This window comes from Sphingomonas kyungheensis, assembly GCF_037120395.1.
In the GTDB taxonomy this organism is placed as follows: domain Bacteria; phylum Pseudomonadota; class Alphaproteobacteria; order Sphingomonadales; family Sphingomonadaceae; genus Sphingomonas; species Sphingomonas kyungheensis.
In genome coordinates this window covers 789,313-834,311 of the sequence record NZ_JBBBDM010000001.1, presented here as the reverse complement: position 1 = coordinate 834,311, position 44,999 = coordinate 789,313, and the positions used below count along the sequence as shown (strand labels likewise).

The 44,999-nt window shown below is 68.5% G+C and carries 39 protein-coding genes and 1 tRNA gene (1 of these 40 running past the window's edge); 17 read left to right on the top strand and 23 right to left on the bottom strand.

All coding sequences use genetic code 11. The annotated features are described in order from the left end of the window. The 3 genes from V8201_RS03945 (at nt 1) to V8201_RS03935 (ending at nt 6,331) form a co-directional block, all read left to right on the top strand. On the top strand, nt 1-2,385 hold the full coding sequence (locus V8201_RS03945; RefSeq protein ID WP_336544519.1) for a glycosyl hydrolase 115 family protein: 2,385 nt from the start codon (nt 1-3) through the stop codon (nt 2,383-2,385). 218 nt (nt 2,386-2,603) lie between these two features. Next, nucleotides 2,604-4,304: a methyl-accepting chemotaxis protein gene (locus tag V8201_RS03940; protein ID WP_336544518.1), complete on the top strand. Its 1,701-nt coding sequence runs from the start codon at nt 2,604-2,606 to the stop codon at nt 4,302-4,304. Nucleotides 4,305-4,690: 386 nt separating this feature from the next. Further along, the gene (locus tag V8201_RS03935) at nt 4,691-6,331 is read left to right on the top strand and encodes a Na+/H+ antiporter (protein WP_336544517.1); all 1,641 of its coding nucleotides are present in this window, start codon (nt 4,691-4,693) and stop codon (nt 6,329-6,331) included. A 48-nt stretch (nt 6,332-6,379) separates the two neighbouring features. On the opposite strand, the gene V8201_RS03930 is transcribed toward V8201_RS03935, so the two are convergent. Continuing rightward, nucleotides 6,380-7,480 carry a diguanylate cyclase domain-containing protein gene (locus tag V8201_RS03930; RefSeq protein ID WP_336544516.1) on the bottom strand — a complete coding sequence of 367 codons (1,101 nt, stop codon included), beginning with the start codon at nt 7,478-7,480 and terminating at the stop codon, nt 6,380-6,382. 190 nt (nt 7,481-7,670) lie between these two features. On the opposite strand from V8201_RS03930, the gene V8201_RS03925 reads away from it, so the two are divergent. Next, the gene (locus V8201_RS03925; RefSeq protein ID WP_051583322.1) at nt 7,671-9,650 is read left to right on the top strand and encodes a putative bifunctional diguanylate cyclase/phosphodiesterase; all 1,980 of its coding nucleotides are present in this window, start codon (nt 7,671-7,673) and stop codon (nt 9,648-9,650) included. A 13-nt stretch (nt 9,651-9,663) separates the two neighbouring features. Here the strand turns inward: V8201_RS03925 and V8201_RS03920 are convergent, their stop codons facing one another. From V8201_RS03920 to V8201_RS03900, 5 genes are all read right to left on the bottom strand, one after another. Beyond that, entirely contained in the window at nt 9,664-10,596 is a 933-nt protein-coding gene (locus tag V8201_RS03920) for a crotonase/enoyl-CoA hydratase family protein (RefSeq protein ID WP_271299181.1), read from the bottom strand. 113 nt (nt 10,597-10,709) lie between these two features. Beyond that, nucleotides 10,710-13,097: a TonB-dependent receptor gene (locus tag V8201_RS03915; RefSeq protein WP_336544515.1), complete on the bottom strand. Its 2,388-nt coding sequence runs from the start codon at nt 13,095-13,097 to the stop codon at nt 10,710-10,712. A gap of 84 nt (nt 13,098-13,181) precedes the next feature. Then, complete coding sequence (locus tag V8201_RS03910; RefSeq protein ID WP_271299183.1) at nt 13,182-13,556, bottom strand: winged helix-turn-helix domain-containing protein; 375 nt, start codon at nt 13,554-13,556, stop codon at nt 13,182-13,184. Between the two features lies 1 nt (nt 13,557). Continuing rightward, on the bottom strand, nt 13,558-13,764 hold the full coding sequence (locus V8201_RS03905; protein WP_037532979.1) for a TOBE domain-containing protein: 207 nt from the start codon (nt 13,762-13,764) through the stop codon (nt 13,558-13,560). 248 nt (nt 13,765-14,012) lie between these two features. Next, nucleotides 14,013-14,088: transfer RNA gene (locus tag V8201_RS03900), tRNA-Thr, on the bottom strand. 172 nt (nt 14,089-14,260) lie between these two features. Between V8201_RS03900 and V8201_RS19020 the strand changes: the two genes are divergently transcribed. After that, nucleotides 14,261-15,145 carry a PAS domain-containing protein gene (locus V8201_RS19020; protein WP_373276449.1) on the top strand — a complete coding sequence of 295 codons (885 nt, stop codon included), beginning with the start codon at nt 14,261-14,263 and terminating at the stop codon, nt 15,143-15,145. 91 nt (nt 15,146-15,236) lie between these two features. Continuing rightward, complete coding sequence (locus V8201_RS03890) at nt 15,237-19,841, top strand: NAD-glutamate dehydrogenase (RefSeq protein WP_336544514.1); 4,605 nt, start codon at nt 15,237-15,239, stop codon at nt 19,839-19,841. A 54-nt stretch (nt 19,842-19,895) separates the two neighbouring features. Here V8201_RS03890 and V8201_RS03885 read toward each other — a convergent pair whose 3' ends face one another. The 6 genes from V8201_RS03885 to V8201_RS03860 all read right to left on the bottom strand — a co-directional run bounded on the left by V8201_RS03885 (nt 19,896) and on the right by V8201_RS03860 (nt 26,271). Beyond that, on the bottom strand, nt 19,896-20,984 hold the full coding sequence (locus tag V8201_RS03885) for a PepSY-associated TM helix domain-containing protein (protein ID WP_336544513.1): 1,089 nt from the start codon (nt 20,982-20,984) through the stop codon (nt 19,896-19,898). 61 nt (nt 20,985-21,045) lie between these two features. Next, complete coding sequence (locus V8201_RS03880; protein ID WP_336544535.1) at nt 21,046-21,729, bottom strand: Fe2+-dependent dioxygenase; 684 nt, start codon at nt 21,727-21,729, stop codon at nt 21,046-21,048. Beyond that, nucleotides 21,723-22,412 carry a tetratricopeptide repeat protein gene (locus tag V8201_RS03875; protein WP_271299205.1) on the bottom strand — a complete coding sequence of 230 codons (690 nt, stop codon included), beginning with the start codon at nt 22,410-22,412 and terminating at the stop codon, nt 21,723-21,725. Before V8201_RS03875 ends, V8201_RS03880 begins: the two co-directional genes overlap by 7 nt. A gap of 19 nt (nt 22,413-22,431) precedes the next feature. Continuing rightward, nucleotides 22,432-24,882 (bottom strand): TonB-dependent receptor, encoded by a 2,451-nt coding sequence (locus tag V8201_RS03870; protein WP_336544512.1) that lies wholly within the window; start codon nt 24,880-24,882, stop codon nt 22,432-22,434. Nucleotides 24,883-24,935: 53 nt separating this feature from the next. Then, a complete protein-coding gene (locus tag V8201_RS03865; RefSeq protein WP_037532965.1) occupies nt 24,936-25,211 on the bottom strand; it encodes a ribbon-helix-helix domain-containing protein in 276 nt (91 codons plus the stop codon). Nucleotides 25,212-25,254: 43 nt separating this feature from the next. Then, complete coding sequence (locus V8201_RS03860) at nt 25,255-26,271, bottom strand: glycosyltransferase family 2 protein (RefSeq protein WP_336544511.1); 1,017 nt, start codon at nt 26,269-26,271, stop codon at nt 25,255-25,257. A gap of 338 nt (nt 26,272-26,609) precedes the next feature. Between V8201_RS03860 and sppA the strand changes: the two genes are divergently transcribed. Beyond that, nucleotides 26,610-28,493, top strand: coding sequence for a signal peptide peptidase SppA (gene sppA, locus V8201_RS03855; protein ID WP_271299208.1), 1,884 nt, complete (start codon nt 26,610-26,612; stop codon nt 28,491-28,493). Beyond that, complete coding sequence (locus V8201_RS03850; protein WP_037532959.1) at nt 28,494-29,054, top strand: GNAT family N-acetyltransferase; 561 nt, start codon at nt 28,494-28,496, stop codon at nt 29,052-29,054. It abuts the gene before it with no gap. Between the two features lie 10 nt (nt 29,055-29,064). On the opposite strand, the gene V8201_RS03845 is transcribed toward V8201_RS03850, so the two are convergent. Then, nucleotides 29,065-29,712: a trimeric intracellular cation channel family protein gene (locus tag V8201_RS03845; RefSeq protein ID WP_336544510.1), complete on the bottom strand. Its 648-nt coding sequence runs from the start codon at nt 29,710-29,712 to the stop codon at nt 29,065-29,067. A gap of 44 nt (nt 29,713-29,756) precedes the next feature. After that, on the bottom strand, nt 29,757-30,320 hold the full coding sequence (locus V8201_RS03840; protein WP_336544509.1) for a hypothetical protein: 564 nt from the start codon (nt 30,318-30,320) through the stop codon (nt 29,757-29,759). A gap of 197 nt (nt 30,321-30,517) precedes the next feature. Between V8201_RS03840 and ychF the strand changes: the two genes are divergently transcribed. The 3 genes from ychF (at nt 30,518) to V8201_RS03825 (ending at nt 33,479) form a co-directional block, all read left to right on the top strand. After that, nucleotides 30,518-31,618, top strand: a complete 1,101-nt coding sequence (gene ychF / locus V8201_RS03835) for a redox-regulated ATPase YchF (protein WP_336544508.1) — start codon at nt 30,518-30,520, stop codon at nt 31,616-31,618. An 87-nt stretch (nt 31,619-31,705) separates the two neighbouring features. Further along, on the top strand, nt 31,706-33,028 hold the full coding sequence (locus tag V8201_RS03830) for an alkaline phosphatase family protein (protein ID WP_336544507.1): 1,323 nt from the start codon (nt 31,706-31,708) through the stop codon (nt 33,026-33,028). Nucleotides 33,029-33,032: 4 nt separating this feature from the next. Beyond that, nucleotides 33,033-33,479 carry a MaoC family dehydratase gene (locus V8201_RS03825; protein ID WP_037533277.1) on the top strand — a complete coding sequence of 149 codons (447 nt, stop codon included), beginning with the start codon at nt 33,033-33,035 and terminating at the stop codon, nt 33,477-33,479. 49 nt (nt 33,480-33,528) lie between these two features. Here V8201_RS03825 and V8201_RS03820 read toward each other — a convergent pair whose 3' ends face one another. The 5 genes from V8201_RS03820 to petA form a co-directional block, all read right to left on the bottom strand. Beyond that, nucleotides 33,529-34,182, bottom strand: coding sequence for a hypothetical protein (locus V8201_RS03820; protein ID WP_336544506.1), 654 nt, complete (start codon nt 34,180-34,182; stop codon nt 33,529-33,531). Nucleotides 34,183-34,276: 94 nt separating this feature from the next. After that, nucleotides 34,277-34,807 carry an adenine phosphoribosyltransferase gene (locus V8201_RS03815; protein WP_271299213.1) on the bottom strand — a complete coding sequence of 177 codons (531 nt, stop codon included), beginning with the start codon at nt 34,805-34,807 and terminating at the stop codon, nt 34,277-34,279. A gap of 85 nt (nt 34,808-34,892) precedes the next feature. Continuing rightward, on the bottom strand, nt 34,893-35,735 hold the full coding sequence (locus tag V8201_RS03810) for a cytochrome c1 (RefSeq protein ID WP_271299214.1): 843 nt from the start codon (nt 35,733-35,735) through the stop codon (nt 34,893-34,895). 26 nt (nt 35,736-35,761) lie between these two features. Continuing rightward, nucleotides 35,762-37,060 carry a cytochrome b gene (locus V8201_RS03805; RefSeq protein WP_037532949.1) on the bottom strand — a complete coding sequence of 433 codons (1,299 nt, stop codon included), beginning with the start codon at nt 37,058-37,060 and terminating at the stop codon, nt 35,762-35,764. Nucleotides 37,061-37,074: 14 nt separating this feature from the next. Next, a complete protein-coding gene (gene petA, locus V8201_RS03800) occupies nt 37,075-37,641 on the bottom strand; it encodes a ubiquinol-cytochrome c reductase iron-sulfur subunit (protein WP_081792972.1) in 567 nt (188 codons plus the stop codon). Nucleotides 37,642-37,818: 177 nt separating this feature from the next. On the opposite strand from petA, the gene V8201_RS03795 reads away from it, so the two are divergent. Continuing rightward, entirely contained in the window at nt 37,819-38,286 is a 468-nt protein-coding gene (locus V8201_RS03795) for a tRNA (cytidine(34)-2'-O)-methyltransferase (RefSeq protein ID WP_336544505.1), read from the top strand. A gap of 141 nt (nt 38,287-38,427) precedes the next feature. On the opposite strand, the gene V8201_RS03790 is transcribed toward V8201_RS03795, so the two are convergent. Beyond that, entirely contained in the window at nt 38,428-39,153 is a 726-nt protein-coding gene (locus tag V8201_RS03790) for an AcvB/VirJ family lysyl-phosphatidylglycerol hydrolase (RefSeq protein ID WP_336544504.1), read from the bottom strand. Nucleotides 39,154-39,227: 74 nt separating this feature from the next. Between V8201_RS03790 and hemF the strand changes: the two genes are divergently transcribed. Together hemF and V8201_RS03780 are read left to right on the top strand one after the other, a co-directional pair. Then, entirely contained in the window at nt 39,228-40,070 is an 843-nt protein-coding gene (hemF, locus tag V8201_RS03785; protein ID WP_336544503.1) for an oxygen-dependent coproporphyrinogen oxidase, read from the top strand. Further along, a complete protein-coding gene (locus tag V8201_RS03780) occupies nt 40,061-40,645 on the top strand; it encodes a GNAT family N-acetyltransferase (RefSeq protein WP_336544502.1) in 585 nt (194 codons plus the stop codon). Before hemF ends, V8201_RS03780 begins: the two co-directional genes overlap by 10 nt. 9 nt (nt 40,646-40,654) lie before the next feature. Here the strand turns inward: V8201_RS03780 and V8201_RS03775 are convergent, their stop codons facing one another. Together V8201_RS03775 and V8201_RS03770 are read right to left on the bottom strand one after the other, a co-directional pair. Continuing rightward, a complete protein-coding gene (locus V8201_RS03775) occupies nt 40,655-41,410 on the bottom strand; it encodes a hypothetical protein (protein ID WP_037532942.1) in 756 nt (251 codons plus the stop codon). Next, nucleotides 41,407-42,252, bottom strand: a complete 846-nt coding sequence (locus tag V8201_RS03770; protein ID WP_336544501.1) for a DUF7847 domain-containing protein — start codon at nt 42,250-42,252, stop codon at nt 41,407-41,409. Before V8201_RS03770 ends, V8201_RS03775 begins: the two co-directional genes overlap by 4 nt. 112 nt (nt 42,253-42,364) lie before the next feature. Between V8201_RS03770 and lipB the strand changes: the two genes are divergently transcribed. The 3 genes from lipB (at nt 42,365) to V8201_RS03755 (ending at nt 44,315) form a co-directional block, all read left to right on the top strand. Further along, nucleotides 42,365-43,042: a lipoyl(octanoyl) transferase LipB gene (gene lipB / locus V8201_RS03765; RefSeq protein WP_336544500.1), complete on the top strand. Its 678-nt coding sequence runs from the start codon at nt 42,365-42,367 to the stop codon at nt 43,040-43,042. Between the two features lie 88 nt (nt 43,043-43,130). Beyond that, a complete protein-coding gene (locus tag V8201_RS03760) occupies nt 43,131-43,394 on the top strand; it encodes a hypothetical protein (RefSeq protein WP_037532936.1) in 264 nt (87 codons plus the stop codon). 186 nt (nt 43,395-43,580) lie between these two features. Continuing rightward, complete coding sequence (locus tag V8201_RS03755; RefSeq protein WP_336544499.1) at nt 43,581-44,315, top strand: hypothetical protein; 735 nt, start codon at nt 43,581-43,583, stop codon at nt 44,313-44,315. Between the two features lie 348 nt (nt 44,316-44,663). Here V8201_RS03755 and queE read toward each other — a convergent pair whose 3' ends face one another. After that, nucleotides 44,664-44,999, bottom strand: the 3' portion of a protein-coding gene (queE, locus tag V8201_RS03750) for a 7-carboxy-7-deazaguanine synthase (RefSeq protein WP_336544498.1). The gene runs 297 nt beyond the window's last position; the window shows 336 of its 633 coding nt (coding positions 298-633); the start codon falls outside the window, past its right edge — the gene reads right to left on this strand; the stop codon is at nt 44,664-44,666.

Below are 44,999 nucleotides of genomic sequence, written 5' to 3'. Positions count from 1 at the left end.
TTGCTTCACCTGCGCTCATGCGCGACAACACCCGTCGGTCTCTGGTCGCAGCTGGATGAAAGACAGGGGTCACGTCACGAGGCGCCGTGCCTGTCGGGCTGGACGACGGAAAAGTTCGGCGGGATGAACGCCGACTTCTACGGCCGGTTGTTCGAACTGCTGCTGCGGCTACGCGCCAATTACCTGTGGCCGGCGATGTGGAACAACGCCTTTGCCGTCGACGATCCGCGCAACGCGCCGCTCGCCGACGACTATGGCATCGTCATGGGCACCTCGCATCACGAACCGATGATGCGCGCGCACAAGGAATGGACCGACCACCGCGCCGACTATGGCAACGGTGAGTGGAATTACGCGACCAACCGCGACGGCGTCCGCCGCTTCTTCGACGAAGGCATCGTCCGCAACGGCGCCAGGGAATCGATCGTCACGATCGGCATGCGCGGCGACGGCGACGTCGCGCTGGAGAGCACCGGCAACCTCCAGTCCGACATCCATCTGCTCGAAACGGTGATCGCCGACCAGCGCGCCATCATCGCGCAGCGCACCGGCAAGCCCGCCGATCAGACACCGCAGGTGTGGGTGCTGTTCACCGAGGTCTACAAATATTACGACGCCGGGCTCAAGCTGCCCGACGACGTCACGCTGATGTTCGCCGACGACAATGTCGGCAATCTGCGCCGCCTGCCCCTTCCCGCCGAGCGCGGCCGGCGTGGCGGCTTCGGCATCTATTTCCACATGGACATGCACGGCGGTCCGTTCGCCTATCAATGGATCAACTCCAATCCGCTGCCCAAGATCTGGGAGCAGATGAACCTCGCCAACCGCTATGGCGCGAACGAGATCTGGATCGCCAATGTCGGCGACCTGAAGCCGCTCGAACTGCCGATCGACTTCTTCCTGGCGATGGCGTGGAAGCCGGCGACGGTCGACAAGGACAGGATCGCGCAATGGACGCGCGACTGGGCGGAACGGCAGTTCGGCCCCGATCATGCCGCCGAGATCGCCGACCTTGTCACCCGCTACGCCAAATATAACGCGCTGCGGAAACCCGAGCAGCTCCGCCCCGACACCTTCAGCCTCGACCAGTATCGCGAGGCCGAGCGCGTCGCCGACGCCTGGACCACGCTGCTCCGCCGCGCCGACCGGCTCGAGCCGTTGCTCCGCCCCGATCAGCGCGACGCTTATTACCAGCTGGTGCTCTATCCGGTGCGCGCCTGCGCCAATCTCACGCTGATGTACATCGCCGCGGCGCGCAACGCCCGCAACGCGCGGCAGGCGCGCGCCAGCACGCGCGCCGAGGCGGAGGAGGTGCGGCGGCGCTTCCTCTACGATCACCAGCTGCGCGACACCTACAATCACGTCCTGGCCGGCGGCAAATGGAACCACCTGATGGACCAGACGCACATCGGCTATTTCGACTGGTATCCGCCCGAGAACGACATCATGCCGCCGGTCGCCGATCTCGACCTCACCGGGGTCGCGGGGTTCGGCGTCGCGGTCGACGGTGACGATCGGTCGTGGCCCGGCTTCTACCTGCCGCCGGTGCTGCCGACGCTCGACAGCCTGACGCGGCGGCCGACCTATCTCGAAGTCTATCCGCGCGGGGCAGCGCCGATCGCGCCGGTCGTGCGCGCGGACCAGCCGTGGGTGACGCTGCGCGAGGGACCGGCGTTCGGCGTCTCGCCGCGCGAACGGCGCTATTGGATCGACATAGACTGGGCACACGCGCCGGTCGGCCGGTCTGAGGCGGCGGTGACGGTCAGCGACGCGGGCGTCACGATCACCGCCAAGCTGACCGCGATCCGCGCCACCGCGCAGCAGGAGCGCGACGCGCGCGGCGCTTACGGCGGGCTTGCCGGCGCCTTCGCGGTGCCGGTGACCGCCTTCGCGAGGCGGACGGTCGTCGACGGCGTGCGCTGGGAGGCGATCCCCGATTATGGCCGCGTGGCGGCGGCGATGTCGGTCTTCCCGGTCGATGCGGCTTCGGTCAGCGACCCGGCCCGCGCGCCGCGCCTGGAATATGACGTCTACCTCGCCGCGGCCGGGGCGTATCACGTCGATCTCGTCACCGGCGCGACGCTGGAGACGATCCCCGGTCGCACGCTCGGCGTAGCGGTGACGCTCGACGACGGGCCGTTCGCCGTCAAATCGGTGTTCGGCGGGCCGGAGGGCGTGGCGCAGGATTTCCTCGGAGACCAGCACCCGGTGACGACCGCGAACAACGCGCGGACGATGCGCTTCACCGTCACCGCGCACCGCGCGGGACGCCACCGGCTGGTCGTCGCGATGATCGACCCGACGATGGTGATCCAGACGATCGCGGTGTCGCAAGGGCCGACCAAGCCCAGCTATTTCGGACCACCCTCGCCCGATCATATCTAGCCGCCAGCGGCGGGAGCGATGCGACGCCTGGTCGGTGGCGTGCCGTAATCGACGGCAACGTGGTTGACGCTTTCTAATCCTCTATAATGAATCCGTGATCGACGAGGTGCGCCGCATCTCGCCGACCGTCGAACCGCAAATGGCGCCACCCACCGGTGCCATGACGATGCCTGCTCCGGCAGCGGAGGGGGCATTCCTGCATTGCACAAGGCTGACTTATGCGCGTCACCATCCGGGCGAAGCTCGTCTGCGTCTTTTCCGTCCTCATCCTGCTGTTGCTGGCGATCGTCGGCATCGGCATCTCGCGGTTCGAGATCATGGATCGGGCGATCAGCGACGTCATCGCCGGGCCGACGACACGCGCCATTCGCGCCTTGAGCTTTGACGAAGCCCTGCATGACGTGATGCTGGATGCGCGCGACATGACGCGATCCACCGACGATCTCGGCAGCCAGCACCGGTATGAGACGATGAAGCAACAGCGCGCCGTGGCGCAGCGCCTGCTCGATACCGCGCTCGCGCAGGCAACGCCGCTCAACCGGTCGCGATGGACCGGGATCGCCGATCGCTGGGCGCGTTATGTCGTCGTCAATGACGCGGTCGCCCATCTGGTGCTGGCGCATCGCAATGCCGAGGCGGCGGCACTGGCGGCCGACAAGGGCAGCCGACTCGGCGGCGAGATGATCGCGATCTCCAAGGAGCTGGTCCGGATCAACCAGAAGCGGCTCACCAATGCGAGCGGCAGGATGCATCGGCTGCGCAGCAGCTCGCGCCTGACGTTGCTCGTCGCGGCGGTGCTCGCGCTGCTCGCCGCGATCGGCGGCGCCTTGTGGGTGTCCTCCTATATCATCACCGGGTTGCGCCGGGTGCGCGGGCTGATCGACGCCGTGGCGGTCGGCGACCTCGACCGTCAGGTGCATCTGGGCGGCAACGACGAGATCCGCGATCTGGCCGACGGCGTCGCGAACATGACGACCGCGCTGCGCCAGTCCGCCGACCTCGCCGACCGGATCGCCAGCGGCGATCTCACCGTCGAGCATCGGCCGCTGTCGGAGCGGGACCGGCTCGGCAAGGCGCTGGTGACGATGATCGCGACGCTGCGGGAGGTGGTCGGCCGGACGCATCGCGCCGCGGATCAGGTCGCGGCGGGAAGCCAGACGCTGTCCGCCTCGTCCGATCAGCTCAGCCAGGGCGCGACCGAACAGGCCGCCGCCGCCGAACAGGCCTCCGCATCGATGGAGCAGATCGCCGCCAATATCCGCCAGAATGCCGACAATGCCGGCCAGACCGAAGACATCGCCCGCCATTCGGCGCGCAACGCCGAGACGACCGGCGCCGCGGTCCAGCGAGCGGTCGCGGCGACCCATGCGATCGCGCAGAAGATCCGCATCGTCCAGGAACTGGCGCGGCAGACCGATCTGCTCGCGCTCAACGCCGCGGTCGAGGCGGCGCGCGCCGGCGATCACGGCAGGGGCTTTGCGGTGGTCGCCGCCGAGGTCCGCAAGCTCGCCGAGCGCAGCCAGCAGGCGGCCGGCGAGATCGACGGCATGGCGACCGACACCGTCGCCGCCGCGTCGCAGGCGGAAGAGATGCTGACGCGCCTCGTCCCCGACATCCGCCGCACCGCCGAGCTGATCGCAACGATCAGCGCCGCCTGCCGCGAACAGGATGTCGGCGCGACGCAGGTCAGCCAGGCGATCCAGCAGCTCGACACGGTGACGCAGCAGAATGCCGCCGGCTCGGGGGATATCGCGGCAACCGCCGAAACGCTCGCCACGCAGGCGGAGCAGTTGCAGCAGGCCATCGGCTATTTCCGCCTGCCCTCCGACTCCGCCGTGCGCAGGAGCGACGTGCCGGCGATCGTCCGTCGCCCCCCAACGCCCCGGGCGCGCGCGTTGCAGGCGGTCCCGGCATGGTGATCGCATGCGACGGGGCCGGTGCGGGCGTTCGGGCCGTACCGCTCATCCTGATCCTCGGCCACGCATAGCGAAACCTCTGCGAAAGTCTTGGCGTTGCCCGACACCCGTCGTCATCCCCGAACGTGTGCCGGCTTCATCGTATCGCTCGATCGACAGCTTAGGCTCCCACCGAATTGTGGATGCCGTACCATCTCCGGCATAACGGAGGGAGTTTGCAGACGTCCCGCATCCTCGAGCAGTCCGTAGCCTGTTAGGACAGGGTCGACACCCCGCGTCCCGCACAAGACGCACTGTTTCGCCAGCAGCGGCCATTCGGTCCCATCGACGGGTTGTCTGACCGCGCGCAGGCCCGATACTGAGGCCTCCCCTCCCCAGAAGGACCCGTGTTGGAAGCCGTATCGATCGTCCTGTTCCTGTTGCTCGCCGTGGTGATGAGCGGCGCCTTGTCGCGGATGCTGCCGGTGGCGGTGCCGACGCCTTTGGTGCAGATCCTGCTCGGTGCGGTGATCGGCCTGTCGACCTCCTATCGGGTCGCGCTCGATCCCGAGCTGTTCCTGCTGCTGTTCCTGCCGCCGTTGCTGTTCCTCGACGGCTGGCGCATCCCCAAGGACGAATTGCTCAAGGACCTGTCGACCGTCGTCGAGCTGGCGCTCGGCCTGGTGCTGCTGACGGTGCTCGGCATGGGCGTGTTCATCCACTGGATGATCCCGGCGATGCCGCTCGCGGTCGCCTTCGCGCTCGCCGCGGTGGTGTCGCCGACCGATCCGATCGCGGTGTCGGCGATCGCCGCGCGCGTGCCGATCCCCAAGCGGATGATGCACATCCTGGAGGGTGAATCGCTGCTCAACGATGCCTCCGGCCTGGTCTGCCTGCGTTTCGCGATCGCCGCGGCGCTGACCGGCACCTTCTCGCTGACCGCGGCGGCGACGAGCTTCCTGTGGGTTGCGGGCGGCGGGCTGGCGATCGGCGTCGGCGTCACCCTGGTGGTGACGCGGATCAAGGCGTGGGTGTCGCGACGCTTCGGCGAGGAGCCGGGGTCGCAGATCCTCGTCAGCCTGCTGATCCCCTTCGGCTGCTATCTGCTCGCGGAGCATCTGGAAGCCTCGGGCATCCTCGCCGCGGTGGCGGCGGGCATCACCATGACCTTCGCGGAGATTTCGCGGCAGGCACTGGCGACGACGCGGATGCGCCGTCATTCGGTGTGGGACACGATCCAGTTTGCGCTCAACGGCATCATCTTCGTGCTGCTCGGCGAGCAATTGCCCGGCATCCTGGCCGGCGCGCGCGCGACCGTGCTGCTGACCGGGCATCACGATGCGGGCTGGCTCGGCCTCTACGTGCTGGCGATCGTCGCCGGGCTGGCGCTGCTGCGGTTCGGCTGGGTGTGGGTATCGCTGCGGCTGACGCTGCTGCGCCGGCAGCGGACGAGCGAGGCGACGCTGCACAGCCCGAGCTGGCGGCTGGTCGCGGCAATGTCGCTTGCCGGCGTACGCGGCGCGATCACGCTGGCGGGCGTGCTGACCATCCCGCTGACGCTGACCGACGGCAGCCCCTTTCCGGCCCGCGATCTCGCCATCTTCCTCGCCGCGGGGGTCATCATCGTCTCGCTGGTGCTGGCCAGCATCGCCCTGCCGATCCTGCTCAACGGCCTGACCATGCCGGCCGAACCCTCGCGCCAGGCGGAGGAGGATGCGGCGCGCGTCGCTGCGGCGGAGGCGGCGATCATGGCGATCGAACGCGCGCAGCACGCGCTCGCCGAACGCGACGGCCATGCCGATGTCTATGCCGCGGCGGGAACGCGGGTCATGGACGTGTATCGCGAGCGGATCGAGAGCCGCAGCAAGGGCGCGCGCGTCGCGGCGGCGGCGCGACGGCAGGACCAGCTCGAACGCGACTTCCGCCTCGCCGGGATCAAGGCGGAGCGCGCCACGGTGGTCGCCCAGGTGCGCGAACGCGCGATCGGCAGCGCGACCGCGCAGAAGCTGATGCGCGAGCTCGACCTGCTGGAGGCCCGATACCAGAATTGACGCGCGGCGGGTGCGGATCGTCGGCGACCTGACGTGTCGGGGCTCGCGCTAGCGGCTCGGAGTGTCCGCCCGCCCGATGCCGCCGCCATTCTGCTTGGCCTGATAGAGCGCGGCATCGGCGCGCGCGACGAGTTCGTCGAGGTCGCTCGCGCCGCCATCGGCGGTGACGAAGCCGAGGCTGACGCCGATCTCGATCTGATGCGCGTTGATCTGATAGGGCGCCATGATCCGGCGGACGAGCGTGCGGGCGAACTGGTCCGCCTCGCTGGCGGTCCGCACGTCGGACTGGAGGATGACGAATTCGTCGCCGCCGACGCGCGCCGCCGTGTCGTGCGGATGCAGCACCGACCGGACGCGGTCGCCGACCGCGGCGAGCAGCGCGTCGCCGGTCGGGTGGCCGTAATGATCGTTGACCGGCTTGAACGCATCGAGGTCGATGCAATGGATCGCGATGTCGCGGGCGGCGCGCGGGCGGCTGACGAACGCCTCGCGCAGCCCGAGCCGGTTGGGAAGAAGGGTCAGCGGGTCGACGCGCGCCAGCGCCGCCATCGCCTGACGGGTGATGATCTGCTGCCGGGTCGCCCGGTAGAGGTGGCGGATGCTCTGCATCGCGGCGAGCATGAAGCAAAGCAGCGCGACGGCGAGCAGCCGGTACGCGCTATTGTCATGCTGCGCCGCGGCGGCGGCGATCGGCAAGGCGCTGCCCACGAGGCAGGCGGCGGCGAGCCACGGCCGGATCGAGGTATGCGCGACCAGACCCGAGCAATAGCCGAACAGCAATCCCATCGCGAGCATCTGCAACAGCACCGTATCGAACGTGAAGGCGCGGGCGCCGAGCAGGCCGAGGGCGAGCGCGGTGCCGAGGCTGAGGACGGCGAAGGCCTGCGCCCAGCCGGAATGCGCCTCTGCCGCCTCTCCGGCCCAGACGTGGTGCGCCGCGATCAGCGCCAGCTTGGCGAGCAGGCAGGCGACGGCGACACTAAGCGCCGCCGTGGCGAGGCGATCGGAAAGCTCCCAGGCGATCCGTCCGCCGAGCGCGGCGAGGATCGCGCCCATCGCCGCATTGGGCAAGGCGGTGGCAAACAGAGCGTGACGCAGCTCGTTCCGCACCGATTCGGCAGCAGCACCGCGGGGGGAAGGCATGGTCATGATCGTGCCGTACCGTCATCCGCCAAAAAAATATATTAAACTTGATACGGGTCTTTTCCGCTCGGCAAGCAAACTCCGCGGGCGAAAGTATGTCAGTTACGGACATGAAAGATTGCCGGCGGTGCGATTAGCCGCGGTCGGCGCCGATTTGTTCGCTACTTCTATACCATCTTGGGCGCATGGTCGCTGCATGACCGGCCTAATCTTCCGCTTGCGACGGCTGCGCCATTCGGATCAGGCGATCGCCGCCGCGGTGCGCGAAACCCTGGTCGAATCGCTCTATGCCTCGCCACAGTCGCTGGTGATCGGTGCGCTAACCAGCAGCGCGATCGTCGGCATCGTCGCGGCGGTGAGCCGTGCGCCGGTGCTGATCGCCTGCGCCGTCGCGGTGACGATGCTCGCTGCGATCCGCATCGCCGATGCGGTGCGGCTGTATCGCCGCACCGCGACGCTGTCGCTGCCGAGCGGCGTGTGGGCGCGGCGGCAGGAGCTGATCTACCGCCTCGGCGCGCTCGGCTATTCGGCGCTGCTCGGCGGCTTTGCGATGCTGACCCTCGTCCAGAGCGACAATGGCGTGCTCCACCTGCTCGCGGTGACGATGTCGATCGGCTATGCCGCCGGCATCGCCGGGCGCAACGCCGGGCGGCCGTGGATCGCGCTCGCGCAATTATGCTTCGCGTCGTTGCCGATCGCGATCGGGCTGATCGCCTCGTTCGATCCGCTCAAGATCGCGCTGGCGGTGGTGATCCTGTTGTTCATCGTCGCGATGATGGACATCACGCTCCAGACCTATGGCGTCATCCTCAAGGCGACGGTGGCGTCGCGCGAGAAAGCGGCGCTCGCCGAACATCATGCCGCGATGGCACGGCGCGACGACCTGACCGGCGTCGCCAATCGCACCGCCTTTCGCGAACAGTTCGAGACTCGGTTGCAGCGGCTGGCCCAGGGCGACCGGCGCCTGGCGATCCTCTGGATGGACCTCGACCGGTTCAAGGAGATCAACGATTCGTTCGGCCATCTCGCCGGCAATGCGCTGCTCGCCGGGGTCGCGCGGCGGCTGGACACGGCCTTTGCGGAAGAAGGTATCGTCGCGCGGCTCGGCGGCGACGAATTCGCGGTGGTCTGTGCGGTCGCGCAGGATGACGAGGCGCTCGCGCTCGGGCGGCAGATCCTCGACCTGGTGTCGCGTCCGGTCGAGCACGGCGGGCGGATGCTCCATGTCGCCGCCTCGCTCGGCATCGCCATCGCCCCCGCCGACGGCAGCGACGCGGATACGTTGCTCAAGAACGCCGATCTCGCGCTGTATCGCGCCAAGGATGGAGGGCGGGGACAGATGTGCCTCTACGAACCGTTGATGGACGAGAAGATCGAACGCAGCCGCACGCTCGCCGCCGAGATGCAGGACGCGCTCGAACGCGGGGAATTCCACCTCGTCTTCCAGCCGATTTACGACCTGTCAGGGCAGCGCATCCTGTCCTGCGAGGCGCTGCTGCGCTGGACGAGCCGCAATTACGGGCCGATCTCGCCCGCGGAGTTCATCCCCATCGCCGAGGACAACGGCCTGATCGTCGCGATCGGCAGCTGGGTGATCCGCGAAGCGTGCCGGCTGGCGAGCCGCTGGCCGGCCGAGGTCAAGATCGCGGTCAACCTGTCGCCGATCCAGTTGCGCGCGCACAATCTGCCGAGCGTCATCGTCGGCGCGCTCGCCGCAAGCGGGTTCGCCGCCGACCGGCTCGAACTCGAAGTCACCGAATCGGTGCTGCTCGAAGATGTCGAGGCCTCGCTTGCCGCGCTCGACGCGATCAACCGGCTGCACGTCCGCACCACGCTCGACGATTTCGGCACCGGCTATTCGTCGCTGAGCTATCTCACCCGCTTCCCGTTCCAGACGCTCAAGATCGACCGGTCGTTCATCGCCGACCTCGAACAGAATCCGGCGTCGGTGGCGATCGTCCAGACGGTGATCGACCTCGCCGCCAAGCTCGGCATGCGCACCGTCGCCGAGGGGGTGGAGACGCAGGCGCAGCTCGATCAGCTGCGGCGGACGCGGTGCGATGCGGTGCAGGGCTTCCTCCTCGCACGTCCGATCCCCGCCGAGCAGGTCACGGCGCTGTTCGCCGAGGCAGCGGGGGGGCGCGACGAAGGGGTCAGGGCGCAGGCGCGGCCCTGACCCGCGCCCGCGCCTAGACCGCGGCCTTGTCGCGCAGCCGGGACTGCGCACCGACGAGCCGACGCATCAGCTTGAGGTCGGTGTCGGTGAGCCGCAACGCCGCGTCCGCCCACAGATCGACCACCGCCTCCAGCTCGGCGAGGTCGAGCGGGTTGACCGAACGCGATGCCTCGTAGATCGCGCAATGGCCGCTGTGCCGCCGCCGGTTCTGGCGGATATAGGTCTCGACCTCCGCCCTGCCCTGTCCCGGCGCGGCGAGGCCGTGGACGATGCCGAGGTCGTACAATTCCTCGGCGCTGTACGACCGGCCGCTGAGGATCATCTGCTCGGCCCGCGCCGAGCCGAGCCGCCGCGACAGGAAGCAATGCGCGCCCATGCCGGGAAACAGCCCGAAGTTGGTCTCGGGCAGGCCGAAATAGGTGCCGCGTTCGGCGATGACGACGTTGAACGACAGCAACGCCTCGAACCCGCCGCCGAGCGCGTCGCCCTCGACCAGGCCGATGGTGATGATCGGCCGGTCGAGGCTGCGCATGTTGCGGTGGAGGATATGGACGCAGGCCCGGCCGTAGCGGACGAGCGCGTCGCGATCGCCGCGGCGGATATGACCGGCGAACAGGTCGAGGTCGCCGCCGAGCGAGAAGACGCCGGGAAAGCGCGAGCCGAGCACCAGGTACCGGATCGGCATCGTCCCCGCGTCATGCGCGGTGACGATATCGTCCTGCCAATGCGCAAAGGCGGCGAGGAGGTCGGGGTTGAAGCTCGGCCGCGTGCGCTGGTCCATATAGGTCCAGAGCGTCCCGGTCGCCGGATCGAAGGCGGTGGCGAGGTCGGTCAGCTCGAACGGTGCCCGCCGCGCCGATCCCTGCGGGACGATCTGGGCGGACGTGGCGCAATCGGCTGCCTTGACGCCCTGGGTTATCGCGACGGGGGGGGATTCGAGGGGCATGACGACGTCCTTCTGCACGTACAGCTTGGCGCTGCGGTGGCATTCTACGTCTGTTTTGCGTCGGTTCAGTGGTTAATTGAACATCAATCCTGTCACATTCGGGGACGCGCGAATCACATCCGGAACCGCACCGTCCCGCCGATCGTGCGCGGATCGCTCGGCGAACCGAGGATCAGTCCGGAATTGCCGGCCTGCACGGTCAGATTCTGGATATAATCCGCATCGAGCAGGTTGCGCGCCCAGACGATCAGCTCGGTACCGTCGGCGAAGCGATAGCCGATATTGGCGTTGGTGAGATTGTACGCGTCGATCGTCGTGTAGCGCGACAGGCTGGGATCGCCGTTATAGCCGCTGCGCGAGGCGGTATCGACATGCACCACGACCGCACCGCGGCCGATCGGATGCGTATAATCCAGCCCGGCGGTGATCGCGAAGCGCGGCAGCGAGGCAAGCCGGCGCCCGGTCAGACTGCACCGCGTCGTCGCGGCGGTCTGCACCTCGAGCGGGCATGGTCCGGCAGGATAATCGGTGTAGCGCCCGTCGGCATAAGCGACATTGGCCCGCGCGCTGAGGCCCGGCAGCAGCAGCGCCGTAACATCGGCCTCGACGCCCTTCACCGCCACCTCGGGTATGTTGGAGAGGTAGCCGCGCAGCTGCACCGTCTGGGTCAGCGAATTCTCGACCACCGTCGCCTGGAAGTCGTGCACCTTGGTGTAGAAGGCATCGAGGTTGAGGATCAGCCGCCGGTCGAACAGATCGTTCTTAAGTCCGACCTCATAGGTTTCGTTACGCTCGGGCCGCACCACGGCGGTGGCGAGCACCGGCTGGTTGCTGTTGTCGAGCGGCAGGCCCGACATGTTGATCCCGCCCGATTTGAAACCGCGCGCATAGCTCGCATAGGCCAGCGTCGCGTCGCTGACCTGCCAGGCGAGATTGCCGCGCCCCGACAGGCTGCCGTCGCTGTCATGCGCCCGATAGCTTTGCGGCCGCAGCACGCCGAGCCGCGCGCTGACCAATGCCGCATTGGTGACGACGGGCCCGCCGGAGACGGTGGTGGCATAGGAGCCGTCCTTGTCCTCCTGCGTGTAGCGCAGGCCGAGCGTCGCGGTCAGCCGCGGGACGATGCGGTAATTGACCTCGCCGAACGCCGCATAGCTGCGGCTGCGAAAATCAGTGCGGCCGTCCTGACCATAGCCGTCGAGCAGATTGGCCGGGACGGCGGTGTTGTTCGCGCCCGTCGTGGTGCCGATCAGATAGCGCGCCGCGGCGGGACCATAGATGCTGATCGGCCGGCCGGTGATCCGCTGACGAAAAGCGTAAAGGCCGACGACGTAGGACAAGGGTCCGGCGCCATTCGAGGCGAGGCGCACCTCCTGGCTATATTGATCCTGCCGCGACGGGATATGCTGCGACAGCTGCACCGGCAGGCCGGTATAGTCGCGGTCGTTCTCCGCATCCCAGTTCCAGAAGCGCCAGGCGCTGACCGAGGTGAGCGTCGCGAAGCCGAGGTTCCAGTCGGTGATCGCGCTCACCCCGCCCTCGTTGGTGTCGGTGCCGAGCGGACCGTCGATATCGGTGACGCGGTCATAGGGGTTGGTGCTCGCCGGCGCATAGCCGAACTGCGCGGCAAGTCCGGCGGCGCCACCGAACTGCCGGTTGGCCGCACGCAGCGAGGTGCCGGTGCGCAGATAGACCTGACCGCAGCAATAGGCCTGGAAGTTGGTGAAATCCGCGATGACCCGCATCTGGATCGTGTCATCGGGCTTGAACAGCAACTGGCCGCGGACCGCCTGCGTCCCGAGCGTGTTGGTGTCGCGCCCGGTGCGGATATTGGCGATCACGCCGTCGCGGCGGGTCGATACCACGGACAGGCGATAGGCGACGCTGTCGCTGATCGGCCCGGAGACCCAGCCCTTGGCCTGGACGAGGTCGTGACTGCCATAGGACAGTTCGGCGAAGCCTTCGCGGGTGAAGCTCGGCGCGCGCGTCGTGATGTTGATCGCGCCGGCGGTGGTGTTCTTGCCGAACAGCGTGCCTTGCGGGCCGCGCAACTCCTCGACCTGCGCAATGTCGGCGAAGTCGAAGGCGGCGGTGGCGGGACGCGCATGATAGACCTGGTCGACGTAGAAGCCGACGCCGGATTCGAGCCCGTCATTGGCCTGACTCACCGCCACCACGCTCGAACCGAGGCCGCGGATGGTGAAGGCGGTGTTGCGCGGATTGGCCGAGCTGTAATTAAGGCTGGGGATCAGCGTCGTCAGCCCCTGCGTGTTGACCGTATAGCTCCGGTCGAGCAGCGCACCGCCGACCACAGACAGCGCCGCGGGGACGCGCTGCTCCTCCTCCGCACGACGCCGGGCGGTGACGATGACCGGGGCGATGCCGTCATCGGCCGTCTCGACCCGCGTCGGATCGCCAGCGGTGGTGGTCTGCGCGGCGAGCGGCGTGGCCAGCGCCGGTACAACGATCGTCGCCAGCAAGCCGGCCAACCTTCTCGACATCGTCACGCACCCCTTTGGCGCGGACACTCCGCGCTCTCTATATCGGGCCGTATATCGACGATGTATTCGTGCGTATATAGAGGTTTATTCGGGCGGCGGCAGCGGCTCGGTGCGCAACAGATCGCGTAGCTGATGATAAGCGGAATGATCGGCGAGCGTCGCCGCCTGCGCCTCGAGCGCGCGATAGGCCGCGATCACCGCCGCGCCGGTTTCGGTGATGCGCGCACCACGCTCCTGCCCGCCGCCGCGCAGCGTCTCGACCACCGGCGGATCGAAGCAGCGGTTCATTTCGTCGACCAGCATCCAGGCGCGCCGATAGCTCATCCCCATCGCGCGCGCCGCCGCGGAGATCGAGCCATGCGTCCCGATCGCGGCGAGCAGCTCCGCCTTGCCCGGGCCGAGCGCGAGGGCATCGCCACAGGCCAGCTGCAGCTTTACCCAGAGCGGGCCGAGCTTCATCTCACTTGCCGATCATCACGTCGCTCGCCTTGACGATGACGGTGACCGTATCGCCGATCGCAAGACCGAGGTCGGCGATCGCCTCTTCGGTGATATTGGCGGTGACGATCGTGCCGTTGCCGATGTCGACCTTGATCGCGCCGTTGACCGCTCCCGGCGTGATCGCCGTGACGGTACCGGCGATCTGATTGCGTGCGCTGATTTTCATGGCGGATCCTGCAAGGGTGGTGCGGGCCACGCTACAGCGTTCGATCGAAGGCGGAAACCCGGGACTGGCGGTCGCCCCCGCCGCTCCGTCGGTCAGACCTGTTCGACGCGGAACCGGAAGACGTGCCGCTCGCCGTTGACCTCAACCGCGAGCGCGACGAATTCGCCAATACGCTTTGGAAACATGCCGATGCACGCTCCCTCGTCGCACGATGGGAGGGAGACATACCATTAGCCGGTGATGTTTGATGGTGCCGCTTACAGGACTCGAACCTGTGACCCCCGCATTACGAATGCGATGCTCTACCAGCTGAGCTAAAGCGGCACGGGGTGAAGCGACGCGAAGCGCCGTTCGGGGGTGCGCCTAACAGGTCGGATCGCGGCTGACAAGCATCGTCGCGAAGCGAAATTGCTGATCGGCGGCTTTACGACCCGTTTACCACGGAGCGTGCACAAGCGTCGCGACGGGGGCTGGCCCGGCGAAGGAAGGTATGCTCATGGGTATCGCGCGCGGCTATGAGGACGAGCGGGTCGATGGCGACGGCACGATCGATTCGGCCGTCGGCCAGGGTGGCGATGAGGGCGGCGTCGATGAAGGCGGCGTCGGCGATGCGCTGTTCGATCTCGGCGGCGACGAGCGGCGGATGCACGTGCGCGCTTACAATCACTGGGTGTCGCTGCTGAAAGGCCGCCCCTATCCGGGCATCGCCGATCTCCACCCCGAAAGCATCGACGATTTCGGGCCGCACAGCGTGCTGATCGACTTCACCGGCGGCAGCGACGATGCGACCATCGCCTTCCTCGGGCAGGCGCTGCGCGAGGAATGCGGGCTCGACACCGCCATCGTCCGCGTCGCCGACGTGCCCGGGCGCTCGCTGCTGTCGCGGCTGACCGATCACTATCTGCAGATCATCGCGAATCGCGCGCCGATCGGGTTCGAGGCGGAGTTCGTCGGCACGCGCGGCCGGACGACCCTGTATCGCGGCATCCTCATGCCCTTTTCGTCCGACGGCGACGTGATCGACTTCATCTACGGCGTGATCAACTGGAAGGAGATGGTCGACGACGCGACGCAGGCGACGCTCGACGCGGAGCTCGATGCCGCGGTGCGCGCCGCGCCGCGCCCGCCGATCGCGACGCCGGCTTGGGCGGATGGCCCGAGCGGCGGTTTCGACAGCCCGCGCGACGCCGGGGGACGCGGCCACCGCGCCCGCGCCGCGTGGCGGACGCTGCCGGCGCTCGCCTCGGTCGCACTGCCTGCGAGCGATGCCGAATTCCTCGTGCTGCTCGCACGGACGCGCGCCGACGGGACGCTCGATGTGATTCGCCGCTTCGACGATGCGGCGACGGTCGAGGCGATCGCGGACGCGACCGCCGACTGATCGCCCTGCCCGCATGAATATTGCTTGACCGCGTAATTTTTGCACTGCGGCAAGCCTTGAGGTCCGCGACCCGCGGGAGCATAGGCGATTCATGGCCGACCATAATCAGACCATGGCCGAGGCGCTTGCCGCCCGGCTGACCAAGGGCGCGCTACCGGGAGAGCTGACGGGCTTCGGCGATGCCGAACGCGCCGCCGCCGCCGCGTTCGTCGCGCAGACCGCCGCGCAGCGCCTGCCGGGCACACCGGCGATCGCGCTCGAACCGCTGCCGTCGGACGACGTCCGCCGCCGGATGCGACTCGCGATCGTCAACGACGACATGCCCTTCCTGGTCGATTCGATCGCAGCGTCGATCGGCGAGCAGGACCTCGACATCGATCGCGTCATCCACCCGGTGGTGCGGGTGACGCGCGACGCCGATGGCGTGATGACCGATATCGGCGGTGCCGGCGCGCCCGAATCGATGATCTATATCGAGCTGGAACGCGCCGACGCGCGCGACCGGCGCGGGCTGGTCGAGGAGCTGACCGCGGTGCTCGCCGACGTGCGGGCGGCGGTGACCGACTGGCCGCTGCTCCAGCGCGCGATGGCGCGCGACGAGGCGGCGTTGCCGCAGGGCGAAGGCGCGGCGCTGCTGCAATGGTTCCTCGACGGCCAGTTCACGCTGCTCGGCCATCAACTGTGGCGGCGCGACGGCAGCGCCGGTGATGCGCTCGGCATCGCCCGCCATCCGCACCAGACGCCGATGCTCGCCGAGGCGAGCCGCGCGCTGGCGATCGAATGGTTCGAGGCAGGCAATGACGCGCCGCTGCTGCTCAAGTCGAGCCTGATCTCGACGGTGCATCGCGCCGTGCCGCTCGATCTGGTGATCGTGCCGATCGGCAGCGACGGCATGGTCGAAGGCCTGTCGATCCATGCCGGACTGTGGACCAGCGCCGCGCTCAGCGTGCGGCCGCGCGACGTGCCGGTGCTGCGCGCCCGACTCGCCGCGCTCGAGGCGAAATTCGGCTTCGATCCCAAGGGGCATACCGGCAAGGCGCTGACCCATGCGCTGACCGCGCTGCCGCACGACCTCGTCGTCGCTTTCCCGGCGCCGGCGCTGGAAGAGGTGGTGCTGACCGCGATGAGCCTCGCCGACCGGCCGCGGCCGGCGCTGGTGCTGGTGCGATCGGCGCTGGGGCGGCACATGTTCGCCTTCGCCTGGCTGCCGCGCGACGACCTGACCACCGCGCGTCGCGTGCAGATCGCGCAGATGCTGAGCGAGGCGTCGAACGGCGTCGTGCTCAATTGGTCGATCAGCCTCGACGACGGCGTCGTCGCCCTGCTGCGCTATACGATCGACCTGCGCGGCGACGGCCGCATGCCGGAGACCGAGCCGCTCGCCGAGCGCCTGCGCCGGATGGTGCGCGGCTGGGTGTCGGACGTCGAGGCGGCGCTGGCCGAGCAATTGCCCGCGGCGCGTGCGGCGCGGCTGGCGCTGCGCTGGGCCAATGCCTTCCCCGCCAATTACCGCAACGTCAGCACCGCTAGCGAGGCCGCCGCCGACATCCTGCGCATCGCGACGCTCGACGATCCCGCGGCGCGCTCGGTGCGCATCTTCCCGGCGGTGCCTGGTGAGGACCGGCGGCTCAAGATCTACAAGCTCGGCGGCGCGCTCGCGCTGTCCGACGCGGTGCCGGTGCTGGAGAATTTCGGCTTCCGCGTGATCGGCGAACTGCCGACGCGGCTGCGCGAGGACGCCAATACCTTCGTCCACGAATTCGTCGTCGAGATCGACGCGACCGCCGAGGCGCAGGACGCCGCGGTGCTGGAGGGCGCGATCGCCGCGGCGCTGGAAGGCGCGGCGGAAAACGACGCGTTCAACCGGCTGATCGTCGATGTCGGGCTGGCGCCGCAATCGGTGGTGCTGCTGCGCGCCTGGTTCCGCTATCTGCGGCAGGCGGGCCTGCCCTATGGCCTGACCACGGTGGTCGATGCGTTGCGGCGGGCGCCCAAGCTGACCAAGGCGCTGATCGCCCGCTTCGCCGCGGCGCATGACCCGGCCGTTGCCGGCGACGTCGCCGCGGCGGACGAGGTGATCGAGCGCGGGCTCGACGCGGTGTCGGCGATCGACGACGATCGCATCCTGCGCGCCTATCGCAACCTGATCGCCGCCTGCCTGCGCACCAACGCCTTCGCCCCCGCCGCGGTGGAAGCGCTGGCGTTCAAGCTCGACAGCCACCTCATCCCCGGCCTGCCCGCGCCAGTGCCGTGGCGCGAGGTCTGGGTCTATTCGCCGCGCGTCGAGGGCATCCATCTGCGCGCCGGCCCGGTCGCGCGCGGCGGCCTGCGCTGGTCCGACCGGCGCGACGATTTCCGCACCGAGATTCTCGGGCTGATGAAGGCGCAGCGCGTCAAGAACGCCGTCATCGTGCCGACCGGCGCCAAGGGCGGTTTCTATCCCAAGCAGCTCCCCTCCCCCGCGCTCGACCGCGACGCGTGGCTGGCCGAGGGGACGGAGAGCTATCGGATCTTCATCCGCTCTTTGCTGTCGATCACCGACAATATCGTCGAAGGCCACGTCGTCCATCCGGCCGGCGTCCGCGTGCTCGACGGCGAGGACCCCTATTTCGTCGTCGCCGCCGACAAGGGCACCGCGACGTTCAGCGACGTCGCCAATGCGCTGGCGCTGGAGCGCGACTTCTGGCTCGGCGACGCCTTCGCCAGCGGCGGCAGCGTCGGCTACGATCATAAGGCGATGGGCATCACCGCCAAGGGCGCCTGGGTTTCGGTCCAGCGGCATTTCGCCGAACGTGGCGTCGACGTGCAGAGCCAGCCGATCACCGTCGTCGGCTGCGGCGACATGTCGGGCGACGTGTTCGGCAACGGCATGCTGCTGTCCAAGGCGTTGAAGATCGTCGCGGCGTTCGACCATCGCCATATCTTCCTCGATCCCGATCCCGATCCGGCGGCGAGCTGGGAGGAGCGTGCGCGCATGTTCGCGCTGCCGCGGTCGAGCTGGGCGGATTATGACGCGGCGCTGATCAGCGAAGGCGGCGGCGTCTGGGCGCGCAGCGAAAAGGTGATCAAGCTGTCGCCGCAGGTGCAGGCGGCGCTCGGCGTCACCGCGACGCAGCTGGATCCGGCCGCGCTGATTTCGGCGATCCTCAAGGCCCCTGCCGACCTGCTCTGGTTCGGCGGCATCGGCACCTATGTGAAGGCGGCGGCGGAGAACAACGTCGCGGTCGGCGATCCGGCCAACGACCGGTTGCGCGTCAATGCCGAGGAATTGCGCGTCACCGCGATCGGCGAGGGCGCCAATCTGGGCGTGACGCAGGCGGCACGCATCGCCTTCTCGACCCGCGGCGGGCGGATCAACACCGACTTCATCGACAATTCGGCCGGCGTCGATTGTTCGGACAATGAGGTCAACATCAAGATCGCGCTCAACCGCGAGATGAACGAAGGCCGGCTCGGCTTCGAGGAGCGCAACACGCTGCTCGCCAGCATGACCGACGATGTCGCGCACCTCGTACTCGAGGACAATCGCCTGCAGACGCTGGCGCTGTCGATCGCCGAGGCGGACGGTGCGGCGGCGATCCCGAGCTACGTCCGCGTCATCGAGATCTTCGAAGCGAGCGGCCGGCTCGACCGCGCCGTCGAAGGGCTCGCCGCCAACGAGGATCTGCTGCGCCGTGGCCAGGAAGGCCAGGGCCTGACGCGTCCGGAGCTCGCGGTGTTGCTCGCCACCGCCAAGCTGGCGTTGCAGGACGGGATCGAACATGCGCCGCTGGCGATGGCGCCCGAACTCGCGCCCTATCTGCACGGCGCCTTCCCGCCGGCGATGCAGCGCGACTTCGCGCAGGCGATCGACGCGCACCGGCTGCGCGGGCAGATCGTCGCGACCAAGCTCGCCAACCGCATCGTCAACCGGCTCGGCATCCTGTCGCCGTTCGAACTCGCCGAAGAAGAGGGCGCGGCGATCGCCGACATTGCGGCGATGTTCGTCGTCGCCGAACGCATCTTCGGGCTCGACGCCTTGTGGGCGGAGATCGAACGCGCCGCGATCAGCGAGGGCGCGCGCATCGCGCTGTTCAACGAGGTGGCGGTGGCGACGCGTTCGCATATCGCTGATCTGCTGCGCGCGTCGGCGCCGGGAACCTTGCCGGGGGCGGTGCTCGACCGGCTCGGCAGCGGCGTCGCGCAGCTCGAACGGCAGACCGCCTCGCTGCTGCTCGAGGAAGCCAGTGCGCAGAGCGCGCGCATCGCCGCGCAGCTGGAAGCGGCGGGTGCCCCGACCGATCTCGCGCAGCGGGTGGTGCGCCTGTTCGACCTCGACGGCGCGGTCGGTCTGGCGGCATTGGGCGAACAGCTCGGTTTCGACGAGATCGAACTGACGCGGGCGTTCACGCATCTCGGTCAGGCGCTCGGGCTCGACTGGGCGCAGGCGACTGCGGCGCGGATCGTGTCGAGCGATCCGTGGGAGCGGCTGCTGCTCGCCGGGCTCGCCCGCGATTTCCAGCAGCAACGGCTGGAGTTCCTCGCCCGCAACGGCGGCGGCGATCCGCGCGGCGCGGTCATCGCCTGGCTCACCGCCAATGCGGCGCGTGTCGGCCAGTTCAAGGCGGTGATCGATCGCGCCCGCCATGCGGCACAGCCCAATGCGGCGATGCTCGCGCAGATCGCGGGTCAGGCGCGGGTGCTGCTCGGGCGCTGACGCTGATCCAAAGGGGGCTTCCGCGACCGGTTTCGATCGCGGAAGTCCCCTTCGTCACCGCGTCGCGGTGCGACCGCCGCGAGCCGAGGCGGCCTTGCTGCGCCATTCGCGGGCGCGCCACCACATGATGATCCCGGTCACCGCCAGCACCGCCGGTGCGATGCCGCCGAGGAAGATCACGATCTGCCAGACGATCCCCATCCCTCCGCCGTCGTGGAGGCGACGCATCGTTCGCGCCAGCCCGCCCGGCCGCCGCGCCGGCGCCGCGACCGCGACGCCATTGTCGTCGGCGACCTTGACCACCTGTCCGTTCGCGTAGGTCACCGTCCAGTCGGCGCTGGCGCTGGTCGGCCAGGCGATGCTGCGCAGCGCGCCGCGCCGGACGCTGGCCGCCCGCGCCACGACGAGGTCGAGCGGCTGGCCCGGTTCGGCGAGCGGCACCGAGCGCTGGCCGCCGCGATCCGGCCCGCCGCGACCGCCGCCGAACACGCCGGGGAAGCTGATCCACACCCCGGTCAACGACAGGACGAACAGCGGCAGGGCCATCCAGAAGCCGATCATATGGTGGAGATTGCTGTCGGTATTGCGATGCCGCCGCCAGCGCAGGCCGCGCGACCATGATCCGACCGTCGGCCACCACAGCCACAGGCCGGTCATGCTCGACAGCAGCATCGCGACGCCGATCCAGCCGACGATGGTGCGGCCGAGGCCGGGTATCTGCAAGCTGCCGTGGAGGATGTGGAGAAAGCGCACCAGCCCCGCCTGGCTGCCCGCGACGTCGAGTACGCGCGCGGTCGGCGGATCGAGGTAGATCATCGTCCGCGGCGGCGGGCCGCGGCGGCCGGGATCGGCGCTCGCCGGCGCGGCGGCGAGCGTGATCGGCCCGTGGCCCTCCGGCAGGCCGAGCTGCGCGATCCGCTCGCCTGGCCTGAGCGCCGCGCGCGCTGCGTCGGCATAGACGTCGGGGGTGCGCTGCGACGTACCGCTGATCTGGTAGCGCGCCGGATTGACGATCCGGTCGAGCGTGTCGTGCCAGACCAGGGCCGCGCCGGAGAGCGACAGCGGGATGATCAGGATCGCGAGGATCAGCCCGATCCATTTGTGGATCTGGAACCACGTCCTGCGCCAGGCCAGTTTCGTCATCGCTTGCTCCACCAGGGGTCGGGCGCGGCGTGGCATGGCGCCCCGCGCACGGTCAACCGGCTCAGACCCGCGCCCAGCGGCGCAGGAGATTGTGATAGACGCCGGTCAGTTGCACCACCGCCGGGTCCCCTGCCCCGAGCGACGCCGCCGCCGCCTGCACGCCCGCGTCGAGATCGAACAGCAGCCGCCGCGCGCCATCGTCGCGCACCATCGATTCGATCCAGAAGAAGGATGCGACGCGGCAGCCGCGCGTCACCGGCGTGACATGATGCAGGCTGGAGGCGGGATAGACGACGCAATGCCCGGCGGGCAGCTTGACGCGCTGCGGACCGAAGCGATCCTCGATCACCAGCTCGCCGCCGTCGTAATCGGCGGGGTCGCTGAGGAAGAGGGTCGCGGACAGATCGGCGCGGATGCGGAAATCGCTGCCGCGCCGGATGCGGATCGCGGCATCGACATGCGTCGCGAAGGTCGCGCCCTCGGCATAGCGGTTGAACAGCGGCGGAAAGACCTTGAGCGGCAGCGCCGCGGCGACGAACAGCGGCGCGGCGGCAAGCGCATCGAGGATCAGCGCGCCGCTTTCGCGCGCCGCCGGACTGTCTTCGGGCAATTGCTCGTTGCGCTTGGCGAGCGCCGACTGATGGCCCGAGGTCGCATTGCCGTCGATCCACTCGGCCGCGTCGATCCGCGCGCGCAGACGGGCGACCGCGGCGGCGTCGAGCAGATCGGGGATGGCGATCAGCATGGCCATGCCCGTGCCACCGCCGCGGGGCCACGGCTGCGCAGCGCCGGATAGGGGCAGTCCGCCAGCCAGCCGCGCATCTGCGCGACGAAGCGCGCATGGCCCGTCGCCGTCGCGCGTTCGATCCAGAGAAGGGCCTCGTCCATCCGGCCTGCTTGTGCCAGCATCCGTGCGTGGTTGAAACAGCCTCGGAAATCACCGCCGGCGGCGGCGCGACGGTAGCAGTCCGCGGCCTTGGCCATGTCCTGCGGATGGACCCAGCCGTCCTCGGCGAAGCTGCCGACGAAGTTGATCGCCTTGGCATTGCCCAGGGCCGCCGCGCGTTCGAGCCAGCCGAGCGCCGCCGGCCGATCCGCGTCGACACCCTCGCCGAGCGCGAGCAGGGTTGCGTAATTGTACATCGCCCAGTCGAGCCCGCGTTCGGCGGCGACACGATAGCAGGCCGCGGCGCGCGCCTTGTCGACCGCCGTGCCCCAGCCGAGATCGTAGCAGCGCCCGACCATGTTGAGCGCCATCAGATGCTGCTGCGCCGCCGCGCGGGTGAACCAGGCGAGCGCCGCGCCCTCGTCCCTATCGACGCCATTGCCGTCGAGCAGCAGCTGGCCGAGCATCGCCTGTGCCTCGGCCAGCCCCGCCACCGCCGCGCGGCGGATCAAGGCGGCATCCGCTGCGGTGATCGCGGTCACAGCCGCACGCCGCGAAGCATCAGAACCGCAGCCCGAGCGTGCCGAACACCGTCCGCCCCGCCGCGACCTGCGCGAAATGCGTGGTGTAGAGCTGCGTGTAATAGACCTTGTCGGTCAGGTTCTGCGCGTTGACGCTGATGTCGACCCGATCGGTCAGCTTGACGCTGGCGCGGGCGTCGAACCGCCAATAGGCCGGCGCCTCGCGCACGACGAGCTTGGTCGCGACCAGCCGCGTCGCGCTGCGGTCGTCGGAATAGCCGGCGATCTGCCTGCCCATATAGATGGCGGTGCCGCCGAGCTCAAGCCGGTGCCACAGGCTGACGTTGCTGGTCGCGGTGAAGCTGTTGCGCGTCGTCTGCGGCATCTGCCGGCCGGTGTTGACCGAAGGGACGGCGACGGTGCCGAATACCGTCGACCCGCCGTCGATCACCTTCGGGTCGAGATGCGTATAGCCGCCGAACACCGTCCAGCCCGGAAGGATCGTGCCGGTCGCGCCGAGTTCGATGCCGCGGATGCGCGATTCGCCGATGAACTCGACGGTGTTGTTGGGACCGGTAACGCGGGCATTGTCGATCTGCGTCTGGAAGGCGGCGGCGGTGAGCAGCAGCCTCTCGCCGAGCAGCGTCGCCTTGGCGCCGATCTCGTAGGATTTGGTCTTCTGCGGCTTGAGCAGGTCGAGGATCGCCGCGGTCTGCGCCGTGGTCGGCAGCGCATTGTCCTCGCGCCCCTCGCCGAGCAGGCTGTTGGGCGGCGTCGCCGCGGTGGCGTAGCTGGCGTAGAGGCTGGTGTCGGGCGTCGGCTTGAAGACCAGGCCCGCCTGCCAGTTGAACAGTCTGTCGGTCCGCCGGAACCGCACCCCCGCGGTGCCGGGCAGCCGCGTCGTCGAGGCGAACCGATCGTAGCGCGCGCCGAGGTTGAGGATCAGCTGCGGCACGAGCGTGATCGAATCGAACGCATAGAGCGCCCGCGTATTGGCGTCGTTCTGCGTCTCGCCGGCAAGGCCGATGCGTGCGACCGGCAGAACGTTGGTCGCGGTGTCGCTGGCATAAGCGACCCAGGGGTCGTTGGGATCGGGCGAGAACAGCGTCGTGCAATAGCTCCGCGCGAGCGTGGCGGTGTTGCAGCGCGGCGTGATCGTGCTGCCCGAGGCGAGGATCGCCGTCCCCGCCGCGTTGAACAGACCCGGCGTCACATAGGTGCCGCGTCGCGCCTGCTCCCAGCTCAGCTCCGCGCCCGCAGCTACGCTGTGCGCGATGCTGCCGGTGTGGAACTGGCCGTAGAGGTCGGTCTGATTGACGATGCTCTGGGTATAGCCATAGCGCGTGTTGGTGCGGCGCCAGACGTAGCCGCCGCTGGTGCGATCGCCGCGCAGCCCGGCCGCGCCGGTCGTCGGATCGGACGCCGCGGTGCCATAGACGTTGCCCTGGCTGTCGTCGGGCATCGACATGATGTAATTCTGCTCGCTGCGGGTGAAACGCGCGGTGTTGCGCAGCGTGATCCCGCCGAAGTCGTGTTCGGCACGCAGCGTCGCCTGATGCGTGGAGCTGTCGCGGAAATCGCGGCCGGTCAGCCCGTAGAAGACCGACCGGTCGACATAGCCCGTGGTGCCGCCCGCGGTGGTGATCGTGCCCAGCGCCGGACGCGAGGCGATCGTCCCCGTCCCCGGCGCATTGCCGATCGTGTAGAGATAGGGGATGCCCGCATCGGGCAGCTCGTGGCTTTCCAGATAATAATAGCTCACCGTCAGCCGCGTTGGCGTGCCGAGCCCGAGCGACAGCGACGGTGCGACACCCCAGCGGCGCGCATAGAGCGCATCGCGACCGGCGATATCCTGATCGTGCCACAGCCCTTCGATCCGGAACGCCGCCATCGCGCCGAGCCGCAGATTGACGTCGGCGGTGACGCGCTTGAAGTCGGCATTGCCATAGCTGCCGGAGATGCTGCCGAAGTCGTCGACTTGCGGCAGCTTGGAGATGATGTTGATCGTGCCGCCTGCCGAACCGCGACCGCCGAGCGTCGAATCGGAGCCGCGGACGATCTGGATCGTCTCGGTGGCGAAGACTTCGCGGCTTTGCGCGCCGAGGTCGCGGACGCCGTCGACATAGATGCTGCCCTGCGTATCGAAGCCGCGGATGAACGGCCGGTCGCCGAGCGGATTGCCGCCCTCCGCCGCGCCGAAGGTGATGCCCGGCACGGTGCGCAGGGCATCCTGCAGGCTGACCGATCCGGTCTGCTGGATCACCTCCTTGGGAATAAGCACGATCGAGCGCGGCGTATCGAGCACCGGCGCGACCGCCTTGGGATCGTCGCTGCGCCGGAGGCGCTCGCCGGTGACGAGGATGTCGTCGTCGCGGCGCTGGTCGGGATCGCCGGCGACCGGCGTCCTGGGCAGATCGTCCGCATAGGCGGGCAAGGTATGGAACGCTCCGACACATGACAGAGCCAGAAACGAGACCGACGATTTCGACATGAAGCCCCCTTATTTTGGGAACTCGCTATTGAGAGTCGTTCGCACTGTCAACGTTAATGCGTGGCATTCTCAACATTGGCGCTGCCGGCGAAGGCGAACAGCCAGGTCCGCAACGCGCTGGCCAGATTGGGCGGATCGTTGGCGGCGATGCGCAGCACGTCGATCTCGGCGACCAGCGCCGACAGCGGCAGCGCGCGCGCCTGCGCCGCCGTCTCGAGCGCCGTCCAGAAGACGGGCTCGAGACTGATCGAGGTCGGGTGGCCGGCGATCGTCATCGATCGTTTGACGGGCCCGTCGAACCCGGACGGCGGCGGCTGGATCGGCGGCATAGCGCCTTGTCGCGCGACCGCCCGCCACCGGCAAGCCCCCGCCTCAGGCGGGCTGGCCGACCGCGGCACACAGCTGTTCGAGCAGCCGCCGCGATTCGCGCACCTCGGTCTCCAGCGTGGTCAGGCGACCGTCGAGATGATGGTCGTTGCCGGACAATTCGCGGTGCGAGGCGATCTGGATCGACTGGACCTGGCCACGGACATGCTCCGCGTTCTTCAGCAGATTGACGACGAGCCCGAGCTGGGTCGGATCGCGATCGAACAGCGCGCGCAACAGGCCGTTGCGATAGAGGATGTCATAAGTGTGATAGATCGGCTGCCATTCGGTGATGGTGTTGGCGTAATCGCCGGCATCCGCCGTGATGCGCAGGTGATAATTGGCCAGCGCGTCGGGCAGCAGCGCGATGTCGGCGATCTGCAGGCCGCGCATGATCAGATCCCAGTCGTCGAAGATCGGCAGATGCGGATTGAGGAAGCCGATATGATTGACGACGCTGCGCCGCCACAGCAGCGCGATCGGCGGAATGCGCGGCGTCCGGATGACTTCGAGGAAGTCGAGCACGGTGCCGTCATAGCCGTCGACCAACGCCTCGCGCAGTTCGACCTGACTGCCGTCGAACACCTCGCCGATCTTGTTCCATTTGGTCAGCACGCCGCCGAAACGGCGGTTCTCCGGCGCGAGCAGATGGCCGGTGCAGCGGGCCAGATAGGTCTCGTCCCAGCTATCGTCGTCGTCATGCGCCGCGACGAAGGCGGCGGTACCGAGCGTCATGCCGCGATTGGCCGCGGCGGCCATGCCGAGGCTGTCCGGATGATGCACGACGGTGACGCGGCCGGCGAGCTCGTCGGCGAAGGTGGCGACGAGCTGGTCGACCGGCGCGGGATCGCCGCCGTCGTTGATCAGGTACAGGTTCCACTGGCGATGCTGTTGATTGACGACGCTGCTCAGCGCGCGGCCGAGCAGCGCCGGACGGTTCTTGGTGCGCATGACGATGTCGACGCTGTCATCGCTGCGATCGTCGCGCAGCTTCGCCATGCTGTTGGGGAAGATATGGGTCATGGACGTGGCCGGATCCTTCGAACGGGTCTCCGTATCATAGGAACGAGAGTGCCGTTGCACGTCGCGCCCTGCACAATTGGCTGCCGGGCGGCGTCGATGGCATGGCAGGCATCAGGAGAGTGCCTCGGACGGCAAGCTTCGCTCGATCGCCTCTCACGGATCACCAAGAGGCGTGACGCGCCAGCACCGCCGCGACGCGGAACAGGGAGATCCTCCCCCGCCACTCCTTCCGCATGATAGCGGCACCCGCCGCCACTCCTGTATTGCCACGCTAATACGGACCGTTGCGTGCCGCCTCCGGCTGTTCTAGCGCTGGTCGGCAACACAAGGAGCATCGGGTGAAGCTGGTTCGGGGCGCATGGAAGCTGCTGGTGGCGATCAAGGACGGATTGGTCCTGATCGCGATGCTGTTGTTCTTCGGCCTGCTGTTCGCGGCGCTCAACGCGCGGCCGGGATCGAAGGCGATCGTGCCGGGCGCGCTGGTGCTCGACCTCAAGGGGACGATCGTCGAACAGCCGGAGGAGCAGACGCCGTTCGCCGCCTTCTCCGGCCGGGCGATGCCGCGCGAATATCGCGCGCGCGACGTGCTGCGCGCGATCGACACGGCGCGCACCGATGACCGCGTCAAGGCGCTGGTGCTCGACCTCGACAGCTTCGCCGGCGGCTATCCCGCGACGCTCAACGAGGTGGCCGAGGCGATCCGCCGCTTCCGCGACACCAAGAAGCCGGTGCTCGCTTATGCCACCGCTTATACCGACGCGGGCTATCGCCTCGCCGCCAATGCCAGCGAGATCTGGGTCAATCCGCTCGGCGGCACGATCTTCACCGGGCCGGGCGGCAACCAGCTCTACTATAAGGGGCTGATCGACAAGCTCGGCGTCACCACGCACGTCTATCGCGTCGGCAAGTTCAAGAGCTTCGTCGAACCCTATACCCGCGCCGACCAGAGCCCGGAGGCACGCGAGGCGAGCCAGCAGCTGCTCGGCGCCTTGTTCGGTCAGTGGCGCGAGGCGATCGCCAAGGCGCGGCCCAAGGCGCAGGTCGCGCAATTCCTCGCCAGCCCCGACCGGATGATCGTCGCCGCCAACGGCGATATCGCCAAGGCCAATCTGTCCGCCGGCATCGTCGATATGCTCGGCGACCGCATCGCCTTCGGCCGCCGCGTCGCCACTTTGGTCGGCAGCGATACGAACAAGCCCGTCGGCACTTTCAACACGATCAAATATGATGCCTGGGTCGGCGCCAATCCGCTCGCCAGGACCGGTGACAATATCGGCGTGGTGACGATCGCCGGCGACATCGTCGACGGCGAAGGCGGCCCCGGCAGCGCGCACGGCGACACGATCGCCAAGCTGATCCTCGACGGGCTCGCCAAGAAGAACCTCAAGGCGCTGGTCGTGCGCGTCGATTCGCCGGGCGGATCGGTGCTCGCCTCCGAGCGCATCCGCCTCGCCATCCTGGAGGCGAAGAAGAAGGGGCTGCCGGTCGTCGTGTCGATGGGCGGGCTCGCCGCATCGGGCGGCTATTGGGTGTCGACGCCGGGCGACGTGATCTTCGCCGAGCCGGGTACGATCACCGGCTCGATCGGAATCTTCGGCATCATCCCGACCTTCGAGAAGACGCTCGCCAAGATCGGCATCACCGCCGACGGGGTGAAATCGACGCCGCTGTCGGGCCAGCCCGACGTCTATGCCGGCACGACGCCGCAGCTCGACACCATCCTGCAGGCGGGGATCGAGAATGGCTATCGCCAGTTCCTCGCGCGCGTCGCCCAGTCGCGCGGCATGACGCCGCAGCGCGTCGATGCGATCGCGCAGGGCCGGGTGTGGGACGGCGGCACGGCGCGCCAGCTCCACCTCGTCGACCGTTTCGGCACCCTGCAGGACGCGGTCGGCGAGGCGGCGAAACGTGCCAAGCTCGATCCGGCCAAGGTCCATGCCGAATATCTCGAGAAGGAGCCGAGCGTCGCGGCACAGCTCGCCGCGAGCTTCGCCGATCGCGACGACGACGACGCGACCGAGCAGGCCGGCGGCGACGTCTTCGCGCGGATCGCGGCGGAGCGGCGCGGGCTGCTCGCCCAGGCGATCGGCGACGTGCGCCGGCTGGCGAGCGCCGGATCGGTCCAGGCGCGCTGCCTCGAATGCGGCGGGCTCGGGCCGAGCGACAGCGGCGCGGCGGATGCGCGGCTGCTCGACCTGATCCTCGCCCGCGTCGGGCTGTAGATGATCGCGCTGCGACCGGCGACGGGCGACGATGCCGCGGCGATCGCGGCGATCTATGCCCCGCACGTCCTCGCCGGCACCGTGTCGTTCGAGGTCGAGGCGCCCGATCCGCAAACGATGCAGGCGCGGATGGCGCGCGCCGACGGGCTCTATCCGTGGATCGTCGCGACCACCGGCGCGGATCAGGGCGGCGTGCTCGGCTATGCCTATGCCACGCGCTTCTCGGAACGCGATGCCTATCGCTGGGCGGTCGAAACGACCATCTACGTCGCCGATGTCGCGCAGCGGCAGGGCGTCGGCCGGCTGCTCTACCAGGGGCTGATCCACACGCTGCGCGCGCAGGGCTTCACCCAGGCGATCGCGCGCATCGCCCTGCCCAACAATGCCTCGATCACCTTGCACGAGCAGGTCGGTTTCCGCCGCGCCGGCGTGTTCCGCGCGATCGGGCACAAGCACGGCCAGTGGATCGACGTCGGCTATTGGCAGTGCATGCTCGCCGAGCCCGCCTCACCCCCGCTCGAACCGCGCCGCTTCACCGACATCGGCGTCCGGCGCAGCTGAGGCGCCACGCTCAACCGGCGGTGTCGCGGCCGGGATAGGCGGGCAGCGCAAGCCGGAAGCGAATCGCCACCGCGCGCAGCGTGAAGCCCGCCGCCGCCGCGATCACCGCCGCGGGCGCCGGCGCCACCCCGATCAGCCCGAGCGCGACGTACAGCGATGCGGCAAGGGCAGCGGCGGTGACGTAGAGTTCGGGCCGCATCAGGATCGACGGCTCGCCGGCCAGCACGTCGCGGATGATGCCGCCGACGCAGGCGGTCATCACCCCCATCAGCGCCGCGGGCACCGGCGGCACGCCATAGCCGACCGCCTTGGCCGCGCCATAGACCGCATAAGCGGCCAGCCCGACCGCATCGAACCAGGCGAGCGCGCCGTCCCGCCACCAGTGTTCCGGCGTCACCCACACCACCGCTGCCATCAGCAGGCAGACGGTCGCGGCGCGCGGATCGCGCACCCAGAACACCGGCGCGTCGATCAGCAGGTCGCGCACGGTGCCGCCGCCGACCCCGGTGATCAGCGCGAAAAAGGCGAGCGTCACCGCGGTCTGCCCGCGCTTGGCGGCGGCGAGCGCGCCGGAGACGGCGAACACCGCCAGCCCCGCGACGTCGAACCATGGCGCGAAGGCGGGCAGCAAAAGGTCAGGATTGGGCAAGGGCAGCATGGTGTCCGCCTAATACAGGACGGTCGCCGCCGAAAGCGCCGCGCTCAGAAGCGGCGACCGATGACGAGCTGGACGACCGGATTGACCGGGTCACCGCCAACGCGCTCGCCGCGCAGCCGCCGCGTCGAATCGGTGGCGGTATTATAGGCGCGGCCGAGCATCGCCCCGGCCTCGACGCCGACGTGCAGATGGTCGCTGACCTCGTCGCTATAGCCCATCGTCAGCGCCGGCGTACGGCGCAGCGCGACTCGGCCGCCGGGGATATTGCTCTGCCGCGGCGCGCCGACCGGCCCGCGATTGCCCTGCTCGGCCAGTCGCGTGTCATAGATGCGCGTCCCCGCCGACATATGGAAACCGCTCGTATCCGAAGGATAGAGGTCAATCATCGATCCGCCGACGCGCTCGCGCATCTTCTCGCGTGGGCCGGCGGCGGTGGCGACGGTGGTGACGCGCAGCCGTAACCGGCTGCTGAGCCGCGTATCGCGTTCCACGCCGCTGCCGAGCGCAAGCGGGTGCAGTGGCGCGGTCTGCGCGGATGTCTGCTGCCCGATGCCCTGCGCCGCCGCGGGGAGCATCGCCCCCAGCGCCACTGCCGCGATCACCCCCATGATCCGCACCTTCGCTCCCCCTCCCGCCACACGGGCGGCCTGTCCTTTCGCCACATGCTATCAAATATTCACACCAGGTACAGGTTCAATTCGGTCCCTTGCCGGGAGCGGCGACACGCTGCCGCGGCGGCGTCTGGTCAAATCCGATCCCGGACGGTAAGGCGCGCGCTTTCCCCACCATCAGAATAGAGCGCATCATGGGTTTCCGCTGCGGCATCGTCGGCCTGCCCAACGTCGGCAAGTCCACCCTCTTCAATGCTTTGACCGAGACGGCGGCGGCGCAGGCGGCCAATTATCCGTTCTGCACGATCGAACCCAACGTCGGCAACGTCGCGGTGCCCGATCCACGCCTCAACCAGCTGGCCGCGATCGCCGGATCGGCCAAGATCATCGAGACGCAGCTCGCCTTCGTCGACATCGCCGGGCTGGTGCGTGGCGCGTCCAAGGGCGAAGGGCTCGGCAACCAGTTCCTCGGCAACATCCGCGAAGTCGATGCGATCGTCCACGTGCTGCGCTGCTTCACCGACGGCGACGTCACCCACGTCGAGGGCAAGGTCGACCCGATCGCCGATGCCGAGACGGTCGAGACCGAGCTGATGCTCTCCGACCTCGAAAGCCTCGAAAAGCGCGTCCCCAACCTCGTCAAGAAGGGGCAGCAGGGCGACAAGGAGGCCAAGATCGGCGCGGCGGTGCTCGGCCAAGCGCTCGAGCTGCTGCGCGACGGCAAGCCGGCGCGGCTCACCCAGCCCAAGGACGCCGAGGAAGCGCGCGTCTTCGCCCAGGCGCAGCTGATCACCGCCAAGCCGGTGCTCTATGTCTGCAACGTCGACGAGGCCGATGCCGCCAACGGCAATGCCCTGTCCGCCAAGGTGTTCGACAAGGCCAAGGCGGAAGGGGCGGAGGCGGTGGTGGTCTCCGCCGCGATCGAGGCGGAGATCGCGACGATGCCGGTCGAGGATCGCGCCGAGTTCCTCGCCGAACTGGGTCTGCAGGAGACCGGCCTCGCCCGCGTCATCACCGCCGGTTACAAGCTGCTCGACCTGCTCACCTTCTTTACCGTCGGCCCGAAGGAAGCGCGGGCGTGGACGGTGCATGCCGGCGCCAAGGCGCCGCAGGCGGCGGGGGAGATCCATACCGATTTCGAACGCGGCTTCATCCGCGCCGAGACGATCGCCTTCGCCGATTACATCGCCTGCAAGGGCGAAGCCGGTGCGCGCGATACCGGCAAGCTGCGCCAGGAAGGCAAGGACTATGTCGTCCACGACGGCGACGTGATGCTGTTCCGCTTCAACGTCTGAGGCTTGAACGGGGTGCGCGCCGACTTGTGGCAGCACCCCTGCCCCGCGTAGAGGAGCGGCGCCCTCCACGTTCGGGATGATCCGCCTGTGAGACTGATTCCCACCGCGCTTGCCTTCGCCCTGTCGGCGCTCGCCGGCTGCGCCCTTCCCTATACGCCGCCGGCGCTGTCGCCGGTGACGCGGCCGGAACCGGCCGGCGCGACGGCCAGCCTGCCGCCGGCGCCGCTGCCGCGGATGCAGACCGCGCCGGTCACCATCCTCGTCTCGATCGACGGCTTCCGCCCCGACTATCTGGACCGCGGCGTCACGCCCAATCTGTCGGCGCTGGCGGCGAACGGGGTGAGCGCGGCGATGCGGCCCTCCTTCCCCTCGGTCACCTTCCCCAATCACTGGACGCTGGTGACGGGCAAGGTGCCCGATCATCACGGCATCGTCGGCAACCGGATGGAGGACCCCACCCGCCCCGGCGAGACCTTCACGATGGCGAGCGACGATCCCTTCTGGTGGAACGCCGCCGAGCCGATCTGGGTGACCGCCGAAAAGGCCGGCATCCGCACCGCGACGATGTTCTGGCCCGGCGCCAACGTCGGCTGGGGCGGGACGCTGCTGCCCAACAGCCACGGCACCGTCGCCAACGCGACGCGGCCCGAGGATTGGCAGCAGTTCAACCAGGCGGTGAGCGGCGCGCAGCGCGTCGATGCGGTGATCGACTGGATGCGCCGACCCGCGACGATGCGCCCGCGCTTCGTCACGCTCTATTTCGATACGGTCGACAGCGCCGGCCATGCCAATGGCCCGCAGGCGGCAGCGACGACGCAGGCGGTCGCCGCGGTCGACGTCCAGATCGGCCGGCTGGTCGAGGGGCTGCGCGCCTTGCAGCAGCCCGCCAATCTGGTGATCGTCGCCGATCACGGCATGGCGGCGACGGACAGCAGCCGGACGATCGCGCTCGACACGATCGCCGACTCCGCGGATTACCGCCTGCTGTCGGAAAGCGGCCCCTATGCGACGATCTACCCCGTCGCCGGGCATGAGGCGGCGCTCGAGGCGAGACTGCTCACACCGCGGCCGCATATGCAATGCTGGCGCAAGGCTGAGGTGCCGGCGCGCTTCCGCTACGGCACCAGCCCGCGCATCCCGCCCTATATCTGCCTGGCCGAGCCCGGCTGGCTGATCGTCAAGTCCGCCCCGACCGCCCCCTTCCATGGCGGCGCGCACGGCTATGACAATCGCGCCCCCGACATGGCGGCGCTGTTCATCGCCAACGGTCCCGCTTTTGTCGGCGGCAAGCGGTTGGCGAGTTTCGACAATACCGACGTCAATCCGCTGCTGCGCGATCTGCTCGGACTTCCGGCAGGCAGCGGCCTCGATGGCGACGACGCGCCCTTCCGCGCCGTGCTGCGGCGCTGACCGGATGCGCTATTTTGAGGACATCGCAGTCGGCGAGACCGCGCGCTTCGGCGATTATCCGGTCGAGCGCGACGAGGTGATCGCCTTTGCCGAGCGCTTCGATCCGCAGCCCTTCCATTTGTCCGACGAGGCGGCGGCACAGACGCATTTCGGCCGGCTAGCGGCGAGCGGCTGGCACACCTGCGCGATGACGATGGCGATGCTGGTCGGCCATCTCAAGGCGGACGAGCAGGCAGGGCTCGGTTCGCCGGGGATCGATGCCTTACGCTGGCTGGTGCCGGTCTATCCCGGCGACCGGTTGCGCTGCGAGACCGAAGTGATCGAGGCGCGACGCTCGACGAGCCGGCCCGAGATGGGGATCGTCAAGAGCCGGATGACGGTGTTCAATCAGGACGATGTCGCGGTGATGACCTTCGTGTCCAACGGACTGATCGCGACCCGTCACCCATAGGCTTATGGTGGCGCTGCGCCAGCAACGCCACCGCGCCGCGCAGCGCGGCTCAGCGCCGTCCGCGCCCGCCGCCGTGGAACCCGCCGCCACGCGGCCCGCCCATGCGCGCGCCGCCTCCGCCGCGATAGCCGCCCCAGGTGCGTGGCTGCCCGGTTCCGGCGGGCGCGACCGCCTGCGGCACAGCCCCCGGCGTAGCGGAGAAATTCTGGCGACCACGCCAGCCGCCACGATCGCCGCGCACCCCGTCCCCGCGCACCCCGGGACCACGGTCGCCGCGGACACCCGGGCCGCGATCGCCACGGAAGCCAGGACCGCGATCGCCGCCGAACCCATTCGGACGACTGCGGTCGAAGCCGTTCCAGTCGTTGCGGAAATTGCGATCGCCTCGCCAGCCGTTGCGGCGCTGCTCCCAATAGCGGCGCTGGCTGTCATTCCAGCGATACGGCCGGCGATACTGATCGTAGACGTAGATGCCGGTGCCGGGATAGTAATAATCGCCGTACCAGCCGAAATAGCTCGGATAGCCGCCATAGCCGTAGCCATAGCCCGGCGCATAACCGTAGCCGCCATAACCGCCGTCATAGTAACCGCCGCCGCCATAGCCGACCGCGACGCCGCTATAACCGTAACCATCGGTACAGGCGGAGGTGGCGAGCCCGGCGCCGAACAACAGGCCCACCAGGGCAAGACGCTTGAGCAACATGATGCTCTCCCAAAAGACGGGCGCGAGCTTCAGGCCGATACGCGCCAACTCGTCGCTCAACGAGGGCGTGTTATCGCAGGTTCCGGCTGAACCGTTAATGACCGGCGAAGCTAAGTAGCGAATCTACCTGTATCTTTTCGGCACGCAGGGCGTCGGCGCCGCCCAGCTCGGGCAGGTCGATGACGAACTGCGCCTGACGCAGTTCGGCGCCCGCCTTGCGCAGCAGCCGCACCGCGGCGCGCGCGGTGCCGCCGGTGGCGATCAGATCGTCGACGAGCAGCACGCGCTGTCCGGGCACCAGCGCATCCTCATGCATGACGATCCGGTCCTCGCCATATTCGAGCGCATAATCCTCGGCGATCGTCGCGCCGGGCAGCTTGCCGTCCTTGCGGATCAGCAGCACGCCGGCGTTCAGCGGTGCCGCCAGCGCCGCGGCGAAGATGAAGCCGCGCGCCTCGATCCCGGCGATCAGGTCGACCGGCCCGAGCGTCGCCGCCGCCATCCGCGCGATCGTCTGCGCGAAGCCGCCGGCATCGAGCAGCAGCGTGGTGATGTCGCGGAACTGGATGCCGGGCTTGGGAAAGTCCGGGATGGTGCGGATCAGCGCCTTGAGATCGTCGTTCATCGCCGAGCGATTGCCGCTCCCACCCGGCGGGGTCAATGCGCTTGTCGACGGGACCGGTCGCCCCCTGCGCACCGGTCCCGCCCGATCAATGTTTCACGTCGCGCCAGACGTTCTGATACGCGCCCCAGGCGAGGAAGCAGAAGATCAGCAGGAAGATGCCGGCGGCGAGCCCGGCGGCGTGACGCGCGTTGAGGTTCGGCTCGGCGGTCCAGGTCAGGAAGGCGGCAACGTCGCGCGCCATCTGGTCCTTGGTCGCCTTGGTACCGTCCGAATAGGTCACCTGCCCGTCCGAGGTCAGCGGCGGCGGCATGGCGATGTTGAGGTTGGCGAAATAGGGATTGTAATGGAGGCCCTGCGGCGTCTTGGCGCCGGGGAATTCCTTGAGAAGCGCCGCCGGCTGCGGGCGATAGCCGGTGATCAGCGCGTGGATGTAATTGGGGCCGTCCTCGCGCGCCTTGGTCATCAGCGACAGGTCGGGCGGCAGCGCGTTGTTGTTGGCGGCGCGGGCGGCGACCTCATTGGCGAAGGGCGACGGGAAATGATCCGACGGCACGTTCTTGCGCGTCGCCGCCTCGCCCGTCTCCGGATTGATCGACGGCTGTTCGATCACCCACTGGTTGGCAATCGCCTTCACCTCGGGATCGGTATAGCCGATCTTGGTCAGGTCGCGGAAGGCGACGTACTTCAGGCTGTGGCAGGCCGAGCAGACCTCCTTGTAGACCTGAAAGCCGCGCTGCAGCTGGCGATTGTCGAACTTCCCGAAAAAGCCGTTCGACGGCAGGTGGATATTCTCCGGATGGAGGTGGAAGACGTGTTCGGCGGACTCCGCGGCCGGATCCTGGATCGCGGTCTTGGCGGTGCCGAACAGCGCGATCGCCAGCACGAAGACGAAGGCGGCACCGATCAGCGAGGCAATGATGCGAGGCATGATGTTCTGTTGTCCCCCAGGTCGGTTCAGGCGTGCGCCGCGGTTGCGACCGCTGACTTCGCCGGGCTGGTGCCGCCATGTTTCGCAAGCACGGCTTCGGTGATCGAATTGGGCAGCGGGCGCGGCCGTTCCGAACGGGCGACCCACGGCAGGATGATCAGGAAGTGCGCGAAATAATAGGCCGAGGCGAGCTGGCCGAGGATGACGTTGCGCGCATTCGCCTCCGCCCCGCCGACATAGCCGAGCACGAGCACGTCGAACAGCAGGATGCCGAGGAACATGCGGTATTTCGGCCGGAAGTTGGCCGAGCGCACCGGCGAGCTGTCGAGCCACGGCAGGAAGAACAGCAGCAGGATCGAACCGAACATCGCGAGCACGCCCCACAGCTTCGCCGGCAGGATGAAGTCGGCGGTGAAGCTCTTGAGGATCGCGTAGAACGGCAGGAAATACCATTCGGGGACGATATGCGCCGGCGTCGAGAGCGGGTTCGCCTCGATGTAATTGTCCGGGTGGCCGAGCAGGTTCGGGCTGAAGAAGATCAGCGCCGCGAACACCAGCAGGAACACGCCGAGGCCGACCGCATCCTTGGCGGTGTAATAGGGGTGGAAGGGCACGGTATCCTGCTCGCCCTTGACCTCGACCCCGGTCGGGTTGTTCGAGCCCGGGATGTGCAGCGCCCAGATGTGCAGGATGATGACGCCCGCGGTGACGAACGGCAGCAGGTAATGGAGCGAGAAGAAGCGGTTGAGCGCGGCGTTATCCGGCGCGAAGCCGCCGAGCAGCCAGATGCGGATGGTATCGCCGACGAGCGGTATCGCCGAGAAGAAGCCGGTGATGACCTGCGCCCCCCAGAAGCTCATCTGACCCCAGGGCAGCACATAGCCCATGAAGGCGGTCGCCATCATCAGCAGGAAGATGACGACGCCGAGCAGCCACACCATCTCGCGCGGCGCCTTGTACGAGCCGTAATAGAGGCCGCGACCGATATGGATGTAGACGACGAGCAGGAACATCGACGCGCCGTTGGCGTGCGCATAGCGCAGGAACCAGCCGGCGTTGACGTCGCGCATGATGCTTTCGACCGAACCGAAGGCGACCCCGGCATTGGCGGCATAATGCATCGCCAACACGACGCCGGTGATGATCTGGATCGCCAGCGCGGCGCCGGCGAGCACGCCGAAATTCCAGAAGTAATTGAGGTTGCGCGGCACAGGATAGCCCGCGCCGACGGCATTGTAGACGAGGCGCGGCAGCGGCAGCTTCTCGTCCAGCCAGCGCATCAGCGGCTGCTTCGGTTCGTAATGTTTGGCCCAGGGAAAGCTCATGATCCGGATCTCCCTCAGCCGACCGTGACGGCGGTGTCGGAATTGAACGTATAGTCGGGGACGAAGAGGTTCTTCGGCGCCGGTCCCTGGCGGATGCGCGCCGCGGTGTCATAGGCAGAGCCGTGACACGGGCAGAAATAGCCGCCGAACGGCCCCTTGTTCTCGCCCTCGCCCGCACCGAGCGGCACGCAGCCGAGATGGGTGCACACGCCGAGCGTGATCAGCCAGTTTTCCTTGCCGGGCTTGGTCCGTTCGGCAAGCGTCTGCGGATCGCGCAGGCTGGCGACGTCGACCTTGTTCGCCTCGGCGATCTCGGCGGGGGTGAGATTGCGGACGAACAGCGGCTGTTTGCGGAATTGCGACTTGATCGCCTGTCCCGGCGCGATCTTCGACAGATCGACCTCGGTGGTCGACTGGGCGAGTACGTCGGCCGAGGGGTTCATCTGGTTGATCAGTGGCAGCACGATTGCCAGCGCACCGACTCCGGCGAAGGACACGGCGGCGATATTGATGAAATCGCGACGGCGGGGATCGTGGACTTCCTCGTGGAACGGTTCCGGTGATTCACCGGGTGGTACCATGCTGTCAGTCGCCATTCGTCTCTGCCCTCGTCTCTCTCGTTATTGCGGAGGAACCGGTCATGCCGCGCCACCGAACCCCGCCGTCCCCACGGCGAGCCACAGGACTGATAGACGGCGGGCCGGCGCTTTGCCAACAGCATTTTGACCTCGGTGGGCGCGCCGCTAAGGAAGCCGGCCATGACCCCGCCGCTCCGCATCGCCCTCTATCAGCCCGACATCGCCGGCAACGTCGGCGCGGTGATGCGCACCTGCGCCTGTTTCGGCATCGGCCTCGATCTGATCGAACCGATGGGCTTCCAATGGGATGACAAGCGCGTCGCGCGCGCGGCGATGGACTATATCGATCACGTCGCGATCACCCGCCATGCCGACTGGAGCGCGTTCCTCGCCGCCTTGCGCGGGCGGCTGGTGCTGTCGACGACGCGGGGCGCGACTCCCCTGCCCGCCTTTGCCTTCGCGCCAGGCGACGTGCTGCTGTTCGGCCGCGAGAGCGCCGGCGTCCCCGACGAGGTGCACGCCCGCGCCGACGCGCGCGTCGTCATCCCGATGGCGCCGCCGCTGCGCTCGCTCAACCTGTCGGTCTCCGCCGGGATCGTCGCGGCGGAGGCGTTGCGGCAATTGGGCGGGTTCCCCCAAAATGTGTAGAGCGCGATAAAACGCGAAGACGCCAAGAGGATGCGGGCATTGCGGGCCCGTACGGCAGACGCGGCCCGCTCTTGCCCTGCGGGATCCGAAGGGCTGCGCCGGCCTGGACGATGTTCGCGTGTGCGCGCCTTCGCGTGAGCATCATCCGCCGACCGCCCGCACCGCCGCGAGCACATGGGCGAGCAACGCGGCTTCGTCATGGTGGATGTTATGGCCGCCGGGCATGCCGATGACATGCGCGCCGGGCACGCGCAGCAGCGGGCAGAGGCTGTCGTCTTCCTCGACGCCATAGATGCAGGTAAGCGGCGCCCAGGTCAGCGTGTCGGCAGTGGCGACGGCGCGGCTGTCGGGATGGTCGCCATAGGACCAGCCCGTCGGGTCGGCGCGGAAATAGACCGAATCGCCGGGCAGGACGAGGATGATCGCCGCGACCTTCGCGCGCAGGTCGGCGGGAAGGTGCGCCAGCCCGGTCTGGACGATATCGGCGCCATAGGACTGTCCCATCACCACGACGCGCGACGCGCCGGTGCGCGCGAGCGCTGTGCGGATCGTTCCGGCGACGATGCGGTCGACATCGGCGGCGCTGCGGTGCCGGCGGAACAGCACCGGCGTCGCGATGCCGACCACCGGGATATGCGCTGCGGTCAGCCCGTGCGAGGTCGAGGCGCCGAGCAGGAAGCGCAGCCCCATGTCGCCCGAGACGTTGACCACCGCGACCCGCCCCGCCGCGGGCGGTCGTGCGGCATAGACATGGACCGGGTCGACGTCGAAATAGCCCGCCGCCCAGACGAACGCGCAGACGAAGGCGGAACTGACCGCGGTGACGCGCAGCCCGCGCAGCAGCGATCGGCGGGTGACGCGACTCATCACCGCCGCTTGCCAGCCCGGCGCGCGGATGACCAGCGCTCGACTTCCGACGAGGCTCTTGCCACAAGCCCGCCATGCTGACCCTCGACGCCGAACAGACCGCCGCCCGCACCTGGTTCGAATCACTGCGCACGCGCATCTGCACCGAATTCGAGGCGATCGAGCGCGAGGCCGGGTCCGACGCGCGATTCGACTACCTCCCCTGGGACCGCACCGACCCCTCGGGTGCGCCGGGCGGCGGCGGGGTGCGCGGGCTGATGAAGGGCAAGGTGTTCGAGAAGGTCGGCGTCAACGTCTCCACCGTCGGCGGGCTGCTCGACGGCGAGTTCGGCAAGTCGATCCACGGTGCCGGCGACGATCCGCGCTTCTTCGCCACCGGGATCAGCCTCGTCGCGCATATGGCCAATCCGCGCGTGCCCGCCGTGCATATGAACACCCGCTTCCTCGTCACCACCAAACGCTGGTTCGGCGGCGGCGCCGATCTCAACCCGCCGCTGCCGGTCGCCGAGGACACCGCCGATTTCCACGCGACGCTCAAGGCGGCCTGCGATGCCTTCGACCCGGCGTATCACCCCCGCTTCAAGGCGTGGGCGGACGATTATTTCTACATCCCGCATCGCAAGGTGCATCGCGGCGTCGGCGGCATCTTCTACGATCATCTCGAAGGCGACTTCGCGCCGAACTTCGCCTTCACCCGCGCGGTCGGCGAGGCGTTCCTCGACACCTATCCGCGCATCGTCCGGCGGCGGATGAACGATCCGTTCGACGCCGCCGATCTGGCGACGCAGCGGGCGTGGCGCGGGCGCTATGCCGAATTCAACCTCGTCTACGATCGCGGCACATTGTTCGGGCTCAAGACCGGCGGCAATATCGATGCGATCCTGATGAGCCTGCCGCCGGTCGCGACATGGGATTGATCGCGGTCGCCCCCGACCTGCTGGCGACGATCGTCACCACGCTGGAGATGACGCGGCGGCCGCCGTTGCGCCCGCTGCCCGCCTCTCCGCTGCGGCTGGTGCGCTGGGCCGAGCCGCAGCCCGACCGCTATCGCACGCTGTTCCGCCGTGTCGGGGGCCCGTGGCTATGGTATTCGCGGCTGGCGATGGACGATGCGACGCTTACCGCGATCATCCATGATCCGCAGGTGCAGGTCCATGCGGTCGTCGACCGCGCCGGGATCGAGATCGGCCTGCTCGAGCTCGACTTCCGCCACGCCGGCGCCTGTGAGCTCTCCTATTTCGGGCTGGTGCCCGAGCTTGCCGGCCAGGGCCATGGCCGCTGGCTGATGGCGGAGGCGATCGCGCGCGCCTGGCTGCCCGGCGTGACACGCCTGTGGGTGCATACCTGCACGCTCGATCACCCGTCGGCGCTCAATTTCTATCGCGCGCAGGGGTTCACCGCGGTCAAGCGGACGATCGAGACCTTCGCCGATCCGCGGGCGATCGGCCTGCTGCCGGTCGAGGCCGGCGCGCACGTACCGTATCTGGCCTAGTCGCCGCGCCTAGGACGGAGTTTGGGCGCGGACGATGCGCCGATAGGCCGCCACCGCGAGCAGACCGCCGGCGAGCTGGGTGCAGGTCGCCACTCCCGCGGCACAGGCTTCGGCGAGCGCGACGCCGAGGGGATTACCGCCGCCGTCGCCGCGCAGATAGTGCGACAGCAGCATGAACGGCTGACCGGCGAGGATCGCGGCGAGATAGACGGTGACCACCGCGCCGAGCAGCCCCAGCTGGCCGCGGCGGGTACGCCGCCACGACCCGCCGACCGCCTGCATCGCGCCGAGCTGCGGCTCGGCGAACAGCATCGGCCCGGCGAGCATGAAGCGGCTCATCAGCCACAGGCCCGGCAGCAGCAGTACGTACATTCCCGCCCCCGCCGGAATCGACACCACCACCATCGCGAGGATGAAGCGCGGGAACCGCCGCGCCGCGCGTTGCAGCGCCGTGGCGAGAGTCGGCCGCTCCGCATCGAGCAGCAGGCAGAAGATCACCGCCAGCCCGAGATAGGTGATGGCATAGGCGCCGACCGAGCCGAGCCCGTAATCGCCGACCCAGCCGTCGAGCGCGGTCATCCACGCCTGCGCACGCGCCTGCGTGTCGACGATCGTCTCGTCCGGGGTGGGCAGCGGAGCGGTGAGCAGCAGCAGCGCATAGGTCGGCACGAAGAAGAACAGGCCGGCGATGCGCAGCAACAGATCGGCGTCGCGCCGGAAGATCGCCCAGGCATCGCTCAGCAGGGCGGCAAGGGTCAGTCTCATACGTCGGTCCAGGTCCGTGCGGCCTTGTCGCGCAACAGCTGTTCACGGGCGACCAGCGCGACGTAAAGCTGCGCCGAAAAGACGATCGCCATCAAGGTCAGGGCGGTGGACACCCCCTGCGCGATGCTCGCCGACAGGAAGCCGACCGTCGCCGCCGAATCGGCGCCGAGCGCCAGCCGCAGGACAAGCCCGCTGACCGACTGCGCCGCCATCGTCGCGACGAGCAGCACGATCAGGAACAGCAGCACCGCGCCGATCAGTCGCCACGTATGCCGCCGCGTCAGCCGCCAGCTGCGCGCGATCGCGCCCAACCCGAGCCGTTCGTGCAGGACGACGGCATAGAGCGGCAGGAATCGCACCGCGACGAACAGCACCACGATCAGCATGACCACGGTGTACAGCCCGCCCGCCCCCGCCGCGCCCGGCGACGACATCACCGGCGTCGCCCGATCCCCCAGATGGGTCACGTCGATCCCGGCATAGGAGAACAGGAGGGCCGCCGGCAGGAACAGCAACGAGAAAGCGAGCGCCAGTACGAGCGCGACGAGCAGCGCCGGGCCGAACCGCACGCGCGCCAGCCGCCCCGCGGCGGGCCGGTCGAGGGCGGGATCGGAGGCGGCGGCGGTGATGACCAATTGTCCCCACAACGCCGCGACGGTCACCAGGATCTGTATCACCACGGCGATCACGACCTTGGCGGTGCTTGGCGCGGCATAGGCCGTGTAGGCGGCGGCGATCACCTGCGGCACGAACAGCGTCAGCGCCGCGACGCCGGCGAGCATGCCGCCGCGCCCGTCGAGCACCGCGACGCTGCGGTCCCACACATTGCCCATCTTGACCATCGGCACCCCCTTATGACGGCGTTTGCGACCGGTTACCGCAGCCGCGCCGACTTGGCCACTCGCCAACGCGTGGAACTTGCCAGCGCCGGGCGACCGGTTCACAGCGCGGGCGATGGATGATCTCGATGGCATCGAATGGCGCGTGGCGCCGGGGCTCACGCCCTATGACGAAGCCCTCGCCGCGATGCAGGCCCGCAGCGAGGCGGTGCAGGCGGGCGAGGCGCGCGAGCTGATCTGGCTGCTCGAACATCCGCCGATCTACACCGCCGGCACCAGCGCGGTCGCCAGCGATCTGATCGACCCGCGCTTCCCGGTGGTGACGACCGGGCGCGGCGGTAAATATACCTATCACGGCCCCGGCCAGCGGATCGTCTATCTGGTGCTCGACCTCAACCGGCGCGGGCGCGACGTGCGCTGTTTCGTCCATGCGGTCGAGGGCTGGGTGATCGCGGCATTGGGGCAGCTCGGCGTCGCTGCGTTCCGCGCAGAGGGGCGCGTCGGCATCTGGACGCGGGACGGCGGCAGCGAGGCGAAGATCGGCGCGATCGGCGTGCGCGTCCGCCGGTGGATCACGATGCATGGCCTGGCGGTCAACGTATCGCCCGATCTCAGCCACTTCGGCGGGATCGTCCCGTGCGGCCTGCCCGAATATCCGGTGACCAGCCTCGCCGCGCTCGGCCGCGATGCGGGGCTGGAAACCTTCGACGCAGCCCTTGCGTTGAGCGCTCCGGCGTTCCTCAAGTCCCTCTCTTGTCCGACAGAAACGAGCGGGAAAGAAAACGAGGCTTGAGGGCCGGGCATTATGCGATTAATGTCCACTGCGATTTGGGTATTAAAGGGCCAGCAAGCCGTCCAAATCCTATTCTAGGGAGCTTCCAATGCGTGCACTCATCTCCAAGGTCCTGACCGGCTCGCTGATCGCCGGCGCCGCTCTCGCGGTTTCGGCGTGTGGCCCGAAGACCGAGACGACCACCGACAACACGATGGTCACCGACATGAACACCACCGACGACATGGGCACCATGAGCGACAACATGACCGCCGTTGACGGTGCGTCGAACGGTGGCATGATGGCCAACGACACGATGATGTCGAACGACACCATGATGTCGAACGACACCATGACCACGAACGCGATGTAATCTCCCCTTCGGGATATTACGTACGTGAAACGGCCGTCCGGGCAACCGGGCGGCTTTTTCTTTGGCTTCGGCGCCGGAGCGCAGTTCATCGGATTTTATGCTGTCCGCCTTCGATCGGGGATTGGGTCTTCGCCCAAAAGCGTCTAGAATCGCGACACATTACCCCCTCGGTGAGGATGACGAGAGATGAATGTGTTGCGTATCGCGCTGGCGCTTGGCGGCGCCGCGGTCGGTTTGGTGGCGGCCGCGCCCGCCTCGGCCCAATTCTTCTTGCGCTCACACGATTTCCGCGGCGAAACCGTCAAGGGTCATGAGGACGGGCTCGGCCAGGTGCTGCCCGGCGCGACCGAGGCCGAACTGCGCGCCGCCATGGCTTGGAACGTCCGCGCCGGGCTCAACGTCGCCGCCCTGCAATGCCAGTTCGAGCCGACGCTGCTCACCGTGCCCAACTACAATGCGGTGCTCAAGGACCACGAGGCCGAGCTCAAGACCTCGTTCGACACGCTCACCAAATATTTCACGCGGATCAACAAGACGCCCAAGGCCGGCCAGGCCGCGCTCGACCAGTTCGGCACGCGCACCTATTCGGGCTATGCCACGGTCGCCGCGCAATACGGCTTCTGCCAGACGGCGAGCGCGATCGGCCGCGACGCGACCTTCGTGCCGCGCGGCAGCTTCGGCGACTTCGCGATGGATCACGTCCGCGAGCTGCGCAACAGCCTGACCCCCTATGGCGAGCAGCAGTTCACGCGCTACCTGGGCCGCGATTATGCCTCGCAGCCGCGGCTGGATGCGATCTGCTGGAACAAGAAGGGCGAGTGGGTCACCAAGAAGTGCGGCGCGTTCAACTGGCCGCCCGCCGCGCCGGCGACCGCGACCGCCGCTGCCGATGTATCGGCGACGCAGACCGCGCAGCGGTGATCGACGGGCGCCGCGGGGGTTTCTTCGCGGCGCCGGTTGACTGTCGTGCACCGCTCCGGCGCAGGCTTCGGGGCGGTCACCGAACCTAGACCGGGATCGAGCGCAGCGGGCGATCGAATATTACGTGTGACAGCGGTTTAGCCGGGCCACTGAATTGCCGCCCGTGCGACACCCCGAACGTCCCGGCCTCGTGCATCACGCGCCGCCACCCCGGGCTTGGTCCGGGGTCCACCGTGCCACGAAATGATCGGCTGAAACTCCTGCGGAACCGTCGATGCCGGAACGGGCCCGGCGTGGAGGGTGTTTTGCAGAGGTCTCGCCCCTAAGTGGGCACCAGCCCCGCTCGGCCTAGCGCAGCCCCAGAAGCTTGTGCGTCTGGAGCGACAGCCGCCACTGCGGCCGCGCCATCACCACGGCGATCGCCGCTTCGATATTCGCCGCCCCGCGCGCATCGTCCATCGGCTGCAACAGGCGGTGGGTGAAATCCCAGGCCTCGATCGCGTCGATGTCGCTGCCGGGCTGCGGCCAGACCAGCTTGAGCTCGTCGCCCGAGCGCTGCACGACGTGACTGCCCGCCTTGGGGCTGACGCAGACCCAGTCGATCCCGGGGTGCACGGCCAGCGTACCGTTGGTCTCGATCGCGATGCGGAAGCCCGCGGCATGGAGCGCCTCGACCAGCGCATC

Bases quoted from the DNA above. Each gene is read 5' to 3' on its own strand.
- V8201_RS03940 (WP_336544518.1), top strand. From the start codon at position 2,604: ATGCGCGTCACCATCCGGGCGAAGCTCGTCTGCGTCTTTTCCGTCCTC.
- V8201_RS03930 (WP_336544516.1), bottom strand. From the start codon at position 7,480: ATGACCATGCCTTCCCCCCGCGGTGCTGCTGCCGAATCGGTGCGGAAC.
- V8201_RS03925 (WP_051583322.1), top strand. From the start codon at position 7,671: ATGACCGGCCTAATCTTCCGCTTGCGACGGCTGCGCCATTCGGATCAG.
- V8201_RS03920 (WP_271299181.1), bottom strand. From the start codon at position 10,596: ATGCCCCTCGAATCCCCCCCCGTCGCGATAACCCAGGGCGTCAAGGCA.
- V8201_RS03915 (WP_336544515.1), bottom strand. From the start codon at position 13,097: ATGTCGAGAAGGTTGGCCGGCTTGCTGGCGACGATCGTTGTACCGGCG.
- V8201_RS03910 (WP_271299183.1), bottom strand. From the start codon at position 13,556: ATGAAGCTCGGCCCGCTCTGGGTAAAGCTGCAGCTGGCCTGTGGCGAT.
- V8201_RS03905 (WP_037532979.1), bottom strand. From the start codon at position 13,764: ATGAAAATCAGCGCACGCAATCAGATCGCCGGTACCGTCACGGCGATC.
- V8201_RS19020 (WP_373276449.1), top strand. From the start codon at position 14,261: ATGGGTATCGCGCGCGGCTATGAGGACGAGCGGGTCGATGGCGACGGC.
- V8201_RS03890 (WP_336544514.1), top strand. From the start codon at position 15,237: ATGGCCGACCATAATCAGACCATGGCCGAGGCGCTTGCCGCCCGGCTG.
- V8201_RS03885 (WP_336544513.1), bottom strand. From the start codon at position 20,984: ATGACGAAACTGGCCTGGCGCAGGACGTGGTTCCAGATCCACAAATGG.
- V8201_RS03880 (WP_336544535.1), bottom strand. From the start codon at position 21,729: ATGCTGATCGCCATCCCCGATCTGCTCGACGCCGCCGCGGTCGCCCGT.
- V8201_RS03870 (WP_336544512.1), bottom strand. From the start codon at position 24,882: ATGTCGAAATCGTCGGTCTCGTTTCTGGCTCTGTCATGTGTCGGAGCG.
- V8201_RS03865 (WP_037532965.1), bottom strand. From the start codon at position 25,211: ATGCCGCCGATCCAGCCGCCGCCGTCCGGGTTCGACGGGCCCGTCAAA.
- V8201_RS03860 (WP_336544511.1), bottom strand. From the start codon at position 26,271: ATGACCCATATCTTCCCCAACAGCATGGCGAAGCTGCGCGACGATCGC.
- V8201_RS03850 (WP_037532959.1), top strand. From the start codon at position 28,494: ATGATCGCGCTGCGACCGGCGACGGGCGACGATGCCGCGGCGATCGCG.
- V8201_RS03845 (WP_336544510.1), bottom strand. From the start codon at position 29,712: ATGCTGCCCTTGCCCAATCCTGACCTTTTGCTGCCCGCCTTCGCGCCA.
- V8201_RS03840 (WP_336544509.1), bottom strand. From the start codon at position 30,320: ATGGGGGTGATCGCGGCAGTGGCGCTGGGGGCGATGCTCCCCGCGGCG.
- ychF (WP_336544508.1), top strand. From the start codon at position 30,518: ATGGGTTTCCGCTGCGGCATCGTCGGCCTGCCCAACGTCGGCAAGTCC.
- V8201_RS03825 (WP_037533277.1), top strand. From the start codon at position 33,033: ATGCGCTATTTTGAGGACATCGCAGTCGGCGAGACCGCGCGCTTCGGC.
- V8201_RS03820 (WP_336544506.1), bottom strand. From the start codon at position 34,182: ATGTTGCTCAAGCGTCTTGCCCTGGTGGGCCTGTTGTTCGGCGCCGGG.
- V8201_RS03815 (WP_271299213.1), bottom strand. From the start codon at position 34,807: ATGAACGACGATCTCAAGGCGCTGATCCGCACCATCCCGGACTTTCCC.
- V8201_RS03810 (WP_271299214.1), bottom strand. From the start codon at position 35,735: ATGCCTCGCATCATTGCCTCGCTGATCGGTGCCGCCTTCGTCTTCGTG.
- V8201_RS03805 (WP_037532949.1), bottom strand. From the start codon at position 37,060: ATGAGCTTTCCCTGGGCCAAACATTACGAACCGAAGCAGCCGCTGATG.
- petA (WP_081792972.1), bottom strand. From the start codon at position 37,641: ATGGTACCACCCGGTGAATCACCGGAACCGTTCCACGAGGAAGTCCAC.
- V8201_RS03795 (WP_336544505.1), top strand. From the start codon at position 37,819: ATGACCCCGCCGCTCCGCATCGCCCTCTATCAGCCCGACATCGCCGGC.
- V8201_RS03790 (WP_336544504.1), bottom strand. From the start codon at position 39,153: ATGAGTCGCGTCACCCGCCGATCGCTGCTGCGCGGGCTGCGCGTCACC.
- hemF (WP_336544503.1), top strand. From the start codon at position 39,228: ATGCTGACCCTCGACGCCGAACAGACCGCCGCCCGCACCTGGTTCGAA.
- V8201_RS03780 (WP_336544502.1), top strand. From the start codon at position 40,061: ATGGGATTGATCGCGGTCGCCCCCGACCTGCTGGCGACGATCGTCACC.
- V8201_RS03775 (WP_037532942.1), bottom strand. From the start codon at position 41,410: ATGAGACTGACCCTTGCCGCCCTGCTGAGCGATGCCTGGGCGATCTTC.
- V8201_RS03770 (WP_336544501.1), bottom strand. From the start codon at position 42,252: ATGGTCAAGATGGGCAATGTGTGGGACCGCAGCGTCGCGGTGCTCGAC.
- lipB (WP_336544500.1), top strand. From the start codon at position 42,365: ATGGATGATCTCGATGGCATCGAATGGCGCGTGGCGCCGGGGCTCACG.
- V8201_RS03760 (WP_037532936.1), top strand. From the start codon at position 43,131: ATGCGTGCACTCATCTCCAAGGTCCTGACCGGCTCGCTGATCGCCGGC.
- V8201_RS03755 (WP_336544499.1), top strand. From the start codon at position 43,581: ATGAATGTGTTGCGTATCGCGCTGGCGCTTGGCGGCGCCGCGGTCGGT.